The 57,671-nt window shown below is 47.5% G+C and carries 48 protein-coding genes (2 of these 48 running past the window's edge); 15 read left to right on the top strand and 33 right to left on the bottom strand.

The annotated features are described in order from the left end of the window. The 7 genes from folC to fabB all read right to left on the bottom strand — a co-directional run. On the bottom strand, positions 1–955 hold the 5' portion of the coding sequence (folC, locus tag EST55_RS00805; RefSeq protein WP_129496174.1) for a bifunctional tetrahydrofolate synthase/dihydrofolate synthase. 326 nt of this gene lie to the left of the window's left edge; 955 of the gene's 1,281 nt are visible here — the first part of the coding sequence; the start codon lies at positions 953–955; its stop codon lies off the left edge, out of view. After that, the gene (gene accD, locus EST55_RS00800) at positions 952–1,836 is read right to left on the bottom strand and encodes an acetyl-CoA carboxylase, carboxyltransferase subunit beta (protein ID WP_100690481.1); all 885 of its coding nucleotides are present in this window, start codon (positions 1,834–1,836) and stop codon (positions 952–954) included. The genes folC and accD overlap by 4 nt, the downstream gene beginning before the upstream one ends. 83 nt (positions 1,837–1,919) lie before the next feature. After that, positions 1,920–2,702, bottom strand: coding sequence for a tRNA pseudouridine(38-40) synthase TruA (gene truA, locus EST55_RS00795; RefSeq protein WP_100690482.1), 783 nt, complete (start codon positions 2,700–2,702; stop codon positions 1,920–1,922). Positions 2,703–2,713: 11 nt separating this feature from the next. Further along, positions 2,714–5,068 carry a FimV/HubP family polar landmark protein gene (locus EST55_RS00790; RefSeq protein ID WP_129496173.1) on the bottom strand — a complete coding sequence of 785 codons (2,355 nt, stop codon included), beginning with the start codon at positions 5,066–5,068 and terminating at the stop codon, positions 2,714–2,716. 79 nt (positions 5,069–5,147) lie between these two features. Beyond that, positions 5,148–6,164, bottom strand: coding sequence for an aspartate-semialdehyde dehydrogenase (locus EST55_RS00785; protein WP_129496172.1), 1,017 nt, complete (start codon positions 6,162–6,164; stop codon positions 5,148–5,150). 9 nt (positions 6,165–6,173) lie between these two features. Beyond that, entirely contained in the window at positions 6,174–7,319 is a 1,146-nt protein-coding gene (locus tag EST55_RS00780) for a 4-phosphoerythronate dehydrogenase (RefSeq protein WP_129496553.1), read from the bottom strand. Positions 7,320–7,340: 21 nt separating this feature from the next. After that, positions 7,341–8,555 (bottom strand): beta-ketoacyl-ACP synthase I, encoded by a 1,215-nt coding sequence (gene fabB, locus EST55_RS00775; RefSeq protein WP_129496171.1) that lies wholly within the window; start codon positions 8,553–8,555, stop codon positions 7,341–7,343. A 134-nt stretch (positions 8,556–8,689) separates the two neighbouring features. On the opposite strand from fabB, the gene mnmC reads away from it, so the two are divergent. After that, positions 8,690–10,522, top strand: a complete 1,833-nt coding sequence (mnmC, locus tag EST55_RS00770) for a bifunctional tRNA (5-methylaminomethyl-2-thiouridine)(34)-methyltransferase MnmD/FAD-dependent 5-carboxymethylaminomethyl-2-thiouridine(34) oxidoreductase MnmC (RefSeq protein ID WP_129496170.1) — start codon at positions 8,690–8,692, stop codon at positions 10,520–10,522. Here mnmC and EST55_RS00765 read toward each other — a convergent pair. Next, entirely contained in the window at positions 10,496–10,792 is a 297-nt protein-coding gene (locus EST55_RS00765) for a YfcL family protein (RefSeq protein ID WP_240665220.1), read from the bottom strand. The genes mnmC and EST55_RS00765 overlap by 27 nt on opposite strands. A gap of 94 nt (positions 10,793–10,886) precedes the next feature. On the opposite strand from EST55_RS00765, the gene fldB reads away from it, so the two are divergent. Both fldB and EST55_RS00755 read left to right on the top strand, forming a co-directional pair. Next, complete coding sequence (fldB, locus tag EST55_RS00760; RefSeq protein WP_129496551.1) at positions 10,887–11,408, top strand: flavodoxin FldB; 522 nt, start codon at positions 10,887–10,889, stop codon at positions 11,406–11,408. 3 nt (positions 11,409–11,411) lie between these two features. Further along, entirely contained in the window at positions 11,412–13,817 is a 2,406-nt protein-coding gene (locus EST55_RS00755; protein WP_129496169.1) for a zinc-dependent metalloprotease, read from the top strand. Between the two features lie 19 nt (positions 13,818–13,836). On the opposite strand, the gene EST55_RS00750 is transcribed toward EST55_RS00755, so the two are convergent. The 3 genes from EST55_RS00750 to EST55_RS00740 form a co-directional block, all read right to left on the bottom strand. Continuing rightward, complete coding sequence (locus EST55_RS00750; RefSeq protein WP_053952867.1) at positions 13,837–14,229, bottom strand: hotdog domain-containing protein; 393 nt, start codon at positions 14,227–14,229, stop codon at positions 13,837–13,839. A gap of 52 nt (positions 14,230–14,281) precedes the next feature. Beyond that, positions 14,282–16,480 (bottom strand): alpha/beta fold hydrolase, encoded by a 2,199-nt coding sequence (locus EST55_RS00745; protein WP_240665233.1) that lies wholly within the window; start codon positions 16,478–16,480, stop codon positions 14,282–14,284. Positions 16,481–16,657: 177 nt separating this feature from the next. Then, a complete protein-coding gene (locus tag EST55_RS00740; protein WP_129496167.1) occupies positions 16,658–18,787 on the bottom strand; it encodes a TonB-dependent receptor in 2,130 nt (709 codons plus the stop codon). A gap of 154 nt (positions 18,788–18,941) precedes the next feature. Between EST55_RS00740 and EST55_RS00735 the strand changes: the two genes are divergently transcribed. Continuing rightward, positions 18,942–20,588, top strand: coding sequence for a M28 family metallopeptidase (locus EST55_RS00735; protein WP_129496166.1), 1,647 nt, complete (start codon positions 18,942–18,944; stop codon positions 20,586–20,588). Positions 20,589–20,707: 119 nt separating this feature from the next. Next, a complete protein-coding gene (locus EST55_RS00730; protein WP_129496165.1) occupies positions 20,708–22,411 on the top strand; it encodes a lysophospholipid acyltransferase family protein in 1,704 nt (567 codons plus the stop codon). On the opposite strand, the gene EST55_RS00725 is transcribed toward EST55_RS00730, so the two are convergent. Continuing rightward, positions 22,393–23,094 (bottom strand): UDP-2,3-diacylglucosamine diphosphatase, encoded by a 702-nt coding sequence (locus EST55_RS00725; RefSeq protein WP_129496164.1) that lies wholly within the window; start codon positions 23,092–23,094, stop codon positions 22,393–22,395. The genes EST55_RS00730 and EST55_RS00725 overlap by 19 nt on opposite strands. A gap of 2 nt (positions 23,095–23,096) precedes the next feature. Next, positions 23,097–23,594 (bottom strand): peptidylprolyl isomerase, encoded by a 498-nt coding sequence (locus tag EST55_RS00720; RefSeq protein ID WP_129496163.1) that lies wholly within the window; start codon positions 23,592–23,594, stop codon positions 23,097–23,099. A gap of 116 nt (positions 23,595–23,710) precedes the next feature. On the opposite strand from EST55_RS00720, the gene cysS reads away from it, so the two are divergent. Then, positions 23,711–25,090, top strand: coding sequence for a cysteine--tRNA ligase (gene cysS / locus EST55_RS00715; protein ID WP_129496162.1), 1,380 nt, complete (start codon positions 23,711–23,713; stop codon positions 25,088–25,090). Between the two features lie 21 nt (positions 25,091–25,111). Next, the gene (locus EST55_RS00710; RefSeq protein WP_129496161.1) at positions 25,112–26,656 is read left to right on the top strand and encodes a leucyl aminopeptidase family protein; all 1,545 of its coding nucleotides are present in this window, start codon (positions 25,112–25,114) and stop codon (positions 26,654–26,656) included. Positions 26,657–26,733: 77 nt separating this feature from the next. On the opposite strand, the gene EST55_RS00705 is transcribed toward EST55_RS00710, so the two are convergent. Continuing rightward, positions 26,734–27,336: a Yip1 family protein gene (locus EST55_RS00705; protein ID WP_088769387.1), complete on the bottom strand. Its 603-nt coding sequence runs from the start codon at positions 27,334–27,336 to the stop codon at positions 26,734–26,736. Between the two features lie 197 nt (positions 27,337–27,533). On the opposite strand from EST55_RS00705, the gene miaE reads away from it, so the two are divergent. Beyond that, complete coding sequence (gene miaE / locus EST55_RS00700; RefSeq protein WP_129496160.1) at positions 27,534–28,316, top strand: tRNA isopentenyl-2-thiomethyl-A-37 hydroxylase MiaE; 783 nt, start codon at positions 27,534–27,536, stop codon at positions 28,314–28,316. An 18-nt stretch (positions 28,317–28,334) separates the two neighbouring features. Here miaE and EST55_RS00695 read toward each other — a convergent pair whose 3' ends face one another. The 3 genes from EST55_RS00695 to EST55_RS00685 all read right to left on the bottom strand — a co-directional run bounded on the left by EST55_RS00695 (position 28,335) and on the right by EST55_RS00685 (position 33,187). Beyond that, positions 28,335–29,618 (bottom strand): dicarboxylate/amino acid:cation symporter, encoded by a 1,284-nt coding sequence (locus tag EST55_RS00695; RefSeq protein WP_129496159.1) that lies wholly within the window; start codon positions 29,616–29,618, stop codon positions 28,335–28,337. Positions 29,619–29,714: 96 nt separating this feature from the next. Beyond that, a complete protein-coding gene (sohB, locus tag EST55_RS00690; RefSeq protein ID WP_129496158.1) occupies positions 29,715–30,713 on the bottom strand; it encodes a protease SohB in 999 nt (332 codons plus the stop codon). Between the two features lie 71 nt (positions 30,714–30,784). Continuing rightward, positions 30,785–33,187 (bottom strand): VolA/Pla-1 family phospholipase, encoded by a 2,403-nt coding sequence (locus EST55_RS00685; RefSeq protein ID WP_129496157.1) that lies wholly within the window; start codon positions 33,185–33,187, stop codon positions 30,785–30,787. Positions 33,188–33,373: 186 nt separating this feature from the next. Between EST55_RS00685 and EST55_RS00680 the strand changes: the two genes are divergently transcribed. Both EST55_RS00680 and EST55_RS00675 read left to right on the top strand, forming a co-directional pair. Continuing rightward, a complete protein-coding gene (locus EST55_RS00680; protein WP_129496156.1) occupies positions 33,374–34,126 on the top strand; it encodes a YciK family oxidoreductase in 753 nt (250 codons plus the stop codon). A 73-nt stretch (positions 34,127–34,199) separates the two neighbouring features. Continuing rightward, positions 34,200–35,276, top strand: coding sequence for a hypothetical protein (locus tag EST55_RS00675; protein WP_240665219.1), 1,077 nt, complete (start codon positions 34,200–34,202; stop codon positions 35,274–35,276). Here the strand turns inward: EST55_RS00675 and EST55_RS00670 are convergent. From EST55_RS00670 to EST55_RS00615, 12 genes are all read right to left on the bottom strand, one after another. Beyond that, positions 35,227–37,338: an aminotransferase class V-fold PLP-dependent enzyme gene (locus tag EST55_RS00670; protein WP_129496155.1), complete on the bottom strand. Its 2,112-nt coding sequence runs from the start codon at positions 37,336–37,338 to the stop codon at positions 35,227–35,229. The genes EST55_RS00675 and EST55_RS00670 overlap by 50 nt on opposite strands. Positions 37,339–37,400: 62 nt before the next feature. Next, positions 37,401–37,613 (bottom strand): (Na+)-NQR maturation NqrM, encoded by a 213-nt coding sequence (nqrM, locus tag EST55_RS00665; protein ID WP_088768576.1) that lies wholly within the window; start codon positions 37,611–37,613, stop codon positions 37,401–37,403. Between the two features lie 2 nt (positions 37,614–37,615). Next, positions 37,616–38,542, bottom strand: coding sequence for an FAD:protein FMN transferase (locus tag EST55_RS00660; protein ID WP_240665218.1), 927 nt, complete (start codon positions 38,540–38,542; stop codon positions 37,616–37,618). 114 nt (positions 38,543–38,656) lie between these two features. Continuing rightward, the gene (gene nqrF / locus EST55_RS00655) at positions 38,657–39,883 is read right to left on the bottom strand and encodes an NADH:ubiquinone reductase (Na(+)-transporting) subunit F (RefSeq protein WP_088769391.1); all 1,227 of its coding nucleotides are present in this window, start codon (positions 39,881–39,883) and stop codon (positions 38,657–38,659) included. A 46-nt stretch (positions 39,884–39,929) separates the two neighbouring features. Beyond that, positions 39,930–40,538, bottom strand: coding sequence for an NADH:ubiquinone reductase (Na(+)-transporting) subunit E (gene nqrE / locus EST55_RS00650; RefSeq protein WP_100690499.1), 609 nt, complete (start codon positions 40,536–40,538; stop codon positions 39,930–39,932). A 5-nt stretch (positions 40,539–40,543) separates the two neighbouring features. Next, complete coding sequence (locus EST55_RS00645; RefSeq protein WP_053952883.1) at positions 40,544–41,176, bottom strand: NADH:ubiquinone reductase (Na(+)-transporting) subunit D; 633 nt, start codon at positions 41,174–41,176, stop codon at positions 40,544–40,546. Next, positions 41,169–41,945, bottom strand: a complete 777-nt coding sequence (locus tag EST55_RS00640; RefSeq protein WP_129496153.1) for a Na(+)-translocating NADH-quinone reductase subunit C — start codon at positions 41,943–41,945, stop codon at positions 41,169–41,171. The genes EST55_RS00645 and EST55_RS00640 overlap by 8 nt, the downstream gene beginning before the upstream one ends. Then, positions 41,938–43,140, bottom strand: a complete 1,203-nt coding sequence (locus EST55_RS00635; protein ID WP_129496152.1) for an NADH:ubiquinone reductase (Na(+)-transporting) subunit B — start codon at positions 43,138–43,140, stop codon at positions 41,938–41,940. The genes EST55_RS00640 and EST55_RS00635 overlap by 8 nt, the downstream gene beginning before the upstream one ends. 2 nt (positions 43,141–43,142) lie before the next feature. Next, positions 43,143–44,483: a Na(+)-translocating NADH-quinone reductase subunit A gene (locus EST55_RS00630; protein ID WP_129496151.1), complete on the bottom strand. Its 1,341-nt coding sequence runs from the start codon at positions 44,481–44,483 to the stop codon at positions 43,143–43,145. Positions 44,484–44,658: 175 nt separating this feature from the next. Next, the gene (gene fabV / locus EST55_RS00625; RefSeq protein ID WP_129496150.1) at positions 44,659–45,837 is read right to left on the bottom strand and encodes an enoyl-ACP reductase FabV; all 1,179 of its coding nucleotides are present in this window, start codon (positions 45,835–45,837) and stop codon (positions 44,659–44,661) included. Positions 45,838–45,922: 85 nt separating this feature from the next. Then, positions 45,923–46,246: a BolA/IbaG family iron-sulfur metabolism protein gene (locus EST55_RS00620; RefSeq protein ID WP_053952888.1), complete on the bottom strand. Its 324-nt coding sequence runs from the start codon at positions 46,244–46,246 to the stop codon at positions 45,923–45,925. Between the two features lie 131 nt (positions 46,247–46,377). Next, positions 46,378–46,875 (bottom strand): hypothetical protein, encoded by a 498-nt coding sequence (locus EST55_RS00615; RefSeq protein ID WP_129496149.1) that lies wholly within the window; start codon positions 46,873–46,875, stop codon positions 46,378–46,380. A 118-nt stretch (positions 46,876–46,993) separates the two neighbouring features. On the opposite strand from EST55_RS00615, the gene EST55_RS00610 reads away from it, so the two are divergent. Further along, positions 46,994–48,292, top strand: coding sequence for a capsule assembly Wzi family protein (locus EST55_RS00610; protein ID WP_129496148.1), 1,299 nt, complete (start codon positions 46,994–46,996; stop codon positions 48,290–48,292). On the opposite strand, the gene EST55_RS00605 is transcribed toward EST55_RS00610, so the two are convergent. Genes EST55_RS00605 through EST55_RS00590 form a run of 4 tightly spaced genes read right to left on the bottom strand, consistent with a single transcriptional unit; the run spans position 48,289 to position 53,497 of the window. Continuing rightward, positions 48,289–48,828, bottom strand: coding sequence for an ABC-type transport auxiliary lipoprotein family protein (locus EST55_RS00605; protein ID WP_088768585.1), 540 nt, complete (start codon positions 48,826–48,828; stop codon positions 48,289–48,291). The genes EST55_RS00610 and EST55_RS00605 overlap by 4 nt on opposite strands. Beyond that, on the bottom strand, positions 48,818–50,461 hold the full coding sequence (gene pqiB, locus EST55_RS00600) for an intermembrane transport protein PqiB (RefSeq protein WP_129496147.1): 1,644 nt from the start codon (positions 50,459–50,461) through the stop codon (positions 48,818–48,820). Before pqiB ends, EST55_RS00605 begins: the two co-directional genes overlap by 11 nt. Next, positions 50,458–51,699 (bottom strand): paraquat-inducible protein A, encoded by a 1,242-nt coding sequence (locus tag EST55_RS00595; protein ID WP_240665217.1) that lies wholly within the window; start codon positions 51,697–51,699, stop codon positions 50,458–50,460. The genes pqiB and EST55_RS00595 overlap by 4 nt, the downstream gene beginning before the upstream one ends. Continuing rightward, the gene (locus tag EST55_RS00590; protein WP_129496145.1) at positions 51,677–53,497 is read right to left on the bottom strand and encodes a sodium:proton antiporter; all 1,821 of its coding nucleotides are present in this window, start codon (positions 53,495–53,497) and stop codon (positions 51,677–51,679) included. Before EST55_RS00590 ends, EST55_RS00595 begins: the two co-directional genes overlap by 23 nt. Positions 53,498–53,669: 172 nt before the next feature. Between EST55_RS00590 and EST55_RS00585 the strand changes: the two genes are divergently transcribed. The 4 genes in view from EST55_RS00585 to EST55_RS00570 are tightly spaced (at most 21 nt apart) and all read left to right on the top strand, a layout consistent with a single transcriptional unit that may run on beyond the window. Then, positions 53,670–54,695, top strand: coding sequence for a Fe(3+) ABC transporter substrate-binding protein (locus EST55_RS00585; RefSeq protein WP_129496144.1), 1,026 nt, complete (start codon positions 53,670–53,672; stop codon positions 54,693–54,695). Between the two features lie 21 nt (positions 54,696–54,716). Continuing rightward, positions 54,717–56,345 carry an iron ABC transporter permease gene (locus EST55_RS00580; protein ID WP_129496143.1) on the top strand — a complete coding sequence of 543 codons (1,629 nt, stop codon included), beginning with the start codon at positions 54,717–54,719 and terminating at the stop codon, positions 56,343–56,345. Continuing rightward, positions 56,346–57,404: an ABC transporter ATP-binding protein gene (locus tag EST55_RS00575; protein WP_129496142.1), complete on the top strand. Its 1,059-nt coding sequence runs from the start codon at positions 56,346–56,348 to the stop codon at positions 57,402–57,404. A 12-nt stretch (positions 57,405–57,416) separates the two neighbouring features. Further along, positions 57,417–57,671: the 5' portion of a CorA family divalent cation transporter gene (locus EST55_RS00570; protein WP_129496141.1), read on the top strand. It continues 687 nt past the right edge of the window; the window shows 255 of its 942 coding nt (coding positions 1–255); it begins with the start codon at positions 57,417–57,419; its stop codon lies off the right edge, out of view.

Below are 57,671 nucleotides of genomic sequence, written 5' to 3'. Positions count from 1 at the left end.
AGGTTGCAGCATAAGCAGCAGCCTGCGGGTTGTGTGCGACATCTAAAAGCACGTCGACACCATTATATTTCGTAACCTGCATTCGACCTGGTAAAGCGGCTGAAATCAGGCCCATTTTAATCGCATCGAGACCGACCGGCAGTGGCAACTGCTCAATAGCGGCGATAGCGGTCGATGCATTAATTAAAGGAAGCTGGGGCTTAGGCAGGTGGCGAGCATACACTCGATGACTGCGATACTCCCATTCTTTTTCAAACTCCTTTCTGAAAAAATCTTTTCCTACCTGGAAGAGTTTGGCGCCTATGTTTTCAGCCGAGGTCTTTATTGATTGAGGGGGGGTAGCATCGCCGCAAATCAACGGCTTACCTGCCCGTGCTATGCCTGCTTTTTCCCGACCAATTTGTTCTCGGTTATCACCGAGAAAAGCAATGTGGTCAATGCCGACACTAGTAACGACCGATACATCCGGGTCAACGCAGTTCACGGCATCCAAGCGTCCCCCTAAACCAACTTCCAGTATCGCTACGTCAACTTCGGCCTGCTTTATAAGCTGTAATGCCGCCAATGTACCAAACTCAAAGTAAGTGAGCGATATCCCTTTTCGCGCCGCATTAATTGCGGCAAAAGCGCCGGCGTGATGTTGTTCAGGCAACATTCTTCGGTTTATACGCACACGCTCCTCATACTTCACAATATGTGGTGAGGTGTACACTGCGGTTTTGTAACCTGCCGCCGATAGCATTTCTTCTAAGTAACAGACTGTTGAGCCTTTACCATTGGTTCCACCAACAGTAATGACATACGGCGCAGGAGTCAGGATATTTGCATTCGCAGCTACTTGCGACACTCGTTCCAGACCCAAGTCTATTTCCGACGGGTGAAGTTTTTCGAGGTAATCGAGCCATACCTGCAGCTTATCAGAAGCTACAGGTACGTATTCAGAGGCTTCGTTCATTCTGATTCAGGTTGAGGTTCTACAGCCGTTTCCGGTGAAGGCAGATGCTGCATTTTGGCGAGCAAACGCGCGACTGTGTCACGCATATCTCGTCTATCAACAATCATGTCGATAGCGCCATGCTCCAACAAAAACTCTGCGCGCTGAAAACCTTCCGGTAATGTTTGACGAACTGTTTGTTCAATCACTCGAGGCCCCGCAAAACCAATCAGCGCTTTAGGCTCAGCGATATGGATGTCGCCTAACATGGCTAAACTCGCCGAGACACCACCCATCGTCGGATCCGTCAATACAGAAATAAACGGAATACCCTCTTCGCTCATCCGCGCTAGTGCGGCTGACGTTTTTGCCATCTGCATCAATGACATCAGGGCTTCCTGCATACGAGCGCCGCCCGATGCGGAAAAGCAAACCAACGGAATGCGTTTTTCCAGGCAAACTTCAGCTGCTTTAACAAACTTAGCGCCAACCACAGAGGCCATTGAGCCGCCCATGAAGTTGAAGTCAAAAGCAACGGCAACCAACGGCACACCTTTTACCTCACCCTTCTGAGCGATAAGTGCGTCATTTTCTCCGGTACTTTTCTGCGCAGCGGCAATACGGTCTTTATACTTTTTCGAGTCTTTAAATTTTAAGACATCTTTAGGTTCAAGATCCGTACCTATTTCTTCTCTGTTGCCTTCATCCAGGAAGATATCCAGGCGACGACGACCGGTTACACGCATGTGATGGTCGCATTTAGGGCACACATCCAGACTGCGCTCTAAGTCGGCACGATAAATAATGTTGTCACAAGATGTACACTTGCTCCAAACCCCTTCTGGAACACCGCGTCTCTTGTTTACTTTTGGCTTTGCGAGAATTCTTTCAATCCAGCTCATAGTATTCGGCTTACAGCTCTAATAAGTTTATTGGAATAGCTTACATGGTAGCACAATTCAATCAAGAAAAGAGGTCATAACAGTCACTCTAACCAAAGCGGTCCTGGTGTGGCGGTTGGAATACCCCAGCTCTCTGGATACGTCACAGCCACCAAGTACAAACCGCCCGGTTTCGCGGTTGCTGCCGCCTGTGTGCGGTCTTTTAGTTCGAGTAATTCTTTTAACCAGCTGGTTGGCTGTTGCTCCTGGCCTATAACAATAAGGCTACCAACAATATTACGCACCATGTGATGAAGGAACGCATTGGCACTAATATCAACGATGACAAAGTCGCCTTTACGCGTCACTTCCAGTCGCGTGACATTTCGATTGGCCGAATGGGACTGGCACTGAGCGGCCCGAAAGGAAGTAAAGTCGTGCTCTCCGATTAACGATTGAGCGGCTTCATGCATTAAGCGTTCGTTCAACGGTTGGTGGTAATGACTGACCCCTGCTGCGTGTATGCCCGGGCGCAAGCGCGTGTTCGCAATAATATAGCGATAGCGTCTGGCAGTTGCACTGAAACGGGCGTTAAAGTCTTCGGCAACGGGTTTTGCCCAACGAACGGCTATTCCATCTGGTAAGTTACTATTGACGCCTAGCGTCCAGGCGGCATTTTTTCGCTCGCTTTCTACGTCAAAGTGCACAACCTGCGCAGTTGCATGAACGCCTGCGTCAGTTCGGCCGGCACAAGTGACTTCAACGGTTTCATTAGCAACTTTACTTAATGCGTCTTCTAAATGTTGCTGAACACTAATGACTTCGCGCTGTCGTTGCCAACCATAGTACTGGCTGCCATCATATTCCAGCCCCAAAGCTATTCGCATACTACTTAACCTTACGAATCTAAACGGTTTTTAAGAGCTTTAGCTTCTTCAGCAAGCGCTTCGTCGTCGCCATCTATCAGCTGTTGAAGAATGTCACGTGCTTCGTCTTTCTCGTCCATTTCGATATAAGCACGCGCTAAATCGAGTTGCCCAGCGGGATCATCGTCGGCCGGGGCTTCACCCTCCTGAGCCTCATCCTCGTCAGGTAAAACGTCTTTCACTGCTGACGACTCATAACGATCATCGTCTTCATCTTCCTCATCGGCTTCAGCCATCAACGAATCGATATCAACATAGTCTTCGTCATCGTTAGCCGTGAATGAGTCAGCATCATCTGGTTCTTCAGCGTCGGTTTCACTCGCAGACTGGTCAACCGTTTCAGAGGTTTTTTCTTCATTCTCTGGCGCTCCACCAAATAGCGACTCCAGGTCTTCATCGGCCTGACTTTCCGCCTCATCCAATGCCTCATCGTCCTCCGGAACTTCCTCTTCGACATCGTCAAAGTCATCGAGCGCCTGAGTCACTTCATCGGATTCTTTTAGAAGCTGTTCGAGGTCATCTTCTTCGCCATCAACGTCTATCGTCTCATCGGCTGAGTCATCGACTTCGTTTTTCGGTTCGGCTTTCGCTTCACTGTCTGCTGACGCATCCTCTTCAAACTGAGCAAGTATATCATCCGGATCCGCTGCTTCCTCAGTGTCAGCTTCTTCAGCGACACCGCTGCTATCTGGCTGTTCGGAGCTTTCGTCATCTTCGAAGTCGTCACCCAGCCCTAAATCCGCTAAAACCTCATCGACTTCACTGTCATCAAAGTCATCCGGCAGCAAATCATCTGACTCGCCTTCAGCTTCATCCGCTTTCTCATCGGCAGAGTCATCAGCAGCGCTTTTCTCAGAAGTTTCAGTTCGAGCCTCCAGCGACTCCGACTCAGTATCTTCTACCGCGTCACTAACCTCTTGTTCCGGCTCGGAGCTTTCGTCACTGGCTTGCTCAGCTGTTGCTTCGCTTTCGTCCTCATCAGCCACCTCGTCGTCGCTAATAGACAGATCGATCGCTTCTTCATCGTCGTCCGATTCGCCAAACAAGCGATCGAGTTCTTCCTGGGACAGCTCACCGGCGTCATCATCGTTATCTGGAAGCACGGCCTTATCATCTTCGTCAATGTCATCGTCATCGCCGGTATTCTCAGCATCATTGGACTTTTCCTGACTCTGAGCGGTTTCATCTTCATTATCCAGCTGTATGCTGAAGTCTTCTTCCGACTCAGCCTTTCCAGAACCGCTTAGCTCAGCTTCAAGAGCACTTAAATCGTCACCGTCATCTTCTTCATCGACGTCAATTTGCTGACTCTCATCAATATCAAAAATGCCATCGCCAGCGTCATTCTGCGGAGCTCCACCCATTAACTCTTTGTCAAGTTCAGCCGCCGCTTCTTCTTCACTCAGCTCTTTCTTACTGGCAACTTCTGGCTCTTCATCTTTATTTTTTGACGAGCGTTTCATTAAGAATAAAACAACGCCGCCAATAATCAGTAAGGCAGGTAATATCGACACTAGCATCATATTTATCGGGTTTTGCAACCAGTCCACAAAACCGGAGTTTTCTTCGGCCTGACGCATTGCCGCTTGCTGCTCAATAAGCTCTTGTTGCTGAGCCAATACTTGCTGGAACTGAGTTTCCAGTTCATCCGTTTTGCTTGCGCTTTGTGCCAACTCGTCCAAACGTTCCGCTAGCGCATCGATGCGCTGTTGTAATGACTGGTTCTCGTCATACATTTTTTGAACCGTTTGCATAGAGTTGCGAACTTCGTTTCGCAAATCCTCAAAGTTTTGCTCTTGTCGTTGCTCAACTTCTTGCACAGCTTGCTCTGCACGAGCTTTCGCTTCTTCCAGCAGTTGCGCTTGCTCTTCTCTGGTTCGCTGAGTGCTTTGTTCAACTTCAGAGAGCTGCTGAGATTTTTCCTTCAACTGACCGTCAACCACGACTTGGCGACGAGCAGCTTCCGGGTTAACCATTTGAATTTCTTGTAACGACGGAATTCGCAAATAAAAACCGTCGAGCATACGGTTCATATTGCCATCGACAAAGGCCTCGTCATTAGCCTGAACAATGGCGACCATCGTTTGGTATTGGGTGACACTGGAGTGGGGTTTATAACGGCGAGCAATATCCCAGAGCGTATCAGTACTTGAGATAGGTCCGTAACGTTCCTGTCCAATACGAACATCTTCAGCTTCCGAACCTTTAGGGCCTTTGATAACGGTGCCATCTTGTTGCCACGGCAATGCATTGCTACTGAGACTCACCAGTAACAATGTTGTTAGCGAAAGATATTTACACACTTGCCCTGTAATCGTTTTTTTCATCCCTTGTTCTCTGCCCGCGCTTTGCTCTTATCTTTAACGGCGTCAGTAATAAAAACTTTATGACATACAGCCGCTTAAATTACCAGTATTCACGAATTAAAGTTTCAGCAATCTGAATACTATTCGTTGCTGCGCCTTTACGAATGTTGTCAGATACCACCCATAAGTTAAGCCCTTGAGGATGACTAATATCTTCACGAACACGGCCGACAAACACGTCGTCCTTTCCGGCTGCGTCACTGACTTGCGTCGGAAACTCTTCACGTTGTTCCATCAGGGTTACCCCCGGCGCTTCGCTCAATAGCTGTTTGGCATGCTCCGCAGTAATTGGTTGGCGAGTTTCTATATGAATCGCTTCTGCGTGACCATAAAAGACCGGTACACGCACTGCTGTTGCATTGACCCGTACGCTGGGGTCATTAAATATTTTTTGCGTCTCCCACACCATTTTCATTTCTTCTTTGGTGTAATCGTTGTCCTGAAATACATCAATTTGCGGAATACAGTTAAATGCAATTTGTCGGCTAAAGTTCTCAACGGTGGGCTGTTTTGCATTCAGTAACTCTGCGGTCTGCTTTGCCAGCTCTTCCATTGCTTCTTTGCCCGCCCCGGATACCGATTGGTAGGTCGCTACATTAATACGCTCAATACCCACAGCGTCATGAATAGGTTTTAACGCGACCAACATTTGAATAGTTGAGCAGTTTGGGTTCGCAATAATGTTGCGGTTGCGAAAGTCGGCCAAAGCCCAGGCATTGACCTCCGGCACCACCAGTGGAATGTCGGGTTCATAACGAAACTCAGAGGTGTTATCAATGACGACACAGCCGGCATCGGCAGCTTTAGGAGCTAACTCTCTTGAAATCGCTCCACCTGCCGAGAAAAAGGCAATGTCTGCATTTGACCAGTCAAAATCATCGGCAACCAGTACTTCTTTCTCGTCACCATTAAAATCAACGGTTGCTCCTGCAGAGCGGGCACTGGCTAACGGATACAACTCAGCGACGGGGAATTTTCGCTCAGCCAAAATATCAATCATTTGCTGACCAACCAGTCCTGTTGCTCCTAAAACTGCTACGCGAAACCCGTCTGCCATAGTTACTCCTTAACGGTCTGTTTGTTGGGCATCAAAGCCCAACTGTAAGAATTGGATATATTGTTCGCTATTATGGCATGCAACGACCTGATTTATGAACTCTCTGCGAGGGCTTTCTTTGCGATATTTTTTACGCATGCTATCGAAACCCTCGGGCGTCATCCCATACCGCCGAAAATGGGCATCGTCGCTCATTATGTCGTAATGTTGATTCACCCACCGTGAGAGCAAGCTAACGGATAGCAACTGAGCCGCGTCCAGCGCTGCCCAATCAGCTCTCGGCAACACTAAATTTTTGTCATAATCGCTCTTAAGCTGACAATGCGCCAACAGAGCATCGGCAACCATTACGGCACCACCTATTTTGCCTTCCAGGCTATGTCCGGCAATATGCGGCGTTGCAATATCAACGCAGTCTACCAATGGCTTTAACACCTCAGGTTCGCCTTCCCAGACATCGAGCACCACAAAAGGTTTTTCACCCTGCTGCGCCCTTTCAAGCAACGCCGAGTTATCTATCACCGCCCCTCTGCTCGCGTTAATCAGCAATTGATTTTCATGCAGCGACTGTAGCGCCGTATGTTCAAACAAATGGTGCGTCGGACAATCTCCTCCGCGAGTCAACGGAACATGACAAGAAATAATATCGGCGGTAATAACCCGTTGCCAGTGATCATGCACCGCCTTTTCGCCTTTTTTACTGAGTGGCGGATCGTAGTAATGCACGTTCATACCCAGCGCTTGTAAGCGTTGCCCTGCCGCCTGCCCCGTATGGCCTGCGCCAACAATGGCAACGTCTAAATCGGCTAACGAGTCGACCTCTTTTAGATCGAGCCACTGCAAAACTGCGCACAATACATATTCACCAACGGACGAAGCGTTCGCGCCAGGCGCGTGAGCGAAAGTAATGCCTCTTTCAGTGAGCAATTCGGTGTCGATATGCTCGGTACCAATAGTCGCAGAAGCCACAAAGGTTAAGTTAGGAGCCAGTTGAAGAAGCTCTTCGTTCACTTGGGTAATTGAACGCACAAGCAAAGCATCCGCTTTGGCCAGTAATTCTTTTGAAGGGGTTCGTTCGGAAAAAAAATGAAGATGCCCTGCGCCTGACAATAAAGTCGACAGCGCAGGAATATTTTTATCGGCGACGATATTCATCGTACTTACCGATGACACCGTTTACTCTGCGTATTGGCGCATAACCAATGACGCGTTTGTGCCACCAAAACCAAAACTATTCGACATAACCGTACGCAATGGCGCGTCCGTTGTCTGACGAATAATGTTCATGCCATCGGCCTGCTCATCTAACTTTTCAATATTGATAGATGGCGTGACAAAGCCGTGCTTCAGCATCAGCAATGAATAAATGGCTTCATGAACACCAGCCGCGCCTAGCGCGTGACCGGTCATAGCTTTAGTTGCGCTAATCATTGGTGTCTTTTCAGGGAACACCTCACGAATAGCCTCTAGTTCTTTCACATCGCCCACTGGCGTGCTGGTTCCGTGAGTATTCAGATAGTCGATTGGGCTGTCGACAGTTTCCATTGCCATTTTCATGCAACGAACCGCACCTTCACCTGACGGTGCAACCATGTCATAGCCGTCTGAAGTAGCGCCGTAGCCAACAATTTCGCCGTAAATTTTCGCGCCACGTGCTTTAGCCGCTTCTAGCTCTTCAATAACCAAGATACCGCCACCACCAGCTGGGACAAAGCCATCGCGATCCTGGTCATAGGTGCGCGATGCTTTCTCAGGCGTATCATTGTATTTGGTACTTAACGCGCCCATGGCGTCGAATTCCATGCCCAAAGTCCAGTGAAGCTCTTCACCACCACCGGCAAAGACACGGTCTTGCTTACCAAATTGAATAAGCTCTAGAGCGTGACCAATACAGTGTGCTGACGTCGCACACGCTGAACTAATTGAATAGTTCACGCCTTTTATTTTGAATGGTGTAGCAAGACATGCCGATGTCGTGGATGCCATGCAACGAGGTACCATATAAGGCCCTACGCGCTTAACGCCGCGCTCACGCAGAATATCTGCCGCAGCAACTTGATGCTCACCAGAAGCGCCACCAGAGCCGACAACCAGCCCGGTGCGAGGGTTGGAAATTTCATCTTCGCTTAGCCCTGCGTCTTCAATTGCCTGAGACATAGCAATATAAGCATAAGCGGCTGAGTCACCCATAAAGCGCAATGCTTTACGATCGATATGGTCTTTAGGGTCAAGCTTTACCGGCCCCCAAACCTGACAGCGAAGTCCCATCTCCGCAAAAGATTCAGAGCGGCTAATGCCTGACTTGCCCTGACGCAAGCTGTCCAGTACTTCTTCTTGATTGTTACCGATGCTTGATACGATACCAAGGCCGGTTATCACTGCTCTTCTCATTCTAAAATCCTGTCTGACATTTATACGTCGGTATAGTAACTAACGTGTTCTAAGAATGTGGTCTGCTTTGTGCACTGTTTTTAGTAATCTTGTTATTATAGCGAGCATCTGCCAATAAATCATGGGGCAAACACTTGAATTCTAAAGCGTCGGTCAAGTTTAACGAGTATGGCGTACCTGTTTCCACCACTTTCGATGATATTTATTTTTCAATAGAAAGTGGCATTGACGAAAGCCAATACGTATTTCTTAAGCACAACGGATTACCTGAGCGTTGGCAAAACCTTAAAAAACAAGAATGCTTTACCGTTGCAGAAACAGGGTTTGGTACCGGCCTTAACTTTTTACTGGCCTGGCAACAGTTTCTTGAGCATGCGCCAACCAATGGCCGCCTGCACTTTATCAGCTTCGAGAAATTCCCTTTAACCAAGGAGCAGTTGCAGCAGGCCTATGCATTATTGCCCGACGTAAAAAAAGTCAGCTCAATTTTGCTGGAACATTACCCTTCACCCGAAGCGGGATGTCACCGGCTGACTTTTGCCGGAGGAAGAGTTACTTTAGATTTGTGGATAGGTGATGTTAACGAACTTTTTCCTCAATGGCAGCCGCAGGCCAAACATAAAGTAGACGCGTGGTTTTTAGATGGCTTTGCCCCATCGAAAAATCCGGATATGTGGCAACGTCAGCTATTCGAAACCATGGCGGTGACCGCTCATGAAGGTACTACTTATGCCACGTTTACGGCCGCCGGAGTGGTTCGTCGCGGACTTAACGACGCTGGGTTTGCGGTCAACAAAGTTTCCGGCTACGGCCGCAAACGGGAAATGGTGTGTGGTCAGTATCAAGGGCAAGCCGTTAAGCTCGAAACACAGAGCGTCGACCCACAGACCGATAGCGTTGTTATTATTGGCGGCGGTATAAGCGCAGCTTGCTGTGCCCTGTCGTTACACAAACGTGGCGTTACCACTAAGGTTATTTCGCCTAGTTTAGCCGACGGCGCGTCAGGCAACCCGCAAGGGGCCGTTTACCCCTTACTGCATGCTGAGCATACTCCCCTTAGCCGCTTTTACTGGCAAGCATTTAGCACTGCACTGAATACTTACCGTCAATACGTACCCGGGCACTGGCAAGCCAGCGGCGTTTTGCAGCCCGCATTCAATGAACAGCGAGAGCAGCGCTTTCAAAAAGTCGCTAGTGACTTATATAACGAAACAACGGTTCGCTACTTGAACGCGGAAGACACGAACAAAACCGCTGGAATTACCATCGACACCCCTGCTCTGTTTTATCCTCAAGCGGGTTGGTTAAAACCTGAGCCAGTCGTTAAGTCGTTATTCCGGCAAGCCGGTAGCGAGATCGTCAACCATAACGTACAAAGTATTAGCAGAGCGGCCGAAGGTGGTTGGCGTATTTCACTGAGCAACGGAGAAAGTATTCAGGCTAAGCGTGTGGTGCTCGCCACGGGTCATAACTTTAATGAGCTGCTACCAGCAGACGTTGAACCTTTGCCGATAAAGCCGGTGCGCGGGCAAATAACTCAAGTTAAAACGACCAAAAGCCTCGCTCCTTTAAAAACGGTGCTCTGCTATAAAGGCTATTTAGTGCCTGAGTCTGAAAGCATACATTGTCTGGGGGCTACGTTTACTCGTGGTGAAACAGACTTAGAGACACGCTTGGAAGATAACGAAGAAAACCTTAAGCAACTCAACGACAACGCAAAGCAACCCTGGGCAAAAGAGCTTGACGTTCATACACAACGAGCGTCGGTAAGGGCTACCACACCAGACCATCAACCTGTTGTCGGTCAACTGTGCTCAGGGCTTTACGGAATAACCGGGCTGGGTTCCAGAGGTTTTACGTCGGCGCCTTTGTTAGGCGAAATTCTGGCGGGACTTATAGGCAACGATACACTACCGCTGACCGACGATGCTCTGGCGAGATTATCTCCCGCCCGCTTTCACCGCTAACTTATCCATTAAGTTTTTAATATGTGCTTGATCAGCAGGTGCAAGTTCATGGCGTGTGTCGTGAACTGCCTGCTCGAGCGACGGCATTAGCTTGTCGGTATCAGCATTTCCGGACATTTCCAACTGTGCTACCACCAAATCGAAGTGGCCACGCAAATAACCGCTGGCAAATAACTCATCGTCATTACCTGAAACAACGGCCTCATCGAACACCGTTTCAAGTTGCTCGACCTGTTGATCAAAGTCCATACTGCCCTCTTCTTGATTCATACTGCGTCACAAAGGTGGGTTATTCTATCGGTCTTTTTGGTACAATGCATCCACATCCAATCGTTAACTGAAGGTCAAGGTGTAATCTATGTCACTGCAAATTGGTTTGTTTTACGGTTCTACCACCTGCTACACGGAAATAGCTGCCGAAAAAATACAGCAAGCCATTGGTGAAGATATTGTGACCTTGTTTAATATCAAAGACACCCCGCTTAAAGACGCCGAGCAATTCGACATTCTTATTTTGGGTATTTCTACTTGGGATTTCGGTGAGTTGCAGGAGGACTGGGAGAGTCATTGGGACGATATTAACGACGTTGATCTCCGCGGAAAGATTGTGGCGCTTTACGGTATGGGCGACCAGGAAGGCTACACCGACTGGTTCCAAGATGCGCTCGGAATGCTGCATGACGCTATTGCTGATCATGGCTGTAAACGCATTGGCTTTTGGCCCAACCAAGGTTACGACTTCGCCGCTTCTAAAGCATTAACCGCAGATAACTCGCAGTTCGTCGGCTTATCTCTGGATGAAGACTCACAATATGAGTTATCTGATGAACGTATTGAACAGTGGACAACACAAATATTAGAAGAAATAGCAGAACAACTGGGATAAACCATGCGACACATACTCTTAATTTGCCTGCTTGCTTTAAGCAGCTTTACCTCGTTCAGCCAAGCGGCTGAGCAGAAGCCTCCGGCAACCATTGAAGCTTTTACCGAGTCCTTTTCGAAACAGGACGGTTTTTTTACGTTTTATCATGATCAGAAAAATGGCAATTACTACCTTCAAGTGCCCAAAAATGGTCAACAGTTTATATTCCAAACCAGTCTTCCCTGGGGGTTGGGCTCCAACGACATTGGTTTGGACAGAGGTCAGTTAGGCGAAACCCGCTTATCGTCTTTTCATATTGAAGGCGACAAAGCGTTACTGATGCAGCACAACACCAATTATCGTGCGCAAACCGAGAACGTCGCGGAACGTCAAAGTGTGAATGAAGCTTTCGCAGACGCGGTACTTTACGGTTTTAAGATTGTTGCCAACAGTGACTCGTATGTGCTCATCGACTACACACCCTACTTATTCAGCGACGTACACGGCGTAACCCAACGCTTGGCGGGCACCGAACAAGGGCAGTTTAAAGTCGATACTCAACGCTCTGTCGTTTACCCAGAGCGCAGCAAAGCCTTTCCTGAAAATACCGAACTGGAAGCAAAAGTGACCTTTGTTGGTGAAGGTAAAGGTCGCTGGGTACGCGAAACCGCTGCAAATGCAGACGCTTTAACCCTGCACTTGCACCACTCTTTTATTCAACTTCCGGATGCCGGCTACTTGCCACGTGAATTCCATACTAACAGCGGCTTCTGGTCACACAGTTTTAAAGACTATGCCGCTCCACTTGGCGAGTCTATGACGGTACAATACATTCCGCGCCACCGTTTGCAGAAACAAGATCCGATTGCGTCTGAAAGTGAAGCGCGCCAACCTATCACTTACTACCTCGATCCCGGTGCGCCCGAGCCAGTTCGTTCTGCTTTATTAGAAGGCGCAAAATGGTGGCAGGAAGGTTTTGAAGCCATTGGTTATGACAATGCGTTTCAGGTAAAAATGCTGCCAGCAGACGCCGACCCTATGGACGTTCGTTATAATGTTATTCAATGGGTTCACCGGGCTACCCGCGGATGGTCTTATGGCTCTTCTGTTATTGACCCACGCACCGGTGAAATCATTAAAGGTCACGTCACCTTAGGTTCACTGCGTGTGCGTCAGGATATGAAAATAGCATCGGCTTTGCTCGCTCCTTTTGTTGAGGACAAGCAAGCATTAAAAGAAGCCGTTAAGGAAATGGCGTTAGCTCGTATTCGCCAGTTAAGCGCTCATGAAATTGGTCATACATTAGGTATTGCTCATAACTTTGCCGCCAGTACAGCGGATCGCGCCTCGGTTATGGACTACCCTCACCCCTTGGTTAATTTGACGACCGAAGGCACCCTAACACTGGCGGACGCATACGATGTCGGATTAGGTGTATGGGACAAGCAAGTCATTGCTTACGGTTACAGTGACTTCGGCGGTATGCCATCCGCTACCGAGCAGTTAACTCGTATTTTGGATAAAAACAAATCATTAGGGCTGGGCTTCATCTCAGACAGAGATGCACGACCTACCGGTGGCGCGCACCCGACGGCTCATTTATGGGATAACGGCAGTAATCCGGTTACCGAGCTGGAGCGCTTACTAACCGTCAGAGAGCAAGTGCTTAATAATTTCAGCAAAGCGTTTCTTAATGACAATGAACCTTTGAGCCGGTTGCAGGAGTTTTTCGTTCCCGTCTACTTATTGCATCGTTACCAGACCGAAGCAGCGGTCAAATGGCTTGGCGGTGTCAACTATGAGTATTATCTGGCGGGTGATAATACGGACAGATACCAAGCGGTTGGAGGCTCGCGCCAGCAGTCAGCTCTTTCTCAATTACTCAGAACCATTAGCGCCGATACGTTAGCCGTACCAGAGCAAATACAACAATGGTTAGTGCCGTTGGCCTACGGCGAAAGCGACTCACGCGAGCGGTTTAACGGGAGGACGGGATTAATTCCAGATCCTGTTAGCATGGCTGCAAGCGCAGCGAACCATTCACTGCAATTAGTACTGAACCCTCAACGCTTAAACCGCTTAGTACAACAACATAGTGCTGACAGTAATGTACCTTCACCGGCAGAGGTAAGCTCTCAGGTTTTCAAGCAGGTCTTTAACGACTGGAACGAAAACACGAAAAGCCCATTGCATCAGCGACTTGTTACCACAGCAGTGAACGCGCTTATCAAGACTGTTCAGAGCAGCAGTTTGGCGCCTGAAAGTCGCTTGCAAGTCATGTCAGAAATAAAACGTATGAAAGAAACGCTAGCCGCAAATGGCAATCGTTTTGCAACACAGCTTGCTGCCGATATTGACGGCTTTATAGAAAATGGTGAATGGCCGAAAAGCTATGAGCCTGAAGCACTCCCTCCAGGCTCACCTATCTAATGAAAAGTGGCAGGGTTGCTTACAGCGACCCTGCAAAATCGTCCAGTTCGTCCTTCGTTTTACCGTGAGCCGTTGGCTTACGAGTTTCAGGGTCAATGTGAACAAAGACGATATCGTCGGCCGTACAGATATTTTGCTTGGTATGTTTATTACGCACTAAGCACGTAATAGCCAATGAAGTACGCCCGACCGTTTTCACTTCCAGACCGAACTCAACAACGTCTCCCTGAAATGCTGAAGTTTCAAAAGTAATGGCACCAATGTGTTTCGTTACCAGGCTTTTAGCACCTAACTGGCAGCTGGCAAAGATGTAAGCCTCTTCATCAATCCACTCCAGAATACGGCCACCAAACAGTGAGCCGGCAAAGTTAAGATCATTAGGCATTACTAAACGGCGAGATAAAAAGCGCATAACCACTCCTTTGTTGAGAACTCTTTCGAGAAGGATATGCGCATATTATAACCTATTGTTCGCCAATGGTTTGTTGAAAAAATTGGGCGATCATCGAGTAGAGATGAATTTTTGTATGACGTCCGTTAATGGAGTGCTTCTTACCCGGGTAGTTCATCATTTCAAATGGCTGCTCATTGTCCTGCAACTGCTTATAGAGTTTGGTGCTGTGCGTGAACAATACGTTGTCATCAGCCATGCCGTGGTACATCAACAAGTCACCTTTAAGACCATCTGCGTATGGAAACACCGACGCAGCCTCATAGTTTTCACCTTCATCAGGCATGCCCATAAAACGCTCGGTGTAATGGGTGTCGTACAAGCGCCAGTCGGTTACCGGGGCTCCGGAAACCCCGGCGCTGAAATGTTCAGGCGCTTTAAACATCGCCATCAGTGTCATGTAGCCGCCGTAGCTGTGCCCATAAATACCAATACGACTTCCATCCACATAGGGCAATGACTTAAGGAAAGTCGCTCCGGTTACCTGATCCGTTACTTCCGGCGAGCCCATGTTTTTATAAATAGGTGCTTCAAACGCTTTGCCACGGTTATCCGAGCCCCGGTTGTCTAATGTAAAGACAATAAAGCCCTGCTGCGCCATATACTGAACAAAATGGTTGCCCCAGCTTTTCGTCACCCGCTGCGCTCCCGGTCCTCCGTACACATAGACCATCACCGGGTATTTTTGGGTTTTATCAAAGTCCGTCGGCTTGGTCATTTTGTAATACAGCGTTTGTCCGTCTTCAGCCGTTAGCTCACCGAATTCCGGATAACTCCAGTCTCGCATGTACTCAACAAGCGGGTGGTTTTTGTCTATTCTATTTTCCAAAAGCCACGCCTGACGCTCTCCCGTTGGGCCGTGTAAACTGACTTGCACTGGCTGTTCAGGCGATGAGAACGTATCAATATAGCGGTGAAACGTCGATGAAAACTCAACGTCGTGCATACCTTCTCGCTCAGTAATCTGCGTTGGGTTATTACTGGAACCACTATTTAACTGAGCTCGATACAAATGACGTTCAAGTGGACTTTTCCGACGTGCGGTGAAATACAAAATACCAGAGCTTTCATCAACCGCTTCCAGTTCATCGACCATCCAGTCACCTGAAGTGAGCTGACGAATTAACGAGCCATCCAGTCGGTACAAGTACAAATGCTTGTACCCACTGCGCTCTGATGCCCAAATGAAATGGTTGTTATCTTCCAAAAAGTACAGGTCATTATGAAGATTAATCCAGGTATCTGAGGTTTCTTCGACCAGTACGTTTTGCTGTTCCGTATCGACATTAAAAAGGCGCAAAGCCAACTGTTGCTGGTCACGACTTTGCCATTGGTAACTCAACCTCTCGCTGTCATTCAGCCAGTTGACCCGAGCTAAATACCCGTCCCCCAGCTCATCTAATCCAAGCCATTTAGTACGCTCGTCTCCCAGGTGATAAACGCCCAAGTCGATATTGACGTTATCAGCACCAGCAAACGGGTAGCGCTGTTTAATAACTTTCACTTCGTCTGCGTATATTTCAGTTCGGGTCGCCACAGGTACAGGGCTCTCATCGACTCGAGTTAAGGCAATAGCCGACTCGTCGGGCGACCACCAATACCCTGTCATGCGCTTCATTTCTTCCTGGGCAACAAATTCCGCCATACCGTATTTGACTAACCCACCACCTTCAGTAGTTACTGCCGTCTCTTTTCCACTCGCTAAATCGATATAGAAAAGGTTTTGATTTCTAATAAAAGAAACGAAATTTCCTTTTGGGGACAAACGGACATCGGTTTCAAACGCTGCCGTTTCGGTCAAGCGCTTCACCTTGGTGCTTTTCACCGAATAATAAAATATGTCGCCGTTGTAAGGAAACAGTATGGCATCGCCATTATATGACCAACTGTACTCGATAATGCCCGTTCCGCTAATACGTTGACGTTCCCGGCGAGCCTTTTCCTCGTCAGACAACTCTTGCGAGCTGGACGTTAAGTCATTAGCAGCGACCAGTTTTGTGTGCTCTGCTTTTTTAATGTCATAGAGCCACAAGTCATAACGATCCGGGTTCGCTTCACTGCCCTTTAAGTACGACAAGTAATTGTCGCCAGGCGCGAAGCGCAAAGACCGCGGCTTTTCACCAACCAAAGACGGCGCACTAAACAAACGCTCTATTGTAAGTTTCTCGGCCGTTGCCGACGTACTTAAAACGACACAAAAAACACCAATCAATGAGGTGACAAAGCGGGATTTAATAAACAAAACAGCTACCTTAAAGTGACTTGTTAAACAGCTGTTAACAATGATAGCAAACTGACAATGAAATGTCGGTGACTGTGCGGTGAACTGACGGGAAAATACTGTCACTAGAGCACCGCCACTAAAAAGCAGTGGCGGTGTAGTCGGGCTTTAGAAAGTAATAGACACTCCTGCCTGGAACTGACGCCCCATTACCGGAGCCTCTTCTTTTAAGTAAGAACTATGCACTAAGCCGAGCTGATTGGTAAGGTTTTCCCCCTTCAAATAAAGGGTCGCACCATAATTTGCCAACCAGTTTGGATACATGCTTACGCGTGCATTTAACAGGCCATAAGCATCTGTTTCTGACTCGTTCACTGCCACCTTATCCTGAGAGAAATAACGCGTGTAACCGAGAGAGCCATCCCAACTTTGCGCCTGATAGCGAACTTCAGCCCCCAGACGTTGAGCCGGAATTCGAGCTAAATTACCACCGTCACGCTGTTTCGCGCGAGTGTAGTCACTGAAACCATGGACTGACCAAGCGTCACTTAATTGCCAATCTAGCTCAAGCTCATAACCGTAAAGCTCCGCATCTAACTGATTAAACTGAACTACCTGTAAGGCTTCGGCATGAGCGTGATCTTCTTCAGAGTGTTCTTCTCCCTGATGTTCATCATGATCTTCATCGCCATGAATCTGCTCACTGGTTATGCCAACAAAGTCATCATAAATAAAGTCATCAACACGGTTATAGAACACATTAAAATTCGCATGAAACATGTCAGTTTCATAATGCACACCAAGGTCCAGGTTATTCGAGCGCTCCGTTTCAATACGATGCTCTGCCGTTTCTATGTGGTATTCACCGGAGGCTTCTTCATGCAGTTCATAGCCAAGTCCTAACTCATAGGTACGAGTCGCAAAATGGTTGCCGTTGGAAAACACTTCCGTGCCACTCGGTGCTCGCTCAGCATGACTCAAGTTAACGGATACAGATGTGTGCTTATCAAAATGATACAAATAACCCGCCGAGGCAGAAACCGCACTGAAGGTATTGAGCTGCCAGTCTTCACTGGCTAACGACGTACGTTCATAACGCGCACCTAAATCAACATGGTGATCACCAAATTCCTGCTCAACCACCCAGAAAAGCCCTTGCGTTCTGCGGGAAGTATCCGGTGTGAAGGCTTCTTCACCAATGGCTGACTTGTCACTAATGTCCCACTGCCAACCGATAGCACCAGACCAGCCCGCTAACGTTTGGTGACGTGCCGTTAAGCGAACTTCTTTCTGCTGATTTTCAAACTGGGTTGCGACGAAGTCTTCTTCGATTTCCTGATGTTGATAATCAGTAAGAACGCCTCGAAAATCCACTTGCTCAATACCGCTGAACGGACTTCTCCACTGACCCGCAAGTTGAACGCGATCTTGCTCTAAATTTGCGTAAGGACCATGAGCCTCGGGCAACTCTTCTTCATGAGCTTCTTCTTCGTGCCCTTCCTCATGGTGAGCATGTCCTGGAATACCATAGTCTTGCGACAGTCCCTGATAAGACAGTCCAAAAAAGCCGTTATCAAATTGATAACTTACACCCAGTGTTCCGCCCTGAGCTTCAACAAAACTGTTTTCAACGGAGTCAACGCGCTCGCCTTCATCATTGATAAAGGACGCCGTTTCATAGTCATTCGCATCTCGTACAAACGCATCAGAATAAAGCGCCCAGGTGCCATTACCTACTTGTAGGTCGTACGATGCTTCTTTGTTGTCATTATTTGACGACAACGAGCCATTCACATTACCTTGCAACCCATAAACCGGTTCGCTCGGAATGCGGTTGTCGACAACGTTGATAACCCCGCCAATAGCACCACTACCGTATAGAAGCGTTGCCGGCCCACGCAAAACCTCTATTTGTTCAGCCGTGCTGGTTTCTGTTGTCACTGCATGGTCCGGGCTTCCGCGGGATACGTCACCGGTGTCTAATCCATTTTGGGTGATTTTGACGCGTGGACCGCCAAGCCCACGTACAATAGGACTCCCGGCTACATTGGCAAAATGTGTGTTGTTAATTCCGGGTTCGGACGACAACGTCTCACCTAAACTGTGTGCGTGTTTTTGTTTAAGCTCATCACCCGAAATAATGCTGACGGGTTGCGTCGATTCTAAAGCGGTTTTTCCTAATGGGTTTGCCGTTATGGTGATAACCTCAGTGGGGTCCGGATGCTCATGCTCCTGGTCTTGCGCCAATGCCGTCGATGAAACAGCGAGAATAGCTAAGGTTAAAGTATTCAACTTCATGACAAATTGCCCTTCTTGATTGTGTTATATTATAACATTACGTAAATCAGGAACATTTTGCAACACTCTTTTGCTGAGAATCTATGGTTGAATAGTGCTCGCTCAGGTACAATCAATTCGATTCTCGAGAACAACTACAATCAGAGGACAGCTCATGAAACTTTCTCGTATCCTTGCACCCGCGGCGCTTAGTCTATTTGTTGCCGCTTGCGGAGCACCGGAAACTCAGTCGCAAACCGTTGATGTCAGCGCAAAAGAAGCCAACATTCGCTCACACCTTGAGTTTTTAGCTGACGACGATCTTAAAGGCCGCCAAACCGGCAGCGAAGGTCATGAAATTGCGTCGAACTATATCGTTTCTGAATTTAAACGCCTTGGCTTAGAACCAGCCGGCGATGATGGCACTTATTATCAGCGCATACCGTTTCGCAAAAGCACATTAAAAGAAAACAGTGCGTCAATGACCTACGAAGTAAACGGTGAAACCGTAGAGTTCGATTTCCCGAAAGAGTTTATTACCGGTCCAAGTCATTACAGCGAACAAGATCAAGTATCTGCACCGCTGGTTTTTGTTGGTTACGGTATGGAAGCGCCTGAGTTTGGTCTTAATGACTACGAAGGTTTAAACGTTGAAGGTAAAATTGTTGTCATGTTGACGGGGCGTCCAGAGTTTCTGCCAAGTGAAGAAGGCGCTCATTTGTCTAACATTAAGTCTGACATTGCTCGCGAGAAAGGCGCTATTGGTATTATTACCTTGCATACGCCAGTGCGTGAAGAAGTCCGTAAATACGAAACCAGCGTTTACTACACCAAAACCCCGCGCATGACTTGGTTAGGTCCAAATGGTCTTCCTAAAGGTCAGGAGCAGCAGATTAGCGGAACCGCATACTTAGACGACGAACCTGCAAAACGTTTGTTTGCCAATGCGCCAACTGAGTTAGAAACTATTTTTACCAAAATTCAGGAAGATCCGGATTTCTCACCGAAAGGTTTCGACCTGGAAGGTAAAGTGACGTTAAAGCGTGAGTCTCGCCATGAAGAGATTAGCAGCCCTAATGTCGCCGCTGTTTTGCCTGGCTCTGACGAAAAACTGAAAGACGAATACGTTCTTTACACCGCGCACTCTGACCACATTGGTGTGATTAAAGACATGAGCCGCGAAGATAACATTAACAACGGCGCCATGGATAACGCCAGTGGCGTTTCCGTTATGCTGGAAACCGCACGGTTGTTTGTTGAGTCAGACAAAGAGTTTAAGCGTTCTGTCATGTTTCTTGCGGTAACCGCTGAAGAGAAAGGCTTATTAGGCGCAGACTACTTCGCTAATAACCCAACCGTTCCTTTAAATAGTATCGTCGCTAACGTAAACCTGGATATGCCAGTATTACTTTATGACTTTGCTGACGTTGTTGCTTTTGGTGCATCGCATTCAACCCTCGGCGAAACGGTCAGTAAAGCGGCTAAAAAGTACGACACAACTCAAAGCCCTGATCCAATGCCTGAACAGGCGATTTTCACTCGCTCTGATCACTACACTCTGGTTAAGAAAGGCATTCCTGCTGTGTTCTTAATGACGGGCTTCAATTCTCGTACCGAAGGTGAAGACGGTGGTGAAGTTTGGGGTAAGTTCTTCGCTGAACATTATCATAAGCCAAGTGACGGCCTGAGCTTAGACATTAACTACGAGGCCGGTGCTCGCTTTACCAATATCAACTTTGCTATTGGTGAAGAAATTGCCAATGCCGCACAACGTCCACAATGGTTGGAAGACTCATTCTTTGGAAAGCAGTTTAACGACTAAGACGTCTCGAATAGTCAGTAAAAGGGAGCGGTTTAGCTCCCTTTTCTTTTTAAGGTTCACAAAACTGTCACTCAACCACCTTACAGTCAGGCTTACAAGTAAAACTTGGAGCTTGTACTATGTTATCGGTCGAACAGGTTGTTAATAAAAAACTCCCCAATTTAAAAAAGACACCATGGCTTGAAAAGTCAGCGACGTGGTTTTTACGCCACCTATTACATGAAAAAGATATCCAACAATTTACCAACAGCCTACCACCGCTTGATGGCATCGATTTTGTTGAGCACGTACTGGATTATTTTAATTTCAACTACTCCTACTCAGCCAAAAATCTGGACAACATTCCAACCGCGGGTCGCCTGATCATTATCGCCAATCATCCTATCGGTTCGCTCGATGGGCTGGCACTTCTAAGATTAGTTAGCGAAGTGCGCGGCGATGTCAAAATTGTGGCGAACGACTGGTTAACAGAGCTAGAGCCTCTCAAACCGATGTTACTACCTGTTAATGTCTTTGGTGAAAAGCCACAACCCAGTGATCTCAGAAATATTCGGGAGTACCTGCATAGTGAAGGCTGCGTCATCATTTTTCCTGCTGGTGAGGTCTCTCGATTAAGGCCTAACGGTATTAAGGATACACGCTGGGCGGCAGGCTTTCTGAAAATAGCTAAGTCAACACAAAGCGATATTCTGCCCATTCGTCTGAGTGCTCATAATTCAGCCTGGTTTTACACTGCGTCTATGGTTTATAAGCCACTGGCAACCGCCTTGTTAGTGAAAGAAATGTTTCGGCAACAGAAAAAACAGGTTCACTGTGACATTGGAGAGAAAATTCCGTTATCCGCTTTTAATCAGCCAACTATAAATTTAAATCAACAAGTTAAGTTATTTAAAAAACACCTTTACCGAGTCGGCTCTACAAAGCCCACTATTTATCCCACCCAAACCGCAATTGCCCGACCGGAGCCAAGGCAACCACTAAAAGCGGCCATTGAATCCTGTGAGCTTCTAGGTGAAACCCATTGTGGGAAAAAAATTTACCTATACGAATTCAGCGGAAGTTCTCCCATTCTAAGAGAAATAGGCCGTTTGCGGGAAGTTGCTTTTCGAACCGTTGGTGAGGGCACCTGGAACCGGCGCGATCTTGATGAATACGATACCTGGTACATGCATTTAATCTTGTGGGATCCGGACGATCTTGAAATTGCCGGAGCTTATCGTCTTGGCGACTGTCGGCAGATTATCCAAAGTAAAGGTTGTGACGGCTTATACACCAACAGCTTTTATCGCTTTGAAGAGGGTATGAAACTCATTTTCGAAGAAGGGCTAGAACTAGGGCGTTCTTTTGTCCAGCCTCGCTACTGGGGAAAACGCAGCTTAGAATACTTATGGGTTGGTATAGGCGCCCTACTTCGCAAGCATCCGCGTTATCGTTACTTATTTGGCTCGGTCAGTATCAGCAATGCGCTGCCTAAAGATGCTCAGGCGGCTTTGGTTTGTTTTTATTCAGCACACTTCCCACCGTTTAAGCCACTAGCAACAGCCAACATCCCTTATCAGTCAACTCAGGCGTCAACGACGCCCACGTTCTCTGGTTCCAACTATTCAGAAGAGTTCTCACAGCTCAAAACCTACTTGGCCAATATCGGGTTTTCCATACCGACGATGTACAAGCAATACTCGGAATTATGTGAAAAAGGTGGGGTTCAGTTTTTGACCTTTGGTATTGACCCGGACTTTAATAACTCCATAGACGGTTTTGTTCTAGTGGATATACACAAACTTAAGGATAAAAAACGGAAACGCTATCTAGAAACTCGGTAGACACTGGCCTGGGTGTACCAGTCGCCTAACACAACACGTTTTGCCGGCGTGCCATCGTTAAGCTTAAAGCTGTGTATTGCAGGGCGGTGAGTATGCCCATGAATAAGTTCGTTTACCTGGTGCTTTTCCATAACATCCAGCACGGCTGGGTGCTGAGCATCCATTTGGTAAAGCTGCTCAGGCGTCAACTGCGGACGCTGGCTGTTTGAGTTTTGCCTTAATTTATTGGCAATACGCATACGCCAGGCCAAAGGTAAGCTTCGTAACAAACCAGTCACTATCGGATTCTGAATGACGCGCCGATATCGCAAATAGCCTTTATCCAAAGTGCACAATGTGTCACCGTGCATCAATAAGACACGTTCGCCATAAAGGTTAATTACCGTTTCGTCTGGCAGTAACGTCATACCGGTTTCAGTGGCAAAGCGCTCGCCAACCATAAAGTCTCTATTGCCCGCCATGAAATAAACTTTCACGCCAGAATCGCTGAGTTGCTTAAGTTGCGACTTTATTTGAAAGGCAAAATCACTGCTGTCGTCATCGCCAAGCCAGGCATCGAATAAGTCGCCTAAAATATACAAGGCGTCTAAGTCTGTGCTGTGCGCACAAAAGTTCGCAAAGGCGTCCAGAATATCCGGACGCCCGGGACTTAAATGTAAGTCTGCGATAAACGCCGTTGTCATTGTTAGTCGTTAACAGACACTTTTTCGATAATCACGTCTTCAACAGGCACGTCCTGATGGAAACCTGCAGACCCCGTCTTCACGTCTTTAATGGTGTTTACAACATCCATACCGTCTGTGACTTCTGCAAACACGCAATAGCCATAACCGTTTGGTGTTTCATTCTGGAAATTCAAGAAGTCGTTGTTGTTCACGTTAATGAAAAACTGTGACGACGCTGAGTGAGGATCTGGCGTACGAGCCATCGCTACCGAGCCAACGACATTCGGTTTAGCCGTTGGCGCTTCGTTCTCAATATTGTCGCGCGTTTCTTTTTGTTTCATACCCGGCTCAAAACCACCGCCCTGCACCATGAAGTTACTGATCACACGGTGGAAAATGGTGCCGTCGTAAAAACCGTCACGAGCGTACTGCAAAAAGTTATCAACGGTTTTAGGAGCCGTATCGTCGTGCATTGCTAAGGTAATATCGCCAAAATTTGTGTGTAAAATGACCTGCATTTTTTCTACCTGTTTCCTGTAACAAACCAGCCGATAGTGTACCAGAGGCAAGGCATCGGTGGTATCATAGGCGCTTTATTTTCACTCGTAACGGCAGAGAATTAAGAGATTTCATTATGGCAATCACCCTTTTTAATACCCTGACACGCAAGAAAGAGTCATTCGAGCCTATTCAGCCGGGGCACGTTGGCATGTATGTCTGCGGGGTCACAACGTACGATTATTGCCATATTGGTCACGCCCGTACTTATGTTGCGTTTGATATTGTCGTGCGCTACTTGCGCAAGTTGGGTTACAACGTCAGTTATGTCCGTAACATTACTGATCTGGACGATAAAATCATCAAGCGAGCAGCCGAGAACGGCGAAGACTTTCAGGCACTGACGTCACGCTTTATTGATGCCATGCATGAGGACTTTGACGCATTAAACTTGCTGCGCCCGGACATTGAACCCACAGTCACCGGACACATGGACGAGATTCTGAAAATGATTCAGGATCTTATCGACAGTGGAAACGCCTATAAAACCAACAGCGGCGACGTTTTGTTTGATGTGTCTACCTTTAAAGAATACGGAAAACTCAGTCGCCAGGACCTCGAGCAACTGCAGTCTGGCGCTCGAGTCGATGTCGATGAAGAAAAAGACGACCCGCTTGATTTTGTCTTGTGGAAAGCGGCGAAAGCCGGTGAGCCGAGTTGGTCATCGCCCTGGGGTGAAGGCCGCCCAGGCTGGCACATTGAGTGCTCCGCCATGAACAAGAAGCACTTAGGCACCACCTTTGACATTCACGGTGGTGGTTCAGATTTGGCATTCCCACACCATGAAAACGAAATTGCGCAGAGCTGCTGCGCGAATCATTCAGACTATGTAAAGTACTGGATGCATAGCGGCATGGTACAAGTGAACGACGAAAAAATGTCGAAGTCTTTAGGCAATTTCTTCACCATCCGCGAAGTATTAAAAGCCTATGATGCGGAAACTGTGCGCTACTTCTTACTGTCGAGCCACTATCGTTCACAGCTGAATTACACCGAAGAGAACTTAAACCAGGCGCACTCGGCTCTTGAGCGTTTGTATACCGCTTTACGGGATATCGAGCCGAAAGAAGCTTCAGATGATCTACGCAGCGGGTACTGGGGGCAGTTCCAAAACGCAATGGATGACGACTTTAATGCGCCAGAAGCGATGAGCGTGCTATTCGATATAGCCCGTGACATAAACCGTCACCGCGACTCCGACGCAGAAAAAGCGTCACAACTTGCGTATATTTTAAGAGAATTTTCAGACGTTATGGGGCTACTACAACGCGACCCCAACGAATTTCTTCAAGGCGACGATGACGACGTTGCCAAAATTGAAGCGCTTATCGCCAAGCGAAACAATGCGCGTGCAGAAAAAAACTGGGCCGTAGCAGACGAAGCTCGTGACGAGCTGACTGCTATGGGTATTGAATTAGAAGACGGTCCTGAAGGCACTCGCTGGCGTCGCGCTTAACCATTTAGAAATGAGGTATTTATGGCATTTCCAAAATTAGACGTAGTCAGCTCACTTGCTGACGCTTATTCAAAAGACGGCACTGATGCACTGATTGTCATTGGTCACTTTGACACTATTGACGACTCAGCGTTAGCGGAAAAAATTGCACAAGCAAAAACAACCGACCAACGCGTTGGTCGCGATGTATTATTGCTCCAGGCTGAAGGTGTTCCTGGTCAGCGCTTAATAACCGCCCCAACAGGTCCGCTTAACCGTGACTTTGACGATGTTCGTCAGGTCTTCGATGCAGCTCATAAGGCGGCCAAAATTGCTCAAGACGCCGGTGCCCGTCATCCGGTGATTGCATTAAACAATGTTGATATCAATGACACCCGCTACCAACAGGCGTTTTTAGCGGCTTACTTAGGTGTCTGTCAGTCACTGTATCAACCGTTGGAAGCTCGTGAAGCGCACGGCGAAGAAGCGATTGAGCCAACAGAAAACGTGACTTTGGTTGGTGAACTCGATGCTGACTGGGCCATGGCTGTTGAAGCAGGCAAGCGTGTTGCCCGCGACTTAGCAGGTACGGAGCCTGAGCGCATGGCGCCACCTCGCTTTGCAGAATACTGCCGTCAGGCATTCGCGCATACACCGGTGAAAGTTAGCGTTATCGACGACTCTCAGCAGTTACAACATGAGTACCCGTTACTGGCAGCTGTTGGCCGTTCATCGATGGCGGTTGAGCGCCATCGTCCCTGCGTCATTCGTTTGGAGTACCACGGTAGCCAGCCAGAACGCACCGTTATGTTTGCCGGTAAAGGCATTGTCTATGACACCGGTGGTGCTGACTTAAAAACCGGTGGCCACATGGCCGGTATGAGCCGTGATAAAGGCGGTGCCGCTGGTGTTGCTGGCTTCATGAAAACCGTCGCTGAACTACAACCCGAACATCTGAACGTTATTGCTGAAATTGGTGCGGTTCGCAACAGCATAGGCTCTGACGCTTTTGTCGCCGACGAAATTATTACCGGCCACAGCGGTAAGCGTGTTCGTATCGGTAATACTGACGCTGAAGGCCGTTTGATAATGGCGGATTTGCTGTCTCACTTACGTGAAGAAGCGGCACAGGCAGACGGTGAGCACGAACTCTATACCGTCGCTACATTAACTGGGCATGCAGCGCTGGCCAAAGGCCCCTACAGTGCACTGGTTCCTAACGGTCATGCTCGTCGCCAGAAGTTACCAGAGGCGTTATTTGAAGCGGGTGAAACCTATGGCGATCCAACGGAAATTTCCTGGTCACGCCGCGAAGACTTTGACTTTGTGAAAGGACGTACCTTGTGCGATGACTTGCTGTCTTCTAACAATGGTCCTTCAGCAACTACCCCGCGCGGACACCAATTCCCAATGGCATTTTTGGTCGGTGTGTCTGGTTTGGATAACCACGGTATTGATAGCTCGCGTCCGTTAAGTTACATCCACGTCGATATTGCCGGCAGCGGAGTAGAAGGCGGCGATTGGCAACACGGGAAGCCAACGGCAGCGCCAGTCACTTGCCTGGCAGGTCATTACCTTAAGAAGTAAGCACCTGTCGCTTAAATACAAAAAAGCTCGGATACCATTACGGTCCGAGCTTTTTTATTGGTATTAAGCGGTTTTAATTATCCGGACACAAACTCTGGCCCAAAGCCGTTTGTCCACAAGATAGCAGTTGTTACCATCAGCACCACCATAGCGATTAATCCGGCAGTCACAACTGAACTCGCGTATAAAAAGCCACGCTCTTCAGGAATGTGCATGATAACCGGCAGACCCGAATACAGCAGGTAAACCGAGTAGGCAACGCCGCCCAGGAAGACTAACGCCACAAACCACAACTCAGGGTACAATGCCGCAATACCCGACATGATCACCGGTGTTGCAGCATAAGCGGCAAGCTCCAGCGACTTGGTGTAGCTAGGATCCGCCCCAAACGTTTTTGCCATCCAGTAAATAAGATAGGCCAGTGCGAAGGTTGCTGCGATAATACCAACGTACATTGCGACGGCAAGCATAACCGCACTATTTTCTGCAAGATAGATTGCCTCGCGTGCACCGACACTCCAGCCAATCTTCGATGACGCATAAAATGCAGCAAGACATGGTAGAATAGCGACCAGTAATGTGTGAGAGCATGAATACATAAAGCTTTCACGCTTACTGTCGATGGTTTTCCATTCTTGTACCGGGTGTGCGTACAAACCCCAAATGTGATTCAGTATCATAACTTCACCTTCCCCGTAATACGCGGTCATACCGCCCAATTCTTAAATACGTTATAATTATTAGATTCAGGTACTGCTGAAAAATTCACCCATGTGACTAATATTCAGCACTCAACTAACACTGTCAAGCATTTTTGATATAACTATAGTTCAGTTTTGTTAACATTTTTAACCAATTTAACCGGGGAATGTCCGTTTTGAATACCGCTGTTGTGTCGCCCTATCTAACACTGCTTGAGCCCATTAATGATTTTCTAATATGTCCAACTCCTAAAGAGTGGATACACGAAGCTGCGAAAACAGAGAATTTGCCCATCATCTTATTAGACCACCTCCACTGCGAGCTTAAAGCCGCTCAGAGTGCCGCTCTGCTGTTACGCCGGTACGCGGTATCAGAAAGTCATGGGCAGCTACTTCTTGACGCACTCCAGCCCTATGAGGATTTAGTTTACCGAGGCGTTGGCACGTTACATGATGTGCAAAAAAGCAAACAGCTCTCTCACGCCTTAAAAGCGGCTGAGTCGCAGCCATTTGCCGATAACATAATTGAGCGGATGTCGCGCTTAATACGCGAAGAGCTGCATCACTTCCAGCAAGTTTACGAAATTATGGAAACCCGGAATATTCCGTTGCAGAAGTTGACAGCATCCCGTTATGCCAAGCAGTTGCTACAAAAAGTCAGAACTTACGAACCTGAAGCCCTTATTGATAAACTGATTATTGGTGCACTTATTGAAGCACGTTCTTGTGAACGCTTTGCGGCTCTGGCTCCGCACTTAGATGAAGATATTGCGCGTTTTTATGTGTCTTTGCTTCGCTCAGAAGCTCGCCATTATCAAGACTATTTAGAGCTGGCACAAAAGCTAAGCGATACCGATATTAACGACAGAGTGAATCAGTTTAGGGAGTGGGAAGCTGAATTGATTCGTTCAGAGGATAGTGAACTGCGCTTTCATTCGGGAGTACCGGCGTACGCTTAATGCGCACGCCGGCTTTACTTAAAGTTCTTCTAATTTCTTACCGGCATTCTCGTCATAGTAGACTTCTTCATCAAAGTCATTCTCTGAACGTGCCACGACCGTACTGACCATTGCATCGCCAGTGACATTGACCGCAGTCCGGGTCATATCAAGTAAACGATCAACACCGATTATTAAGCCAATACCTTCTACCGGCAGACCGACTTGCTGTAGCACCATTGTCAGCATAATTAAGCCAACCCCCGGTACACCAGCGGTACCTACTGATGCCAGAGTCGCCGTCAGAATAACCATTAAGTACTCAGCAATACCCAAGTCTAAACCGTAAACTTGAGCAATAAATACGGTCGCCACGCCTTGCATTATCGCTGTACCGTCCATGTTTATCGTGGCGCCTAATGGTACAGTAAACGAACCAACGCTATTGCTGACACCTAAACGACGGGTGACCGTTTCCAGCGTAATTGGCATGGTGGCGTTACTGCTGGCGGTACTAAACCCGAATAACTGCGCGTCACGCATTTTCTTCAGGAAAATACCCGGTTTGACACGAGCCAGTACACGCATGAACAGCGGGTAGACAATAAGACCATGAGCAATCAGCACAAAGAGTACTAACAGGAAGTATTTGGCCAGGCTGCCTATCATTTCTACGCCAATTTCGGTGAATAGCTTCGCCATCAACGCAAACACGCCATAAGGAGCAACTGCCATCAGTATGACAACCAGCTTCATAATGACCGCATTTAAGTCGTCAAAAAAGCCTTTCAGACGCTCACCCGGTTTGCCGACAAGAGCCATAGAAATACCAAACAGCAGTGCAAATATAATAATTTGCAACATATTGCCCTCGGCCATGGCATTAATTGGGTTGTCAGGGAATAAGTTAATAATGACTTCGCTCACCGACGGCGCCTCGCTCGCTTCAAAGGTCGCCTCTGAAGAGCGCTCAATACCAGAGCCCGGCTGCACTAGCACTGCTGAGAATATCGCGAAGCTGATGGCGATAGCGGTCGTTATCATATACATGCCCACGGCCTTGCCGCCTAAACGCCCTAACTTACTCGGGTCACTCAGCGAGCAGGTTCCCACCACCAGTGACACAAACACTAATGGCACAACCAACATTTTCAGCGAGGTGATAAAGATTTGACCAACAACATCAAACAAGCCGTTGGTTAAATACAGTGACACCCAGGCGTTGTCGCCGGCCACGTAACGAATGATGGTACCGAGAATGATCCCAGCGACCATGCCAATAACAATGCGGCTTGTCAGGCTGAGTTTTTTCTTTTCGCTCATAAGCGTCCTTTATTATTCATTCTTAAAAACTGCGATAGACTACCAAAAAGTTGCCCGCTGCGCAGCTTGGTTATTGTAAGCGGCGTTTAATGGCGCTTATTGTGCGATGTCTGAACGCGTTAACGACGACTTCAACGTTTGAATGACCGTTGACAGGCCTTTCGCAAAACGCTCACTCATGGGTTTACGAACCACATAATTAAGCTGCAGTACGCTGAACGCCTTGTGTTGCTCAAGTAGCCATGAGTCACTCGTTGTCACCTCGTCGACAAGACCAAGCTCTTTTGCTTCCTGGCCTGACCACACTTCGCCCGTGGCAACTTTATCAATATCGAGCTCAGGACGGTTCTCTTGAACGAACGCCTTAAACTGGCGGTGGATAGCCTCTAAGTCTTGTTTAAACTTACGACGCCCTTCATCCGTATTCTCGCCAAATAACGTTAATGTGCGTTTATATTCACCCGCAGTAAGCTGTTCAAAATCGACATCATGCTTTTTCAGGAAGCGATGGAAGTTAGGTATTTGTGCTACCACACCAATAGAGCCAATAAATGCAAACGGCGCGGCTAACAGCTTGTGACCAACACACGCCATCATGTAACCACCACTTGCCGCTACTTTATCTATGGCCACATTCAGTGTGAGGCCATGCGCCTTAATACGCTGTAGTTGTGCTGCCGCCAAACCATAGCCATTGACAACTCCGCCCCCGCTTTCTAAACGCACGAGAACTTCGTCTTTGTCGGTTGCTAACTGCAAGATAGCATTCACCTCCTGACGCAAGTTATCCACTTCTTTTGCATCCATACTGCCTTTAAAGTCCAGCACAAAAAGACGCTGCTTTTTGTCGTCTGCTGGCTTTTTCTTTTTCAACGCCTTCATCGCCTTCTTGCGAGCTTTTTTATCCATTAGCTCTAGCTTAAGTTGCTCACTCAAGTCCTTAAGCTCTTTCGATAAGTCAGTGACCTGCAGGTCGCCCTTACTCTTCTTTTGCTTCTGAGCCGCTTGTGCCAGCAGACCAACAATAAAGCCTACGGCGATAACAATAATGGCCGCCTTCAACAAAAACGAACCAATATCTATCAGAAACTCCATATACTTCTCCCATACGAAAAAGGCCAGCATAACTGCCGGCCTTTGAATAACGAGTTTTCAATAACCTGAAGTTATTGTACCAAATCTGGATTGCTGATTGTTATTTGCATCATGTCTGAAGCAAACCAGAAGGCAATTTGTTGTTGCATCTCAGCAGTAACTGCCGCAGATGGGCCTGCGTCAACCAGTGATCCGTGCTCTGCATCGCCGCCGAAACGAACAATACCCGATACCGGAGTACCATCCGCCGATGTGGTTGTTTCAGAGATCCCCTCTAAACCGAGCAACGCAGCCAGAGGCTCTGTGCCTGCAAGCGGTTTGTTTTCTAAAGCATTAGGGATAACCGAATCACCGATGGCTTCAATCATGAATACCGGTGTTTCTGAAGCGACGACATCACTTGCGTAGTTAACCGGGTCACCCGAATCAACAACGGTTTGTGCTGCAAATGCAAACTGCTCAAAAGTTGCGTTAATTTGAGCCACTTGCTCAGCAGACGCCTGCTCCATGAAGCCAGCATAGAACTGCTCTAACGTTGCACCACCAGCAATAGCCTGGTCAGCGGCAGCTTTAAAATCAGCATTCGATGAGTAAAGCAGGCTTGCTTTAATTGTTGGACCAAAGCTTTCAGAGGCCAACAGGAAGTTCGCTAAGCTGCCACCTGGCATGCCTAAGCTAGAGGCTTGAACGCTAAACATACCATCGAGCGCTGATAATGGGCTATCTTCACCAAATGACGTGTTAGCCAGCGCGGTGAAACCGGTACCCGCGATAGCACCTAACGAGTGACCAATAAAGTGCACATCCGTACCATCAATTTGCTCACCATCGGCAGCCATGAAGTTATTTAAGCTGACACGCAGGGCAACCAGATCAGTAATTGACTGGCGTAAGTTATCACGCGTTGTCAGCAAACTGCTCAAGTTCATGTAAGTTGTCGCATTTTCTGAGCCTGTTGCTGTAATGTCGAGCTCACCGTCTGCGTCAATATCAAAGCCACGTTCACCGTGTAATGGATGGTCGATTGCTACGGTTGCATAACCTGCAACAGCTAGCGTTCCCGCGATTGCGGCAGCGTTATTTTTTGAGCCGGTGATGCCATGCTGGAAGATAACGACAGGCCAGCCATCAGCTGGTTGGCTTAACGCAGGCAAACCCCGTTGGCTTCTTACGGCATTAGCTGTGGCTAAATCGGGAATAGTGACAAACGCATTTACCGTCTCCGTATCCTGAACCTCAGGTACCGGGTTGTATTTAGTTAAATGACGCTCTTCGTCAACACCCGCCAAATCAATACCGTCCTCTGAGGCAATACATGCCTGTACTATTGAACGAATAACTCCCGCTTTATCGGCTGCGATAGCGTCTTGAGTAATACCCAAACCTAAAGCACCCTCTGGGATTTGGCCACTTTCAATGCCACCAACGATGGTAACAGGGCTGTCACACTTAGCGGTCCAGCGACCCGTTACGGGGGCTGTTGGATTTTCTGCGCTTGGTACAGGCAAGTAGTAAGGAATATCAACCTGACCGCCGTAAACTTTAGCTGAGCTAGCAACCGCCAAGGTAGTTGGGTCGGTAATGCCCGCGCCAGACAGGACGACATCTAAAGTATAGCCCTGCGGCGCAGCTTGCATCACTGGCGGAGCACCTGCCGCAATTTTCTGACCTAATAAAGTTTTCGTCATGCCCAGCACATCACCTACCGACTGAGTGGTAAAGTTTGAGCTATAAATAACGTCTTCAGGGTCTACGCCGAACTGTGCTAAAGCACCTTCGTAGCTGTTAATCAGTGCCTGTAAACTCTGTGCTGAAGGGTCATCAGAAGCTGGCGCTTCACTAACAGGCTCTTTCATTAGCGTGTAGGTCTGTGACGCTTTAACACGACGACCTAAAGAGTCCTGAATATTATCCGTTAAAACGACCAAATAACCTGTCGCTGATTCTAAAGGACGAAGAGGTACAACGGCTAAACTCCCTTCACCTGTTGCTTTAACTGTAAAGTCTGTACCGTGCTGTAACTCTTCGGTCACCGCACAAACAGCTGCTGGGTTAGCTGCAGCACAACCTTCAGAAACAGGTGTTCCGCCTTGTACCGTTTTGAATACTCGAACTGCTCCCTGAGCTTCGACACTGGCAGGATCGACCGACACCTGCTCACCATTTTGGTCAACAGGAAGCGAGAAGTTAAATGCCAGAGTTGAGTGCGTTCCCCAACCGTCTAAACCGTTAATAGCGACCTGCGGGTTAGCTGTATCACTTGGGTCAGCGACCGGAATATTCAAAGTGCCATCCACACTACCGCTTAACAAAATATTCGTCGGCGCTGGTATCGCACCATTCGACGGGTCAAATACAACGCGTGTTGCAGCGACATTCACTTCGTTTTCCGTAATAGGTGCTTCGTCACCGCTTCCGCAACCTACGAGGCTTAGAGCCGAACCGATTGCCAATGGGAGTAGTAATTTCTTCATGAGGTATCCCCAATCCTTTTTTATGTTTTGTTATTCTGTACCTTCTCTTAACGAAATTTATACACCTGTATCAAATAAGATTAAAGGCTTTTTAACGATTTTTCGTTCGTTTGCTGAGAAGTTATTCGAATATCGTTACAATAGCCTACTCACCCGACCACAGTCCAATGGTATTAGAAAACAGTTATGAAAATTAAAACCGTACACGATTACAAAGCGACACCGGACCTTTTGAAAGACAAAGTTATTTTAGTCACAGGTGCTGGCGACGGCATTGGTAAAGAAGCCGCAATAACCTTCGCTAAACACGGTGCGACCGTCATACTATTAGGCCGCACTGTCGCGAAACTCGAAGCCGTCTATGATGCCATTGTTGAAGCGGGGTACCCGCAGCCGGCTATCATTCCTCTGGATTTAAAAGGTGCTACGCCGTCTCACTACCGTGATATGGCGGCAACTATTCAAGACCAGTTCGGTAAACTCGACGGTGTTCTGCATAACGCTGGCTTGCTTGGTATTTTGTCGCCATTTACCCACATAGAAAAAGACAGCTGGGACGAAATAATGCAAGTGAATGTCACCGGCCAATTCGCCATGACTCAGGCGCTTATTCCGGTCATGGAGAAAGCGCCAAGCGCTTCTTTAGTATTCACGTCGTCAGGTGTCGGACGCAAAGGCCGTGCATACTGGGGCACATATTCTGTCAGTAAATTTGCCACTGAGGGTATGGCACAAGTAATAGCAGACGAATACGAGGGCACAAAGCTACGCACGAACGTAATTAATCCCGGCGCAACGCGCACTAGCATGCGTTCAAAAGCTTACCCGGCGGAAGACCCAAAAAGCCTGAAAACACCTTCTGACATTATACCAACGTACCTTTATTTAATGAGTGATGACAGCAAGCACGACAATGGCATTTGTTTTGACGCACAGTAAGTCGCTTTGATGTAGCTCTGGGTTCATTGCGCGTGCTACACTCGCTAGCAACTGTTAATAACGGGTTATAACCATGGCGATGACGAAGCTAATACGAAACGCATGCTGCGCCGCGGCATTATTGAGCGGAGCTTCAACTTTTGGCTCCGCAGCCGCACCGCCAGAGCTCGAGGTACTCGACACAATAAAGGATCAGCTATGGATTGGCATAAGCCCAGTCAGCCGAAATACCATTTGGGTTGCCGGTGAAAACGGAACGGTTGCTCGCTCAACCGATGCCGGAAAAAGCTGGCAGTACTTCCAACCAGGTCCGGCAGACCTTCAGTTTCGTGATATCGAGGCCATTGATGACCGCCGCGCTTATGCCATGAGTGTTGGAAACGGCGGTCAGTCTCGCATTTATTACACCGACAATGGTGGCAACAGTTGGCGTTTACGTTATCGCGGTGAAAGTGATTCTTTCTTCAATTGTATGGCTTTAGCTCCGAGCGGTGAGGCTTGGGTTCACGGCGATAGTGTGGGTGACGAATGGCGTATGGTTCGAAGCGCCGATGGCCGCAATTGGATGCAAGTACGGTCTGCTGTTGCTGAACCTCCTCAATCTAATGAAGGAGGCTTCGCTTCCAGTGGCAGCTGCGCTCGTTTTAATAATGACACCTGGATGATAGCAACCGGTAATGCCGACAAAGCGCGGGTATTAGTTAAAGGCTCTTTCGGTATTCGTTTTAAAGTTATTGACTCTCCGATGCAGGCAGGTCCTATGGCGGGCATTACCAGCGTTTGGCCTGACGATGAAGACAATTTTTATATCGCTGGTGGCTCACTGAGTGAAGAAATCGACGAACAAGAGGCTCCACGCTTGTGGCGCTATTCCAACGAAGAGTTCAAGGCTTTACCTGAGCCTCCTCTTAGCGGTGCGCTATACAGCCTCAGTAAAGTATCTCACGACGGTGACTGGTTACTGACCTCAAACCCGCAAGGTGCGGCCGCGCTAAATATTGCTTCGGGTCAATGGCATCCATTATCTGATAAAAACATCTGGAACATACAATGCCACGGGAATATCAGCTGCTGGTTTGTCGGCAAAGACGGTTTTATCGCTAGACTGCTTTGGCAGCCGGCGAGCTCAAAAGAGCCAAGCCCCCCATAAGATGACGCGTTTGTTTAAAACCGTGGCGCTGTAGAGCATTAGCAACAACGGCGCTCCGGTTTCCCGAACGACAAACACAGATAATGTCCCGGTCTTTTAACTCTTGGTGGTCATGAATGAACTGTATGGCTTCTGTGACAGGGACATTAATGACCTCTGCCGAGCACGGGATATCGGATACGACATGTTCCTGACGCTCTCTTACATCTATCACAACCAGGTCATCCCGACACCAAAACTCATCCGTTTCACCTATTGGTATGTTGACATCGGCACCAGGATCACAATCCCCAATCGTTTCACATAAAGAGTAAACAAGATGATGTTCGGGATCGTCTTTCGGACAAACGAGCGCATTGACAGAGACTAAACTCTGATAGCTATTAAGCGGTGCACTTCCTGAAAAAACGAAATCGGTTTTTACCTCACTTTTTAAGCGAGCAGGCTCACTCAGAACAAACACGGGTTGCTCACCAGCTAACCTAAACAGGCGTCTTTCACCTACTTTAATGCAACCATCAATATCGGTCTGAGCGTCTACCGGAATGGCATCGCAATTGCGTTCATTGAAACCAGGCCAACCAAACACATCATGTGCTTTTGTATCGAGCCTTAAAATCCCTCTTAGTAGCTTTGCTGCTTCAGAAATATCTGAACCTGAATCGGTACTTAAAACCGTCTTAACCTTGTAGCCACGGCAATTAACAATATTCTCTATACGGGCAGACAGTGCGGGGTGTGGATCAATAACAGCTAGCTCTTTTGCCATTTTATCGATCACTAAATAGCAACAATGCGTGTCGTACTTCAGTTGAACGACGCCATCTAAAGCCGCATCATTGTCATTATTGGTATCGGCTATCAGCAAACATGAGTGCTTTAATGCATCCCCTGCTTGCCGAATACGGTAACAAGCTTCATCAATATCTTGTTGCGACGTAGCAGGACCAAACGACATTCGAATCGCGGATTCACTTTGCCAACCATCGAGCCCCATCGCTCTTAATACAAAGCTACCAACGACTTTGGAGCTGCATGCCGATCCCCCGCTCACCCGAATACCACATGCATCAAAAACATCCATAATGTCTCTTGAGGCGACACCTCGCACTGAAAAATTCAGCGTTGTTGGTACACTGAGTTCAAAGCTATGATTAAACACCAGTGTCGGAAATGCGGCTTTTAGACTTTCAGATAGCTGTCGACGGTACTCTTTCAACCTTTGGTCGGAATGCAGTATCTCATTTTCAGTAATAAGTAACTCAAACAACGCATTCAGCGCGGCAATACCAGGTAAGTTTTCAGTGCCGGAGCGTTGCCCTGACTCTTGCCCTCCGCCAATAAGCAAAGGGGTGAATGGTGCCTTTTCACGAACAGCCATGAAGCCGATGCCTTTGGGCCCGTATAGCTTGTGACCTGAAAATGGCGCATAATCTATCGACGTATCATCCAGTGAAAATTGCAATTTTCCTAACGCTTGCACGCAATCAACCATCCACGGTATTGATGCGTTGTGCGTCCTAATCGTACGTTCCAACGCATTCAGGTCTTGGATAACCCCGGTTTCGTTATTCACAGCCATTGTGCATATCATGGCGGCATCACCGACGTGTTTTGCTATAAAATCGAGATCTAAACGGCCGTCTCTGTCTACTGGAATCGCTTTCAATTCTGCGTGCAAACCTAACAGTTCATTCCAGTGTTCCAGCGCTTGTGGAACCGCTTTATGTTCCGTTGCTCCATACAGTAAGTATTTAGCGCTGGGGCGCGTTTTCATGGCGTGCGAAATAGCCGATACAACTGCGGTTTGAATACCTTCAGTGGCTCCGCTGGTAAATATGAGTCGTCCTCGTGCCAAGCCGACGACTTCACGCGCCATTTGTCGTGTGGTATCTAGAATGTAACGAGCTTTGAGACCGGTTATATGGCTACTGGATGGGTTTCCGAATACCGTTTCCATGGTGTGTGAAACGGCTTTAGCGATTTGAGGGAGAACCGGTGTTGTTGCGTTACAATCGAGATACAACTCGTTACCGTTAGTCTGAATATCTATCGGTTTCATTTCTCCCCCACTCGCTTCTACAACAAAAAGTTATATCGTTATAACCTTTATGGGGTTTTTGATCAATTAATCTGATTTTCTTTCCACTGCTGCTCTTTTTTCATACGAGCTTTGCGCTTATCGCAAGGTTCATCGCAATCGCAAGCTTTGTCCATGCCCAGTGAACTAATGCCACCACAGCTACCTGAAATAGATTTGCGTTGCACCATATAACCTATGGCCATTGCCAGAACAACTAAAACAAATAAGGCAAATACCATTAAAAAGGTTTGCATGATTACTCCTGTTTATTGCTCACTAATAAGGGCTTAAACCATTTGCTGGCATATTCTTCAAAACCCTCATCAGTTTTAGAAATCAACATAACTGCGAGTTGATTCTCTTCAGCAAACGCTTTTGCTCTTTCAGTTCCCATCACCAGCAAAGCGGTCGCATATGCATCTGCTGACATTGTATCGTCCGCATAGACCGAAACAGAAACCAAGTTATGCTGTATTGGCTTACCTGTTTCAGGGTCAATAATATGTGAGTATCGACGCCCTTCTTCTTCAAAATAGTTTCGATAATCACCGGAAGTCGCTAACGCGCCTTCTTTAAATTCGACAATTTCCTGGACAGCTCGTTCCGTAGAAATAGGCTTTTCAATCGCCAATTTCCAGTTTTCGTCAGCGGGCTTTCCACCCTTCGCTAAAATTTCACCACCAATTTCAATAAGGTACTGATTAATCCCCAACTGCTCCATTAAGTTTCCAACTTTATCAACGCCATAACCCTTGGCTATCGTTGATAAATCGACATACATTTCGGGGTGAGATTTTATCAATTGATGGTTACTGACACTAAGCTTCTCAAAGCCTACTTTTCCAGAAATAACGGACAGTTCTTCAGCTGTTGGCTGTTGTTCAGGTTTGGCATTAGGCCCGAAGCCCCACAAGTTAACTAATGGCCCCACGGTTATATCGAGCGCACCGTTTGTCTGGCGAGCAATTTCCAGCGCTCGGCTAACCACTCTTTCTAAATCACGGCTAATAACAACCGGGCTTGTACTTGATAGCTGATTGAACTGTGACAATTCAGAGTTTGGATCGTAAGTCGACATTTGGGCGTTGACGCGCTCTAGCACGGTGTCGACTTTCGTTTGAATCTTGTCCGCTGAATGTCGCGGATCTTTACTAAATAGGACAACACTATAGGTTGTTCCCATTGTTTCGCCCCTAAACTCAATCCGCTCCGGCGCGTCTGAGCAAGAGACTAAAAAGGCTAGCCCTAAAAGAGCTAGCCATAATTTTACAATCGATAATTTCGACAGCATCACCAATTAACCACCGAAGTCATCTAACATAATGTTTTCATCTTCGACACCCAGATCTTTCAACATGTTAATACATGCTGCGTTCATAACCGGCGGTCCACACATGTAAAACTCACAGTCTTCCGGAGCTTCGTGATCTTTCAAATAACGCTCGAATAAAACGTTATGAATGAAACCTGTGTCACCATCCCAGTTGTCTTCTGGTTGTGGGTCAGACAAGGCAACATGCCATTCGAAGTTATCATTCTCTTCTTGCAGCATGTCGAAGTCTTCAACATAGAACATCTCACGCAGTGAACGTGCACCGTACCAGAACGTGATTTTACGGTCAGTGTTTAGACGACGTAACTGGTCAAAGATGTGCGAACGCATTGGCGCCATACCTGCACCACCACCAATGAAGACCATTTCAGCTTCGGTTTCTTTAGCGAAAAACTCACCAAATGGGCCAGAAATAGTCACTTCATCACCTGGCTTAAGGCTGAAGATATACGAAGACATTTTACCCGCTGGCAAGCTCAAGTCATTCGGTGGCGGTGTCGCACAACGAACGTTCAGCATAATGATGCCTTTTTCTTCAGGGTAGTTTGCCATTGAGTATGCGCGAACAACTTCTTCGTCAACTTTAGACTCAACGTCCAAGAAGCCAAAGCGTTCCCAGTCACCACGATATTCTGGTGCAATATCGAAGTCTTTGTACTTAACATGATGCGGTGGAGCTTCAATTTGAATGTAACCACCAGCGCGGAAAGGCACTTCTTCACCTTCCGGTAACTGCACAACGAACTCTTTGATAAAGGTTGCCACGTTATCGTTTGATTTAACGGTACAATCCCATTTTTTAATACCGAAAATTTCTTCCGGCAGTTCAATTTTCATGTCTTGTTTAACGTTGACCTGACAAGACAGACGCACACCTTCACGTGCTTCACGCTTAGTAATATGGTCAAGTTCGGTTGGCAGAATATCACCGCCACCTTCTTTAATAGTGACTCGGCACTGACCACAAGAGCCACCGCCGCCACAGGCCGAAGATACAAAGATGCCCGCGTTGGCCAGTGCGCCTAACAGTTTAGTGCCTGGCTGCGTTACGATCTTCTTCTCTTCGTCTTCGTTAATCAGGATTTCTACATCGCCCTGCGGTACCAACTTTGATTTGGCGAACATGATGATCGCCACCAAAATCAGTACGATGATGGTAAACATCCCTACACCGAGCGCTATCAGAGTAATATCCATCGATTCGTACCTTTAACGTTTACTGATTCAACACACTGGATTAAAGAGATACGCCGGAGAACGACATAAAGCCTAAACCAATCAAACCTACTGACATGAAGGTTGCGCCTAAGCCACGCAAACCATCAGGTACATCGGCATATTTGAGTTTTTCACGCACAGCAGCAAGCGCGACAATCGCTAAACACCAGCCAACGCCACTACCAATACCGTAAACCACTGACTCACCAAAGTTGTAATCACGTTCAACCATGAACGAGACACCACCAAAAATGGCACAGTTAACGGTAATTAACGGCAGGAAAATACCCAACGCGTTATATAAAGCCGGCACGTATTTGTCCAAAGCCATCTCCAGAATTTGAACCAATGCCGCTATCACACCGATAAAGGTTAAGAAACGCAGAAAGCTTAAGTCTGCATCTGGAAAACCAGCCCATTCTAATGCGCCTGGCGCCAGTATGTTGTGATAAACCAAGTTATTAACCGGCACCGAAATACCCAGTACGACGATAACCGCAACACCCAGACCAAAGGCCGTTTTAACTTTCTTAGAAACCGCAAGAAACGTACACATTCCTAAGAAGAAAGACAGTGCCAGGTTTTCGATAAAAATCGCTCGAATAAACAAGTTAATATACTGTTCCATGGCCCTTACTCCTTAGGTTCGACTTGTTCTGTACGGAAAGTACGAAGTACCCAAATGAATCCGCCAATAATGAAGAACGCACTTGGTGGCATTAGCAACAAACCGACTGGTTCATACCAACCGCCTTCTGATGCTAGTGGCAGAATTTGTACATCGAACAAGCTACCTGAGCCGAACAGCTCTCTTATGAAACCAACCACCAACAGCACAACCGAGTAACCGAGACCATTACCGATACCATCCAGTAACGACATGAATGGAGTGCTCTTCATCGCATACGCTTCAGCACGCCCCATGACGATACAGTTGGTGATAATAAGACCCACGAATACCGACAGCTCACGAGAAATTTCATAAGCATAAGCTCTCAACACTTGGTCAACCACAATAACCAAGCTCGCGATGATGGTCATTTGTACGATAATCCGCACACTCGAAGGAATGTGATTACGGATAATCGAGATAAAGAAGTTAGATGCAGCAACAACTGCAGTTAGTGCGATACACATAACCAAGGTGTTGCTCATTTTTGACGTCACCGCCAATGCAGAGCAAATACCCAGTATTTGCAACGCAATGGGGTTATTCGCGAAGATTGGCCCGAACAATACGGACTTCATTTCTTTTGCACTAGCCATTTGTCAGCTCCCCTTTGCGAAGTTTATCAAGCAATGGGCCGTAAGCTTTGTCGCTCATCCAAAAATCGATAAGTGCATCTACGCCATTGCTGGTTAAAGTAGCGCCAGAAAGCGCATCAACTTCGTGCTCACCTGAAGCACCACCTTTAACCAAATCAAACTTCACTTTTCCATCGTCACCGTAAAGCTCTTTGCCTTCCCAGGTTTTAACCCAGCTAGGATTAGTGATTTCGCCACCTAAGCCCGGTGTCTCTGAGTGTTCATAGAAGTGAACGCCACGTACGGTGCTCATATCATCTTCTAAAGAGATTAAGCCGTACATAGTGCCCCATAACCCCTGGCCACGGATATGCAGTACCGCACCGTTGCGCTCACCTGCTTCGTTCATAACCAAATAAACTTCAGTCATGTTTTCCATGGTGCCCAAACCAGCGATATCTTCACTTTTATCAAGCTTTGTGCTGGTTTCAGGGTCGTTAGCAGCCTTGCGGTTATCAAACTCTTTTGGGTCTTTATCTTGCATGACTTGATAGTCTTTAAGACTGACAACCAATGCGTTAATACGCTCGTCATACACCGCAGGAATATCCATCCCTGACTCCAAAATACCCGCTGCATTTAGAATGTTACGTTGCATTGCCAGCGCCGCATTCTTCTCTTGCATTGGTTTTAGTGCCACGGCTGATCCTGCTACTAAAATAGAGCACACCAAACACAGCGCCAGCACGACACCTATCGTTTTGCCTAAGCTTTCGTTCTTATTAGACATTGCGTGCTAACCTCCGTTTAATGTTTGCCTGTGCTACAAAGTAGTCAAACAGCGGTGCAAAAACGTTCGCGAACAAGATAGCCAGCATAATACCTTCCGGGAATGCCGGGTTAATGACACGAATCATCACCGTCATGAAACCAATTAACAGACCGTAGGCGAATTTACCTTTATTGGTGAACGACGCGGATACCGGATCGGTTGCCATAAACATCATTGCAAAGGCGAAACCACCCAACACTAAGTGCCAGTACCAAGGCATTGCGAACATTGGGTTGGTATCACTACCAATAAGGTTGAGCAAACCTGAGAACAACACCATACCAACAAAGACACCAGCAACGATACGCCACGATGCAATGCGGAAGTAAATAAGCGCTAAACCACCGATAAGAATCATCAGTGTTGAAACTTCACCGACAGAGCCCTGAATGTTGCCTAAGAACGCATCCCACCAAAGCGCCGTGTCACCATAATTTAGGTTACCTAACGCTGCAGCACCCAAGTTGGTTGCACCAGAGAAACCGTCTACAGCCGTCCAGATAGAGTCACCTGACATGCTTGCCGGGTAAGCAAAGTATAGAAATGCACGACCGGTCAATGCTGGGTTCAGGAAGTTACGACCTGTACCACCGAAGATTTCCTTACCGATAACCACACCGAAAGTGATACCTAGCGCAACCTGCCATAAAGGCGTTGTTGCCGGTAAAATCAACGAAAACAGTACAGAGGTAACGAAGAAACCTTCGTTAACTTCGTGCTTACGAATGGTCGCAAACAGAACTTCCCAGAAACCACCGACAATAAAGGTTACCGCATAAATAGGTAGGTACCAGCAGGCGCCATACCACATTTTGGTTCCCCATCCAGCGTCAGCGCCAAACTCACCACCTAATAAGTGGAACAAACCGACTTGCCATGCGTCAGATAATGCATAGCCGTCCGCTAGTGCGATAGCCGCTTGGTTACCGACGTTATACATTCCCCAGAACATAGCCGGAAATGTCATCATCCACACCAAAATCATGATGCGTTTCAAGTCGATGCGATCACGCACGTGTGTACTAGATTTAGTCACTGTACCCGGCGTGTATAAAATTGTGGCTACCGCTTCGTAAAGCGCATACCACTTCTCGTATTTGCCGCCTTTCTCAAACTGCGGCTCAATACGTTCAAGAGTATCTTTCAAGCTCATGGTTAGCCTTCTTTCTCAATCTTAGTGAGACAATCACGCAACACCGGTCCATACTCGTATTTACCGGGGCAAACGTAGGTGCACAGTGCCAGATCTTCTTCGTCTAACTCTAAGCAGCCCAATTGTTGACCTTCATCTGTGTCACCAGATAGTAAGTCGCGCAGTAATAAGGTTGGCAGAATATCCAAAGGCATAATGCGTTCGTAGTTACCAATTGGCACCATTGAACGTGACGAACCATTCATTGAGGTTGTCATGCTGAACAATTTCTTCGGATTAAAATGCCCCGCGTAAGCTCGGGTAACTGAGTGTAAGTCTGAGCCCGGGCGTATCCAACCAAGAAACTCTTTGTGATCACCTTCAGGAATGACGCTGACTTGGTTATGGAAACGACCTAACCACGCATGTGCTTCATCGGCTGTATGACCATGCAGAACAGAACCAGAAATAATGCGCTGGTTGTCGCCAGCTAATTCACCATCAGTCAGTTCGTGCAAATTAGCGCCCATACGAGTACGCAATAAGCGAGGTTCTTTAACACCTTCACCGCCTAATGCGACCATGCGATCAGTAAAGATTTCACCGGTAGTGAACAATTTACCGTAAGCAATAACGTCCTGATAGCCAATGTGCCAAACGGGACGCTGCAAGCTTGCAGGCTGTAAGAAGTGAATATGAGTACCCACTAAACCTGCCGGGTGTGGTCCCTGGAAAGATTCCAGAGTAACGTCAACATCGCCAGTATCAACTTCGGCATCGCCAGCTTTCGCTACAAACAGTTTGCCTTCTGTCAGGTTTGATAATACTTTCAAACCATCGATAAATGCTTGTTTGTGTTCACCAATGAAGGCCGTTGGATCGCCAGCCAATGGGTTCGAGTCCATTGCATTAACGAAGATGGCAGTAGCCTCTGCATCCAAAGCCGGAGCCTTGCTGTAAGGACGTGTACGCAGTGCTGGCCATTGGCCCGATTCGACCAGTATCTCCTGCACTTTTTCACGACCGAGCGAGGTCAGTTTATCGCTTTCGAACTTATCAAAGGTGACTTGCTCTTCACCATCCAGTTCGATAACTACTGCTTGTAAAACACGACGCTCACCACGCAGAATGTCTTTAACTACACCAGCTCCGGGAGCAGTGTATTTGACACCAGGGTTTTTCTTATCCTCGAAAATCATTTGACCTTTTTTAACGCGATCATCGACTTTCACGTGCATGGTTGGGCGCATACCCACGTATTCTTCACCTAGGGTAGCAACCGTTGTTACGGCCTTACCGTCGGATAACTTTTGCTGGGGCGCCCCTTTGATAGGGATGTCCAGCCCTTTTTTGATCGTAATCATATGCGTTTGCACTACTCGTTAAGGGAAGATTCATCACAACCAGTCATAAACGACTGAAACCTGAAAAATCAAAAAGTTACCGGCATAACTTTCCCCAGCTAGGGGTCTTTTTTGCCGGTAACTTGAAACGTTTTCCACACTTATCGTCGGAATTTTAGCATTTTTCCTACAACGCTTACCAGTTTACTTTTGGATTTACATCAGCATCGTAGTCAACATTCTCAAAACCAAAGCCAAACAGGTTTAAAAAGTCGTTGTGGTAACCTTCGTAGTCCGCTAAATCGTGGAAATTTTCCTGGGTCACCTTATCCCAAAGCGCTTCCACTTTAGCTTGTGTTTTATCATTGGTTTCATAACCATCCATGTGAAGGCGCCCTGCATCGTCAAGCTCTGGGTTTTCAGCATAAAGCCCCTCAGTGAACAATCGATAAATTTGCTCAATACAGCCTTCGTGCGTACCCTCTTCTTTCATTACGCCATAGATTAGCGAAATATAAAGCGGCATAACCGGTATCGCTGAGCTGGCTTGTGTTACCAGGGCTTTTAACGAAGACACGTAAGCTTTCAGGTTAACGTCTTTATAAGTGTCATCTAGCGCAGATGAGGCTCTGTCGAGATCTTCTTTTGCACGACCAATCGTTGCATGACCATAAATAGGCCAAGTCAATTTCTTACCGATATAGGTATAAGCGGTTGTCTGACAGTCATTCGCCAGAAGGTCTGCATCGTGCAGAGCTTTAATCCAACGCTCCCAGTCTTCACCACCCATGACTTTTACGGTATTTGCAATATCCTCATCAGTCGCCGGGTCAAGTGTCACTTCGTGCACCTGATCTTTATCGGTATTATAGGTTTTAGTCGTATATTGCTTGCCAATTGGCTTAAGCACAGAGCTATAAAGCTCGCCGCTTTCAGGATCTTTGCGTTTAGGTGACGCTAAGCTATAAACAACAAGATCAATTTTGCCCATGTTGTCTTTGATGTACTCGATGCTCTCTTGTTTTATTTCATCTGAGAACGCATCACCATTGATTGAGTGGAATTTAAGACCTTCTTTCTCAGCTTCCTGATGGAAAGCAGCAGTGTTGTACCAACCTGCGGTGGCGGTTTTCTTTTCTGTCGGTTCTTTTTCAAAACACACGCCAAGCGTATGTGCTTGACCACCAAAAGCGGCGGTAATGCGCGACGCTAACCCATAGCCAGTGGAGCACCCAATGACAAGCACATTTTTCGGTGCGTTTTCGATAGGAGGTTGCTGCTTGATATAACTAATTTGACGTTTTACATTCTCGGCACAGCCGACCGGATGCGCGTTTGTACAAATAAACCCTCTGATTTTAGGCTTAATAACCATGTCGATATGTTCCCTTTTTCCGGATTATTTCCCCCATTGTAACCAATGAAAGCGCAGGAACACATCAGACATGCTTAATTTTTCTTTAATGCGCTGCGACTTTCGAGCCGCCCATGCAATTAGGCGAACGTGGTGCCGTTCCAGAAACCTGTTCCCACTCGCCTTCGGTATAAGTGTGCAGCGCCAGCGCATGGATATCATTCATTAGCTCATCGGCTAAAATTTTATTCACTGCCCGGTGTCGATTAATCAGTCTTTCGCCACTAAACTTGGGCGTTACCAACACAACTTTGAAGTGCGACTCTGCGTTAGGGCCACCTGAGTGCATATGACTTTCATCCTGCACCTCGAGGTGCACCGGTGCAAACGCATCGCGAAGTTTATTTTCAATTTTTAAGCTTACTGACATGGCTTTTCTCCTGCACTCAATGCCTTAATATCTAGTCTAGTAGACTCCTGTTCGTTCGCAGGAGTTTTTTTGGCTTATTACCCTAACTCTACGAAAAATCGGCAAATAAAGTTTGCTGTTGTTTGTTTGATTTAATCTGAGTCGTCAACCGCCACATGACATATTTGGTCAGACGACGACAAGAACGCAACCATAGGAAATACCGCATCCGCAAGCTCCCCTTTTGATGCGCTTGCCGGCATCGCAACGTAGTAACGCTGCGCACTGACATTACCGTCTTTTTGCCACAATAATGTTGGTTGACCGGACATTGGTTGGTCAGACACGGGTTGGTTAGACAAGAGTTCCGCCAGTTTCTCCAACCCCTCATCTCTGTAGGGCGGAAACGCAGTCGGTTCACCGGAACCACGCCAGCCTCGCAACTCACTTTCCGATGCAAGCAAGTCTTCATTTACCCGGTCACGACAGAAACTCAATTCAATAACAGAACGACTAATTTGCCATTCGCGGTTTGGCAGCACCTGCTGGTCCAGCGAAATGATTTCGCCCTCTTTTAAGGTATTTGTTTTTTTCGGCTCACAACCTACCAGCACCAACAAAGCCATTAACGCAAATAACCCACTTCTCATTCTTCTACCCCCGTCTTTTGCGTGCGTATTATAACGTAACAGTACCAATAAACCGTTGTCTTCGTGTTAAAAGTTCTGGCACTATATACTGCAATTCTAATAACGAAACTGTCTGTGAATGCACTTCATAAAACATACATCTTTAGCGGCTGCTTTATGCATTGTCGCTGCAACACCTTCTTACGCTTCGGTATGGATTGAAGCGAGCGATGTTGAGTTACGCAACAGCCTTATTGTGTTAGCTGAGTCAGGCTTAATAGAAACGCCCATTCAGCAATACCCTGTTGCCTGGAAGAGTATTTTACCGCAATTAGATGCACTCGATCCTAGCAAACTCTCAAACACCCAAAAGTTAGCACTTCAGCACGTTCGACACAGCTTGTCACAAGCGCAAAGCGGTCCAAAAACACGCTGGTATATTGCAACTACCGACAGTGAAAACATTGTGCACGACTACGGCGACGACACTTACGAAGAGGGCAAAATTAGCCTGAGCCGCACCATGCATGGAGAACGATGGGCTGCGCGTCTGCAGGTCAATTATCGCCAGGATCCTTTTGAGGACGACCATAAGAAGACATTAGACGGCAGTTACCTTGCTTATAACCTAAATGACTGGAGCTTTAGTGTTGATGCATTACCGTTACGCTGGGGCCCGGCCGAGCACAGTAGCTTGTTGTTCTCCAACAACGCACGCCCCATTCCTAAAATACGTATAGATTATGCTCCGGACTACCCTCCGGCAGGCATGGCGCCGTTCAAAATCAGTTTATTTAGCGGCTACCAGGACGATGGTTACAGTAATCACTACCAAACTTATGGCATTCGCTTTTCCAGCCAATTTTTAAATAAGTTGTGGTTCGGTATTAGTGCTTTAGAGCAACGGAAAGACAATATCAGGAACCGAATGCTTACCGCAGATGCCAGAACCGGTTTTAACTGGGGCAAGCACCAGTTTTCTGCCTATGCGGAAATTGGTATTGATAAACAGCTGGAAAGTGATGACAAGCCAGCCTATACGGTGGGCGGCCAATGGATGATGGGCTCTGACAGCGTTCGTCACAGCGTTACTGTCGAATACAGTCAGTTAGACGGCGGCAATGAGCATAACTTTTATTCGACGAATCAGGCAGGAAGGCAGTACTTTTTAAGCCACCAGAGAAACCCGGGCTCACCTTTTCCCAAAGGAAGTCAAACAGCGTCTTTCAGTTATCGTCAGTTTTCAAATGATGGTTCCGCCTGGACCGTGTTAGTCAGTCGTAGTAATAACGACGGGGCCGACAGCACATCACGCGCTTTAATTCGTCGCACACAACCCGTCTGGAACAGTTTAGTCCGGTTATCCGTTCAATACCTTGACTCACCTGTCATTGATCAAGACGTGGGCGTTCAACTGAGTTGGGAGTGGCGATTTTAATCGCCGCTCATAGACCCCACTGCCAGACTAATTGTGTCCATGCTATGCAGCCAGGCTTCATCCAACGCACTCACTAAAGCAGGATAGCCGTCAGCTTTTAAAGGCACTTTTTCGGTAAATGTTCCTCTGACAGTATTCTCACTGCTCGCCATCTCGTACTGCCAATGCCCAGCAACCACCGCATGTGAATCATAACTTCCATAAAAGTCGTCAATCATCACCGTTAAAAAGCCGCTGCAATCATCGTTCAGCATTAAATGCTGGATACTACGCTGTAACTGATTCGACAACGGTGTGCTCCAGCGATGCTGTTTTGCGGTATGCCAGCGCGTTTCATCCTGCTGAATTTGAATCCCCATTTTGGACGCAGCCTCACCAACGACAACGTTACGCTGTGAAGCTGGGCAAACCGCATCGACCGACTGACTCAAATGCGGAAGTCGGTATTGCGTGATGTTATAGCTTTGGCTAGAGCAGCCGGCTAAAAAGACCACCGCTGAACTTACCGAGCCGATAAGTATTCTTTTAATTTTCATAAGCTTTTGGCTCCGGATCGGGTGTTACTGACGGACTGAAAATAAGTGAATTCGGTTGCTGCTGAAGCTGTTCAATAACTGGCTGTAAGTCTCTTGAGAGCTTTTCAACTTCGCTTAAGGTCTGGTTCAACTGCCGACGCGTTGGTGAATCACCACTTAAGCTACCGGTTAGCTCTTGCAATTGCTCTAAGTTTTGCTTCAGTAATTTCGGAAGCTGGTTTATTTCAGGCTGCTCAAGCACTTGCGCCAGTGATACTGAAATACCATTTAATGTGTTTGCGGTTTCATCGACAGACTGCATCGCCTGTGAAAAGTCCGACAAACTGCTTTCTAGCGGGAGTTGGTTAAACTTATCCATGAGTTGCGTTAGCTTTTCTTCCAAACGCGTAAAATCACTGGCCATAGCTGGCATAACCGGGTAGCCGGCAAACCGCTGCTCAGTATCAACAGACTCAGCATCGGAATAAAAACTAACATCGACAAACAAGGTGTTTGTCAGCAAGTTTGACGCACGTATATTGGCGCGTAACCCTTGCTTAAATAACTCAGGCAGGCGCTTTTCCCAGGCGTTAATATCAATATCGGCAACAAGACCACGCAAACGCTCGGGTTCAAAACGAATGAGAATAGGAATGCGCTTTAAAGGAGCCTGATCATTCTCGTCCGGGAACCAGCGTAGCGGCACTTCTCTGACCGTTCCGACACGCACACCTTTAAACTGAACCGGTGCGCCTTTATCCAGCCCGGCTATCGATTCGTCGAGCAATACCACATAATCGATGCCATGTATAAAGCCTTGTTGTTTCGCTTCTTCTAAGCTGTTAAATAGTTCAAAACTCGTTGATTGCTGGAGCTTATCGCCCCGCGGCTGACCGTCCGGCACGCCAAAGGTGATTGCTGCACCCAATAAGGAATCGATGGAACCAAGCGCCAGATCAATGCCCTGAGAGTTCCACTGTACTGATACGCCACGCTGTAGCCAGAAACGGGTATTTTCTGTAAGCAGCTCGTCATAGGGCGCTCTCACAAAGACCTGGTAACGGCTTTCACGTTTATCCACCAAAAACTCGGTTTGCTCAACTTGGCCAACGGTAAAGCCTTGATATTGCACTGAGTCTCCAACAGCCACTTGAGTTTGACCATCGCTCACCAATGTCAGTCGCTTACCCGGCGTTTCCTGGGGTGTCACAGGCGGGTTTTCTAGCGCTGAGAAATGTGACTGAAAGTCACCTCCGTCACCCGGTTGCAATTGAATATAAGCACCGGACAATAAAGTCCCCAAACCACTCACACCGCGACGCCCAATTCTAGGTTTCACCACCCAAACTTCCGTGTCACTGTTCAGCATTCGTTCGGTGTTTTCGTTCATTGACACTTCAATGACCGCTTCTTTAAAGTCATCAGACAGCCGCACTTCCGTTACTTGCCCAACATCAACATTACGTACTTTCACCCGAGTTTTGCCGGGCTCAATACCCTCAGCATCTGACACCGATATGGTAATCGTTGGCCCCGCACCACTGGTGTCCTGCCAAACCATCCAGCCCGCAACAAAAAATGCAACGAGAGGCACTATCCATACTGGTGACAGTATTTTCAAGCGACTGATTTTCGCAACATCGGGGTCTGTCATTTTTTTGCCTCACGCCAAAATAAACGGGTGTCAAAACTCATTGCCGCTAACATTGTTAGAACCACAGCGGCACCAAAGGCAATAGCTGCAGAACCGGGATAAACTGACATGACAGTCCCGCTTCTCACTAACGCAACCAATATAGCCACAACAAAAATATCTATCATTGACCAACGACCAATCCAGTCGGTTATTTTATATAAGACCAACCTATGATTAACCGCTTGCGGTGTTTGCCATCGGGCCAATGCCATTAATCCCAATAACGCCAGTATCTTTGCGACAGGTATCACTAAACTGGCAACAAAAACAATCACAGCAATAGGGGCATCTCCAGACTGCCAAAGCTCAACAACCCCTCCAATAATCGTTGACGGTTGAGCGTCACCAAAACGCACCGTTTCCATTATCGGTAGCCAGTGCGCCGGAACCAGTAATACCGCAGCAGCGACAATTAATGCCAGTGTCGCTTGTGGGGAACGCCACCAATGTCTATCTATATCATCTCCACAACACGGACAGTCGGATACACCAAAAGGCACCACTCGGTGACATACCTCACAAACTTTATAGCCTTGCTCATGCGCTGTCACCCCTGCTTTTACATCCCTTGAAGGAGTCGTTCTCTTCCCAACCACAGACCATAAGTTCATCGTGTTAACCAAGTAATAGGTCACCAATAAAAACACAACGAACCCGCAAAATAACCAAAAACCCAGCTTTAATTGAACATTAGCAAGCCCGGAAATTTTTATCAGAGAAATTAGCGTTCCCAGCAGAAAAACATCCACCATAAGCCAAGGTTTTACGTGCGCGCTTAATCGCAAGCAATAACGAGCCATAGCTGACGCGTTCATGTTTATCGCAACAAACACAGCGATAAGACAGAACAAATACAGTAAGGGATACAAAATAACGGTAAGTAAAACAATGACAGCCAGCAACTTTTCATGAAAATAAGACAGCTGCCATGCTGCATCGAGCAGTGTCATTGACTGAGTTAGCCCTGAGCTATCGTATTGAATAAAGTCCAGCGTTAAGGCAAAAACAAGTAACAGAATAGCGGTCACAGAGTAGGCCAGTAGACGATCCACTCGGTATTCAGTTTGACTAAGTAGCGTGTAACCACAACGCGTGCATTGGGCTTTTTCACCCGTTTCAAGCCCCCCGATACGACTGATCAAGTCGCATCGAGGACAGCCCAATAGTTCCGGATCAGTTGGTGTTTGACTTCTCACTCTCAGACTCATCGCTTTCCGTCGATATCATCGCTATCACCGTCCAGCCTGGCTGCGGAATCAGCTCGCGCTCAGTTGTGAAAATATGCAGTTTTTCAGTTTCATCAATCGCAAACATTGGCAGCGCCCTCGTGCCATACTTTTGCTGATAGTCCGCAAAACTAAAGCTGTCTGTAATAGGCGTGGACTTAATTTTCGCGCCCTGAAAGTGAAGACTCGCTAACTTCGAGTAAGTCACACTCTCACCAAATAAGTTAAGAGTCTTACGGTAACTTTCAGTGAGTTGATGACTTGCTCGGTAGTCTTGTTCTCCACCATTTAAACCATGCACTTTATTCGACCCAAACCAGTCCTGATAATACATTGAAACTAACGGGTTTAACTGCTTATAGGGTGACATGACCAGCAAACGTCCCAAGCCGGTTAAGTCAATATTGTTCGAAGCGTGCTCAGACGCCGGATTACCGAAATACACTGGCAGGTTATCCATACGCGCCAGTTTAATATTCTCCCAGTTGGTGTCAGCCAGGCGTACATTCACACCACTTTCCTGCAACGCTTTACCCACTGCGCGGGCCATTTGGTTAGCCCCGAAAATTAAGAAGCCTTTTGCCGCTGGCTCCAGAAGCCCCAGCATTCTAGCCAATGGTTTAGCCGTTAAGCTTTGCAGTACTACTGTGGTCATAATGACCACAAACACCAACGGCACAATAGCCGCCGCTTCCTGCCAGCCCGACTCTTCCATTTTTAAGGCAAAAAGTGCAGAAACCGCGGCGGCGACAATACCTCGGGGAGCAATCCAGGACAGTAGCACCTTATCTTTAAACCTGAGCTCTGTCCCTATTGCAGAAAGCCAAACGGCTAACGGACGCACGGCAAATAAGATGATCGCGATAAGAATCACTGCCGGCATGCCCAGCGCATCGAATTCAGAAAAATTCAGGCGAGCCGCCAAAATAATGAACAACGCAGAAATAAGAAGCACACTGAGCGTTTCTTTGAACTCTAAAATTTCTTCCATATTCAGGTTGCGCGTATTCGCCATGACCATGCCCATAACCGTCACGGTTAACAAGCCCGATTCATGCTGAATCGCGTTCGATAGTGCAAACACACCAAGAACAATGGTGAGAGTCGCCACATTTTGTAAATAATGTGGGAACCAACCACGGCCTAACGCTAACCCAAGCATTCTTGCAGCGCCCCAACCTAACGCGAAGCCAATAGCCACTGTTGTTGCAAAGGCTTGCAGCGCGTGCAAAAAGGCAACGTCCTGACTGGCGATAATAAATTCATACACTAATACCGCCAGTAATGCCCCCAGCGGATCAATAATAATCCCTTCCCAACGGAGAATGTTCGCCAGTTTATTAATTGGTCGAATAGAACGTATCATTGGCTGAATAACAGTAGGGCCGGTGACGACAACCAACGCACCAAAAAGCGCCGAGATCTCCCAGCCATATCCCATGATGAAGTGCGTTAGTACCGCAATAACCACAAAAGTGACTAACATGCCCACACTGACCAGGTTAGTCACCATGCGGCCGTGCCCACGTATTTCTTCAAACTTCAATGTCAAACTGCCTTCAAACAGAATGACAGCAACGGATAAAGACACAAAAGGAAACAGCAAATCATCGAATAGCGCATCAGGGTTTAAAAGCCCCAGCGTCGGTCCAAGTACCAAGCCGCAGATAAGCAGCGGCAATATGGCTGGCAGTTTAATTCGCCAAGCCAACCATTGGCAGCTAATGGACAGCACACCAATTAACGCTAACAATGATAATTCCGACATAAATTCTCCGCATATAGACAGTCGTTTTTAGAATAGCAGAAGCTAAGTTATTGACTACCCGCAAATTGAAAATTTGGATGACACATTTCAAATGAGAATGGCTATCATTATTTATCTGTTCTGATATAATCGAGCGAAATTCATCGAACGTTCGTATAGAGGTCAAAAGGATATGCGCAAGTTAAATCGCTTACTCACGGTTATTGCTGCGACTTCTGCGACACTGGTGTCATTCACTAGCGCCGCTGCTGAAGTCAACATTTACTCAGCACGTAAAGAAGCTTTAATTAAGCCCGTTTTAGAGCAGTTCACGGAAAAAACCGGCATTGAAGTGAATTTGTTAACCGGTAAAGCCGACGCTTTATTGGCTCGTTTAGGCTCTGAGGGTGAAAACACACCCGCTGACTTGTTCTTAACCGTTGACGCTGGTGCCTTGTACCGTGCTGTTGAAGCGGACGCATTTCAGCCTCTTAACTCAAAATTAGTAGAAAAAGCAGTGCCAGAGCACTTCCGCTCGAAAGACAACTTATGGTTCGGTTTAAGCCTACGCGCGCGCCCTATTTTCTACTCACCAGAGCGTGTTAACCCGGAAAAGCTTGAGTCTTACCTTAGCCTTGCTGACGACCAATGGGACGACCGCATTTGTATTCGTTCGTCCAACAACTTGTATAACCAGTCACTGGTTGCTGCATTGATTGAACACCACGGCGCAGAAAAAACAGAAGCCTGGGCTGAGGACTTTGTTAACAATTTTGCCCGCAAACCCGTCGGCGGCGACAGAGATCAAATTAAAGGCGTTGCCTACGGTGTCTGCGATATCGCAGTAGCAAACACTTACTACTTCGGGCACATGCTGAACTCAGACGATGCCGATGAGCGCGAAGCTGCACAAAAAGTGAAGATTTTCTGGCCAGCTCAAGATGCACAGGGTACTCACGTTAATGTATCGGGCATCGGTATTACCAAGCACGCAAAAAATGTTGACGAAGCTCAAAAGCTTATCGAGTTTTTAGTCTCTGAAGAATCACAAAAATGGTATGCTCAGGCCAATTATGAATACCCGGTTCGAGACGGTGTTGAGTGGAGCGAAACACTTCAAAAATGGGGTAAATTCAAGCAGGACGACATTTCAATGGACGTTCTGGGTGAGAACAACGGTGAAGCCGTACGTTTAATGAACCGTGCCGGCTGGCGTTAATTTAAGCATGGAGTGTACTGCATGAGCCGTGGCACGCTGTTACTTTTTGCCGTGGCGGTATTAATAGGGCTGCCACTTATTGTGGTGGCCCTATCCTTATTAAACCCGCAATGGGATATCCTTGCCCACCTTTGGCAAACGGTTATTCCTGAGTACATTAGCCACTCACTTATTTTATTGATTTGCGTTGGGCTGGGTGTCACTGTGCTCGGCGTCAGTACAGCCTGGTGTATCAGCCAGTACGACTTTCCCGGCTGGCGTTATTTGAGCTGGGGCTTGCTGTTGCCACTGGCCATGCCCGCTTACATAACCGCTTACACCTACACTGGTTTGCTTGACTACGCAGGGCCGGTTCAACAGCTCATTCGTCAAGTATTCAACGTATCCATTGGTGACTACTGGTTTCCAAATATTCGCAGTTTAGGCGGTGCCGTATTTGTTCTTTGCGTTGTTTTATACCCCTATGTTTATTTAATTACCCGTGCCGCCTTTATGCAGCAGTCGACAGCAGCCTTTGAAAGTGCAAGGACGCTGGGCGCCGGCTCACTGAAAAGCTTCTGGCGAGTTGCCATGCCATTAGCACGCCCAGCCATTGCCACGGGTGTCACATTGGCGCTAATGGAAACACTGGCTGACTACGGCACCATGGAATACTTCGGTGTTACTGTTTTTACCACCGGTATTTTCAGAACCTGGTATGGCATTGGCGACGCCCAGGGCGCATTGCAGTTATCTGCCCTGCTACTGATATTCGTCATTGTATTAATCATGGTTGAGCGCTATTCGCGCCGCAGGGCCCGCTTTTACCAACAGCGCTCGTCTAACCGCACACCACAACGACGTCCACTCAAAGGCTGGCGAGCAGGGCTGGCTTCCTTTACCTGTTGGCTACCCGTTGTTTTAGGCTTTCTCATTCCTGCCTCGCAACTGCTTTGGTGGTCGGTAGAGAAATCGGATATTTGGCTCGAATCTTCATTCTGGGTGTTAACCGGTAACACGCTTTGGTTAGGCCTATTAGCAGCATGTATTACCGTTTTGCTGGCATTATGGTTGGCTTATGGTCGCCGCCGCCATCCAACTCGTCCGTTACGCGCCGCCATTACACTCGCCGGCATGGGATACGCCATTCCGGGCATTGTTATCGCCGTTGGACTGTTATCGCCACTGGCCTGGTTCGATCATCAAATCATCGCTGCCAGCAAATGGCTATTTGACGTGAATCCCGGGCTGATTTTCTCAGGAACCGTCATTGCTCTGCTGTTCGCCTACAGCGTCCGTTTTTTGTCGGTATCGCTGCAAACCGTCAGCTCCGGACTTGAGCAAATCACACCGCAAATGGACGACAGCGCCCGAACCCTTGGCGCCAGTGGTCGTCGCATTTTATGGAAAGTGCATTTGCCGCTTTTGAAAAGCCCCTTACTGGCTGCGCTTATTCTGGTATTGGTCGACGTCATGAAAGAGCTACCGGCGACCTTGGTGCTGCGTCCCTTCGATTTTAACACTTTGGCCGTTCGAGCCTTTGAAATGGCTTCTGACGAGCGTTTAGCTGACGCCGGCCCTCCGGCATTAATGATAGTTGCGGTTGGGCTTATTCCAGTTATGATGCTGTCCCGGGCGCTGCGCAATAAATCCATTAAGACAGGAGATTAAATGAGTACTTTACTGAATCTCGAATCAGTCAGTATCGAACTTTCTGGCAACCGTATTGTTGATCAGCTCAGTTTATCTCTTGCGCCCGGCGACATTGGCTGTCTTTTAGGCCCTAGTGGTTGCGGTAAGACCACATTGCTGAGAGCTATTGCCGGTTTTAACCCAGTGTCTTCCGGGAAAATATCCTTGCACGACAAAGTTGTTTCCAGCAATTCAACGCAGTTAGCAACAGAAAAACGCAATATCGGCATGATGTTTCAAGACTTCTCATTATTTCCGCACTTAACCGTTGAGCAAAACATTCGTTTTGGCATAGAAGACTGGAGCCAGTCAGAGCAGGAACAGCGCGTCAAAGAGCTTTTGTTGCGTATTGACTTAAATGGCTATCAGAAACGGTATCCTCATGAGCTGTCAGGTGGTCAGCAGCAGCGTATCGCGCTCGCCAGAGCATTAGCGCCGAGACCGCAACTCATGCTTTTGGATGAGCCCTTTTCCAGCTTGGACGCTGAATTGCGCGAGATTCTGGCGCACGACGTTCGCCACTTATTAAAAGAGGAAAACATCACGGCACTGTTAGTTACTCACGACCAACAGGAAGCGTTTGCGATGGCTGACAAGGCCGGCGTTATGTACTCTGGTCAATTATTACAGTGGGAAACACCCTACGAACTTTACCATGAACCAACCCATGAGTTAGTCGCCGATTTTATTGGCCGCGGTGTTTTGCTGCAAGGGGAAGTGAAAGAGCACAAACTGCACAGCGCCTTTGGTGTGATTGAGCACGATGATATTAAGAAACACCCAAATATGCTGGTCAACTTTCTGGTTCGCCCGGACGATATTGTTCTGAACAAAGACAGTGCCATGAAAGCCATTGTTGTTGGTAAAGGCTTTCGCGGCTCACACTACCTTTATACGCTAGAGCTGTCAGATACCAGCCGCGTGCTTGCCGTAGGTCCTTCACACCAGCCTCTCAACGATGGCGCAACCGTAGGAATAGACGTAGACTTTGACCATTTAGTGGTTTTTGACGCATCATTGTGTGAGTTACCCGACTAAAACGAGGCTCAAATGGACTTTATGATTGATAGCTGGGACTTTTCAACAAATCCCGCCACCGCGTGCGCGTCGCCAACGACTCATCAGCCGAATTGCTGGTTTCACTTTCAACGGGACGCTGAGGGGCTAAGTGGTTGGCTGACTCAGGCTGGTATTCCGGAGCCTCTCATTGACGCCGTACTGGAAGAGGATACCCGCCCTCGTTTTCAGCGCTTACCCGACGGCTTTATCCTATTGCTACGCGGCGTTAACCTCGCCAGCGGCGAA

It is taken from the genome of Idiomarina sp. 29L (genome assembly GCF_004123135.1).
In the GTDB taxonomy this organism is placed as follows: Bacteria; Pseudomonadota; Gammaproteobacteria; order Enterobacterales; family Alteromonadaceae; genus Idiomarina.
This window is presented reverse-complemented; position numbering and strand designations above follow the sequence as displayed.

Coding starts and splice junctions, on each gene's coding strand:
- accD (WP_100690481.1), bottom strand. CDS start 1,836: ATGAGCTGGATTGAAAGAATTCTCGCAAAGCCAAAAGTAAACAAGAGA.
- truA (WP_100690482.1), bottom strand. CDS start 2,702: ATGCGAATAGCTTTGGGGCTGGAATATGATGGCAGCCAGTACTATGGT.
- EST55_RS00790 (WP_129496173.1), bottom strand. CDS start 5,068: ATGAAAAAAACGATTACAGGGCAAGTGTGTAAATATCTTTCGCTAACA.
- EST55_RS00785 (WP_129496172.1), bottom strand. CDS start 6,164: ATGGCAGACGGGTTTCGCGTAGCAGTTTTAGGAGCAACAGGACTGGTT.
- EST55_RS00780 (WP_129496553.1), bottom strand. CDS start 7,319: ATGAATATCGTCGCCGATAAAAATATTCCTGCGCTGTCGACTTTATTG.
- fabB (WP_129496171.1), bottom strand. CDS start 8,555: ATGAGAAGAGCAGTGATAACCGGCCTTGGTATCGTATCAAGCATCGGT.
- EST55_RS00765 (WP_240665220.1), bottom strand. CDS start 10,792: ATGAATCAAGAAGAGGGCAGTATGGACTTTGATCAACAGGTCGAGCAA.
- EST55_RS00755 (WP_129496169.1), top strand. CDS start 11,412: ATGCGACACATACTCTTAATTTGCCTGCTTGCTTTAAGCAGCTTTACC.
- EST55_RS00750 (WP_053952867.1), bottom strand. CDS start 14,229: ATGCGCTTTTTATCTCGCCGTTTAGTAATGCCTAATGATCTTAACTTT.
- EST55_RS00740 (WP_129496167.1), bottom strand. CDS start 18,787: ATGAAGTTGAATACTTTAACCTTAGCTATTCTCGCTGTTTCATCGACG.
- EST55_RS00735 (WP_129496166.1), top strand. CDS start 18,942: ATGAAACTTTCTCGTATCCTTGCACCCGCGGCGCTTAGTCTATTTGTT.
- EST55_RS00730 (WP_129496165.1), top strand. CDS start 20,708: ATGTTATCGGTCGAACAGGTTGTTAATAAAAAACTCCCCAATTTAAAA.
- EST55_RS00725 (WP_129496164.1), bottom strand. CDS start 23,094: ATGACAACGGCGTTTATCGCAGACTTACATTTAAGTCCCGGGCGTCCG.
- EST55_RS00720 (WP_129496163.1), bottom strand. CDS start 23,594: ATGCAGGTCATTTTACACACAAATTTTGGCGATATTACCTTAGCAATG.
- cysS (WP_129496162.1), top strand. CDS start 23,711: ATGGCAATCACCCTTTTTAATACCCTGACACGCAAGAAAGAGTCATTC.
- EST55_RS00710 (WP_129496161.1), top strand. CDS start 25,112: ATGGCATTTCCAAAATTAGACGTAGTCAGCTCACTTGCTGACGCTTAT.
- EST55_RS00705 (WP_088769387.1), bottom strand. CDS start 27,336: ATGATACTGAATCACATTTGGGGTTTGTACGCACACCCGGTACAAGAA.
- EST55_RS00695 (WP_129496159.1), bottom strand. CDS start 29,618: ATGAGCGAAAAGAAAAAACTCAGCCTGACAAGCCGCATTGTTATTGGC.
- sohB (WP_129496158.1), bottom strand. CDS start 30,713: ATGGAGTTTCTGATAGATATTGGTTCGTTTTTGTTGAAGGCGGCCATT.
- EST55_RS00685 (WP_129496157.1), bottom strand. CDS start 33,187: ATGAAGAAATTACTACTCCCATTGGCAATCGGTTCGGCTCTAAGCCTC.
- EST55_RS00680 (WP_129496156.1), top strand. CDS start 33,374: ATGAAAATTAAAACCGTACACGATTACAAAGCGACACCGGACCTTTTG.
- EST55_RS00675 (WP_240665219.1), top strand. CDS start 34,200: ATGGCGATGACGAAGCTAATACGAAACGCATGCTGCGCCGCGGCATTA.
- EST55_RS00670 (WP_129496155.1), bottom strand. CDS start 37,338: ATGAAACCGATAGATATTCAGACTAACGGTAACGAGTTGTATCTCGAT.
- nqrM (WP_088768576.1), bottom strand. CDS start 37,613: ATGCAAACCTTTTTAATGGTATTTGCCTTATTTGTTTTAGTTGTTCTG.
- EST55_RS00660 (WP_240665218.1), bottom strand. CDS start 38,542: ATGGGAACAACCTATAGTGTTGTCCTATTTAGTAAAGATCCGCGACAT.
- nqrE (WP_100690499.1), bottom strand. CDS start 40,538: ATGGAACAGTATATTAACTTGTTTATTCGAGCGATTTTTATCGAAAAC.
- EST55_RS00645 (WP_053952883.1), bottom strand. CDS start 41,176: ATGGCTAGTGCAAAAGAAATGAAGTCCGTATTGTTCGGGCCAATCTTC.
- EST55_RS00640 (WP_129496153.1), bottom strand. CDS start 41,945: ATGTCTAATAAGAACGAAAGCTTAGGCAAAACGATAGGTGTCGTGCTG.
- EST55_RS00635 (WP_129496152.1), bottom strand. CDS start 43,140: ATGAGCTTGAAAGATACTCTTGAACGTATTGAGCCGCAGTTTGAGAAA.
- EST55_RS00630 (WP_129496151.1), bottom strand. CDS start 44,483: ATGATTACGATCAAAAAAGGGCTGGACATCCCTATCAAAGGGGCGCCC.
- fabV (WP_129496150.1), bottom strand. CDS start 45,837: ATGGTTATTAAGCCTAAAATCAGAGGGTTTATTTGTACAAACGCGCAT.
- EST55_RS00620 (WP_053952888.1), bottom strand. CDS start 46,246: ATGTCAGTAAGCTTAAAAATTGAAAATAAACTTCGCGATGCGTTTGCA.
- EST55_RS00615 (WP_129496149.1), bottom strand. CDS start 46,875: ATGAGAAGTGGGTTATTTGCGTTAATGGCTTTGTTGGTGCTGGTAGGT.
- EST55_RS00610 (WP_129496148.1), top strand. CDS start 46,994: ATGCACTTCATAAAACATACATCTTTAGCGGCTGCTTTATGCATTGTC.
- EST55_RS00605 (WP_088768585.1), bottom strand. CDS start 48,828: ATGAAAATTAAAAGAATACTTATCGGCTCGGTAAGTTCAGCGGTGGTC.
- pqiB (WP_129496147.1), bottom strand. CDS start 50,461: ATGACAGACCCCGATGTTGCGAAAATCAGTCGCTTGAAAATACTGTCA.
- EST55_RS00590 (WP_129496145.1), bottom strand. CDS start 53,497: ATGTCGGAATTATCATTGTTAGCGTTAATTGGTGTGCTGTCCATTAGC.
- EST55_RS00585 (WP_129496144.1), top strand. CDS start 53,670: ATGCGCAAGTTAAATCGCTTACTCACGGTTATTGCTGCGACTTCTGCG.
- EST55_RS00580 (WP_129496143.1), top strand. CDS start 54,717: ATGAGCCGTGGCACGCTGTTACTTTTTGCCGTGGCGGTATTAATAGGG.
- EST55_RS00575 (WP_129496142.1), top strand. CDS start 56,346: ATGAGTACTTTACTGAATCTCGAATCAGTCAGTATCGAACTTTCTGGC.